The following is a 57,246-nucleotide window of genomic DNA, read 5'->3' as shown; positions in this document are numbered from 1 at the left end:
CGCGATCGCCTTGGAGACGTTGAGCTCGAGCGAGCCGATCAGGCTGTCATGCGTGTCCTGCCGCCCGATGACGCCGAGCAGCGAGCTCAACAGCCCCGGCGACATCCCGAACAGCCGCGGGCTTTTGCCGGACGCCTTGGCCAGACGCTCGATGAATTCCGGCGTCGAGACCTGCTCCCTGTCGGCCACCAGAAAGATCTCGAAATTACTCGCGGGGTCGGGATAAGCGAGCCGGCGCAAGATGAACGACGAGAGGTTCTGCACGGCCAGGAAAGCGCGCTGATTGTGGATCGCGGCAAAGGGCAGCGGAAGTCCCAGATGCACCGCACGCGTCAGCAGCGCAAAATTGCCCTTGGCGCCCGCGCCATAGACCAGCGGCGGCCTGATCACCGAGATCTTCATGTCGCTGTCGCGCGCGAGTGTCCTCAGTCCCGCTTCGGCGGCGGCCTTGGACATGCCGTAGAGGCCGCGCGGCGTCAGGATGTCGTCCTCGCTGAACGGCGCCCGGCCTTCGTTGCTGCGGCCGTGCACGAGAACGGTGCTGACGAAGATGAACTGACGCACACCGGCCGTCGCCGCGCAACGTGCCAGGTGCAGCGTGCCGGCAATGTTGACGTTGCGGTAGAGCTGGACCGCGTGCTCCTCGTGCTTGTGATGCACGCGCGCGGCAAGATGAACGACGGCATCGACACCTTCGAGCGCGGCCTGCCAATCGGTCTCGGGGCCGATCGATTCAATCACGACCTCGTCGTCGACGCCCTCCGGGCTGCGGACCGCGCGGCGGACCGACCATCCTGCGCGCACCAGCGCGGGCACGACGTGACGGCCGACGAAACCGCTCGCTCCCGTCACCAGCACGATCGGCTTGTTCTCGCTCATCGTTGCTCCCTGAGCTCGGGGTTGCGCAACAATTCGTCGATCAGGGCGGCATAGGCGTTCATGGCGGTGGCGCGATCGAACTTCGCGGCCGCCTTCACCGCACGCGCCGCCATGGCGCTATCGTCCGAGCGGGACGCCGCCCGGATAGCCTCGGCGAGTTGATCGGCGCGGCCCGGCGTCACGACCCAGCCGAGCCCGTTCTCCACCACCGTCAAGGCGGCCTCGGCCTGCGGCTCGGAGACCAGCACGACCGGACGGCCAACCGCCAGCAGATTATAGAAACGGCTCGGCACCGACACCCCCGCGACGTCCCTGCGGTACGGGATGATCCAGAGATTGGCGGCAGCGAGAAACGCCTCAAGCTCGGAATCCTCGACACGCACCACAAAGGAGACATTGGGCAGGTTCGAGGCGGCCTGCAACTGCTTCAGCCGCTCGAAACCGATGCCCCAGCCGGAGAGCAGAAAATGAATGTCCGCCTCGTCCTTCAGCAGACGCGCCGCCTCGAACACGATCTCCGGATCGTGGGTGAAGCCGAGATTGCCGGACAGGCCGACGATGAAGCGGGCCGAAAGCGCCTGGCGAAACGGATTGTCCGGTGTCACCGGCCGTGGCGCGGCCACGAGCGTCGCCCAGTTCGGGATGAAGCGGATCTTGTTCCGCGTCATGCCGGAATAGCTCAGCAGCGGCCGCTCGGCATCGCGGCCGATGGTGATGACGGCGTTGAGCGCGCGGAACATCAAGGCGTTGGCGGCGCGCATCGCCCTCGCCACGATCGAACCGGGCTTCAGCAGGCCCGCCATCACCAGCACGTCCGGAAACAGGTCGTGCAGGATCAGCGCCGAGCGTGCGCCCCTGAGCCTTGCGGCGGCCGCGACCGCGTAAGGCAGCATGAACGGCGCTGTGACGGTGAGCACGACGTCACCTGCCTTAAGCTCCCGTATCAGCGCGACGAACGTGCGCAGCACGAACAACAGTTCGGACACGCCGCGCCGCATCAGCGCCGCCTTTCCGGCCATCCGGTTCTTGACGGCGACGACGCGCGGCTTGCCCCGGCCGGTCTGTGACGCCGGCAGCGAGCCGGGCGAGCCCGACAGCACGACGACCTCGTGTTCTGCGGCGAGGCGGCAGGCGATCTCGGCCATGATCGCCGCCGTCGTGCTCGGATCCGGCGGATAATGCTGGCTCGCCACGACGATCTTGCAGGCGATCTTGCCTTGAGACTGCATGATCAGGCCGCGGTCGACCCGAATTCAGGGACCGCATCCTTCAGGATGGTCCTGATGGTCGCCCGATCGTCTCGCGCGATCGCCTGCTCGAGCGCCGTGATCCATTTGCGCAGGGTCTGCATCGGCGGCTCGTTCGGCTGCGCGGCCATGATGCCGGCAACACCGATCTCGCGGGTCGGCTCTTCGGACGCGAACAGGATCTCGTGCAGGCGCTCGCCCGGCCGCATCCCCGTGAACACGATCTCGATGTCGTAGCCGGGTTGCAGCCCGGAAAGGCGGATCATGCGCTCGGCGAGATCGACGATCTTCACCGGCTGACCCATGTTGAGCACGTAGACGGAAACGTCCGGGCGCGCTGTGCCGAGCGCATGCGTCGCAGCCGTAATGACGAGGTCACAGGCCTCGCGGATGGTCATGAAGTAGCGGACCATATCGGGATGCGTCACCGTCACCGGGCCGCCGGCCTCGATCTGGGCCTTGAACTTCGGCACCACCGAGCCGTTCGAGGCCAGCACATTGCCGAACCGGACCGAGATCAGCCGCATCGGCGGCCTGGCGCCGCCGCTGCCTGCCGCAAGATCATGGTCGAGCGCCTGACAGTACATCTCGGCGAAGCGCTTGGTCAGGCCGAGCATCGACACCGGCTCGATCGCCTTGTCGGTCGAGATCATCACCATGGCTCCCGCGCCGGCATTGTGCGCGGCATCGGCGACATTGATCGAGCCGAAGATGTTGGTCTTGACGCCCTCGCTCCAGTCGCGCTCGAGGATCGGCACATGCTTGAGGGCTGCGGCGTGGAACACGATGTCCGGCTTGAACTCGGCCATCAGACGGATGATCCGCTCGCGGTCGCGGATGTCGGCGATCCGCCCTTCGATTGCAGCACCCGTCCCCTGCGCGGCGAGCACTTCGGTGACCGCGTAGAGCGCCGGCTCGGAATTCTCCAGGATCAGGAGGCGCGCGGCGCCGAAGGCGACGACACGCTCGCAGATCTCCGAACCGATCGAGCCGCCGCCGCCGGTGACGATCACCGCCTTGCCCTTGATCAGGGCTTCGAGCCGCACATAGTCGATGGTCTCGCTCGGCCGCAGCAGCAGGTCCTCGACCGCGACCGCGGTCAGTCGCGGCGTATCGCCGCTCTCGAGCGAGGGCATGCGGTTGACGATCACCCCCAACTTGCGCGCCCGCATCAGGATCGATTCCGGATGGGCGTCCGGTTCGAATGCCGACGGCGTCATCACGACGCGCGCGATCGGCTTGTTGCGCTTGGCGAAGTCGGCGATGACGTCCTCGATATCGTCGATGCCGCCCAGCACCGGCACGTTACGGATCGACTGGCCGCGATCGGAGCCCGACGGCGACAATACGCCGACCGGCCAGATGCGCTTGATTGCCCCGCTCTCGATGCCACGCAAAAGCACCTCGGCGTCCGCCGCGCGGCCGATCAGCAGCGTCGGCGCGGCATCCTCGCTGCGGGCGTGGCGTCGCACCCGCGTATAGCGGAAGTAGCGATAGGTCATGCGCAGGGCGCTGAGAAAGGAGATTTCAAGGAACCAGTAGAGGACGATCGTCACCTTGCCGAGGAAGAAGGCGCCGCGGACGTTGGGGGCGACGAAGATGTAGTCGAGCACGAGCAGCGCAACCGTCAGCACAGACGCGACACGGATGATGTTCAGCGCGTCGGGCAGCGAGATGAAGCGCCATTTCGTCGTGGTCAGGTTGAAGATGAAAAACACGACCACGCTGAAGGCGAGGAAGTAGGGCAGGATCTGGAACAGCAGCGGCAAACGATCGTAGAAGCCGTCGCCACCCTCGAAACGCAGATAAAACGCGACAAACAGCGCCGCCGTCGTCGCCAGCAGGTCGTGGAGCGCGATCAAGAAATTGCGCAAGGTAAGATGCGAAAGACGCGTCATCCGCCGACCGATGAATATCCCGTTGGGTGCAACCTGACCGCGCTGATAGCCCATCTCGACAAGAGTTGCCAGTCGCGCGGCCGTTCAGGAACCGGCTTCCCCCATCTTCGGTCCCACCTGTTGTGCCCGGATCACCATGCCGCCGGCAACACCGACGCCGATGACGTACATCCAGCCCTCGTGGAAGTCGAACAAATGGGAGTTGAAGAGCGAGGTGAAGACATTCTGCACCACCACCAGCAGGCCGATCCAGTTGGCAAGCCCGTCGCCGCGAAACAGGAGGAGATGCAGGATCCAGATCGCGTAGAGAACGGCGATGCCGATGACACCCCATTGCACGGCGACGTTCAGCGTCTGGTTATGCGGGTTGCCGATCACCTCGGCGGACGCCTGGTATTGTCCGCTGGGGGTGGCGACCTGCTCGAACAATCCGCGCGTCGAGCCGGTACCGTGTCCCTTGATCGGCGCCTCCGCAAAGAAGCCGAGGGACTTTCGCCAGAATTCGAGCCGCAACCCGAGCGACGTCGGTTCGCCCTTCTCCTTGTAGCGCGTGTAGTCGCTCACAAAGGTGTCGGCGGTCCTGCGCAATTGCGACGAGGCCTGCCAGGCGATAGCGGCGCCGGCGAGCAGAGCGACGGAGATGATCGCGATGCTGCGCCACCTCAAATGAAGCAGTGCGAACACGCCGAACATGATCGGAATGGTGACAAGCGCCGTGCGCGACACCACCACGAAGGCCATGTTGATGAAGAAGCTGAGCGCCAGCGCCGTGAGCAGCCCGGCAAGCCAGTAGCGCTTCTCACGCAGCAGCATCACGACGGGATAGGCGAGCGCCACCGCGCACAGCGTGAATTCCTGACTCTGGTCGATGTAGTTCTTGACGAAGATACCGCGCTCGAGATGGTCGGGCTTCAGCGTCAGATCGGGATAGAAGGCGACCAGCCACGACATCACCGACAGCAGCGCGCAGGACACCAGGAAGGCGATGAATATCCAGCGGCCGCGCGGCGAGCGCTCGAAGTGATAGAGCAGGACCGGCAGCACAAGCAGCTTGATGGTGGGATTGACCGCGTAGAAGCGCGCGCCCCAAGCCGCATCCGACCACAGCGTTCCCACCAGCGCCAGCAGAACCAACGCGATCGGCGCCGCGGAGATCGGACGCCGAAGCGATTGCAGGAACGCGCGGACGTCGAGAAACGGCACCATGCAGAGCAGCATCAGGGCGTTGAAGATCCCCGCGAGCGACGTCGACCAGGGCAGCGAGGCCACGGTCAGGATCGCGAACAGGTCGACCGTCTCGCCCCAGGCCACCGGGCTGCGGAAGCGCCGCCACAGCATCTGGGCGGTCGCCTCCCGCGCAAGTGCCGTCACTTGTCCCCTCCTCGCGCGCGGTGGACCAGTGCCGTCGTGCTGAAACCCTTGAGGATGTCGACCAGCACGACTGTTCCGCCCGCGGCTTCGACCACGTCATAGCCGACCACCTGCTCGCGGGTGTAGTCGCCGCCCTTCACCAGCGCGCTCGGCTTGATCCGGGTGATCAGCTCGATCGGCGTGTCCTCCTCGAAGATGACGACGAGATCGACGGCCTCAAGCGCCGCCAGCACCTCGGCCCGCGCACGTTCGTCCTGGACAGGACGGTCGGCCCCCTTCAACCGCCGCACCGAGGCGTCGCTGTTCAAGCCCACGATCAGGCGATCGCAGGCAGAGCGCGCCGCGGTCAGCACCTTGACGTGGCCGGGATGCAGGATGTCGAAGCAGCCATTGGTGAAGCCGACGCGCAGGTCCTGCCTGCGCCAATCGGCAAGCTGCGCATCGAGTGCGCCGGCGTCGAGCACGATCTTGTCTTCGGCGGCGAGATAGGCATGCGGCAAGATCTTTCGCCGTAGCTCGGCCGCGCTCACGCTGGCCGTGCCCTGCTTGCCGACGGCAACGGCGGCGGCCGCATTCGCGATCCGCAACGCCGTGTCCCAGTCCGCGCCCGCCGCGAGGGATACGGCGAGCGCCGCAGCGACAGTGTCGCCGGCGCCGGAGACGTCCCGCACCTTCACCGGAGAAGCCGGCACATGGACTGCCTCGCCGTTGCGCGGCACCAGCGTCATGCCGTGCTCGCCCTGGGTGACCAGGATCGCCTCGCAATCGGCGAGCCGCATCACGTCTTCCGAGGCATCGACGATGCTCTGCACCGTGTCGGCGCGGCTGCGGGTGGCTTCCGAAAATTCTTTCCGATTGGGCGTGAGCAGCGTCGCGCCGCGATAGATCGCCCAATTCAGGCTCTTGGGATCGACGATCACGGGCTTGCCGAGCTTTCGCGCGGCGTCGATGGTGTGGCGGATCACGCGCGCGGTCAGCACGCCCTTGGCGTAGTCGGACAGCAGCACGACATCGGCGCGCGAGATCTGCGGCAGGATCGCGTCGATCAGCTTCGTCTCAATATCGTCGGAAGCAGGTGCTGCCTGCTCCCAATCCGCGCGCAGCATATGCGTGGAGAAATGCTCGGAGACGAAGCGGACTTTTCGCGTGGTCGGCCGCGACGGATCGCACACCAGCACGCTTTCGATTGCAGCCTGCTCCGCAAGCGCGGCCATCAGCCGCTTGCCTGCGTCGTCATCGCCGACGAGGCCTGCGAAGATGCAGCGGGCGCCGAGGGAGGCGACATTGCGCGCGACATTGCCGGCACCGCCGATATGGATCTCGCTGCGCTGGGCGGTGATCACCGGCGTCGGCGCTTCCGGCGAAATCCGCGACACCTCGCCATAGACGAACTCGTCCAGCATGATGTCGCCGATGCACAGCACCGTGCGGCGCGTGAAGTCTTGCGCGAGGGCATCGAAATCGAGAATGGGCGTCGCCATGATCAAAAGGCCTCAGCGGAAGCGATCGGGCATATCGAGATAATCCCCGACATAGGCCTTCACCGCATCCTCGAGCGTCGTGAAGCCGCCGTTATAGCCGGCGCGGTGGAGACGATCGACCTTGCTCTGTGTGAAGTATTGATAGCTATTGCGGATGCTCTCGGGCATGTCGATGTATTCGATGTTGGGCCTGGTGCCCAGCGCGGCATAGGCCGCCAGCATCAAATCCTTGAAGCTGCGCGCCTTGCCGGTGCCGACATTGAAGAGTCCGGAAACCGACGGTGTTGCCAGCAGCCACATGATGACGCGCACGACATCGTCGACATAGATGAAATCGCGGCGCTGATCGCCATCGGCGATGCCCTCGCGATGCGACTTGAACAGTTGCACGACGCGGCCCGCCTTGACGTCGTCGAAGCGGCGCGCCAGCACGCTCATCATCGAGCCCTTGTGGTACTCGTTCGGGCCGAACACGTTGAAGAACTTCAGTCCGGCCCATTGCGGCGGCAGCCGATCGCCGTTCGCGACGCGCTCGGCGACGGCGAGATCGAACAGAGACTTGCTCCAGCCGTAGAGGTTCATCGGCCGCAGCTTTTTCAGCGCCACCAGCGAAGCGTCGTCGTCAAAGCCCGCGTCACCATCGCCATAGGTCGCCGCCGAGGACGCATAGATCAACGGCACCGCATTCGCCGTGCACCAGTCGAGCAGGCGCATCGACTGGCGGAAATTGGTTTCGATCACGAGATCGCCGTCGGTCGCCGTGGTCTCGGAGATCGCGCCGAGATGGATCACGGCATCCAACTTGCGGCCTTTCAGCCAGTCGAGCAGCTCAGGCGGGGGGACGATATCCACAAGCTGCCGCTTGGCGAGATTGCGCCACTTGCCGTCGGTGCCGAGGAGATCGCAGACCACGACATCGCTGCGGCCGGCGTCGTTCAACGCGGCCACGACATTCGACCCGATAAAACCGGCCCCGCCGGTCACCAGCAACATTCCGTAATCCCTGCCCGATTTCTAAGGTCCGGTTCTGCCCTAGCGCATGATCTGCCAAAGTGTAAGCGGTTTTGGGATCGGGCCCTCAGCCGGCTTTACCTGCCGGCCCGGAGCGGCTAACCGAACCGCCACATCAGAGCACCTCAGCCCCATTAACGAATGAACCAAGATTCGCAATTTAGCGGGAGTGAGGATCGGAGCAACACGAGCCCGATCCTGATCGTCCCCTATATGTGGATCGGCGATTTCGTCCGGAATCACACCGTGGTGCGGGTTCTGAACGAGCGTTGGCCGAACCGGCCGGTCGACCTCCTGACCACGTCCCTGTGCGCGCCGCTGGTCGATTACATGCCCGGCGTGCGCAAGGGGATCGTCTGGGACCTGCCCCGCAGCCGCCTCGCCGTGGGCCGCCAGCTCGGCCTGGCAAAGCTCCTGCGCGAGCGGAACTATGGCACCGCCCTGGTGCTGCCGCGGACCTGGAAAGCGGCCATTGCGCCGGCGCTGGCCGGCATTCCCGAGCGGGTCGGCTTTGTCGGCGAGTTCCGGTTCGGCCTGCTCAACCACTGGCGCTGGGGCGAGAAGAAGCTGCCCCGCTTCATCGACAAGAACGCTGCGCTGGCGCAGCCCGACGGCGCCCCCTTGCCGACGGAATGGCCGGTGCCGCAATTGCGGGTCCCGGCCGAGGACATCGTCCGCTGGCGGCAGGCCAATGGCCTGAACGCTGGCGCCGCGGTGGCGCTCGCCCCCGGCTCGGTCGGCGTCTCAAAGCGCTGGACCTACTATCCGGAGGCCGCCCGGCTGCTGGCCGAGCGCGGCCTGGAGGTCTGGGTGGTCGGCGGCCCCGCCGAAAAGGCCCTGGCCCAGGAGATCGTCGCAGCCGGCGGACCGGGGGTGCGGGACCTGACCGGCAACGACCTGCGCAACGGCGTCCTGGCCATGGCCGCGGCCGGCGTCGCCATCTCCAACGATTCCGGCCTGATGCACATCGCGGCTGCGCTCGGCACGCCCACCATGGGCATCTTCGGCCCGACCAGCCCCTATCTCTGGGCCCCCCTCAACGGCCTCGCTGCGACCGTGGTCCAGGACAAGAGCGTGCTCTCGTGCCAGCCCTGCCAGAGCACGATCTGCCGGATGAACGATCACCGCTGCATGCGGGATATCGCGGCTGCGGAGGTGGTGGCAATTGCGGAGAGGGTGCTGGGTGAGGCGGGGGCAAGGGCTGAGACGTGAGCGGCAGCGCCGATGCGTTCGACTGGGTGAAAAGAGATTCGTCCCCCAACGACGAAAGGCCCCGCAGAAGCGGGGCCGATAGGGTTAGGCAGGCTCACGCGCCAGTTCATAGTGAGCTGTCAGAGCACCAATTGGAATGTTCCATTCCTTGCTAATAGTCCGGATCATTTCCAGCGTCAGTGGACGGACGCGATTCAAAATTTCGGACGCCCGATTGCGTCCAATCAAAGCCGCCAATTCTGCCTGCGACCGCCCCATGGACTCGATTGCGAAATGGAGGACGTCGACTGGATCGCCGTGAGTGGTTGCGAAGTGATTGTCTTCGTACTCCTTGATGAGTGAAGACAAAACTTCGAAGCGATCACCGTCAGGCGTGTCAGGAGTCGGCTCGGCCTCGAAATACCGGGATACTTCGCGGATAGCCCAATCGTAATCCTGTTCATTGTGGAGAGGCTTGACGTCCATCATCACACAGTCTCCGCGTTTATTCCGTCATACTCTTTGTGCGTGCCGACAAACTTGATGAGAGCTGTTTTGAACTTGAAGGAGAAATGAACCACGAGGCGATACTTGTTGCCGCCTATGTCGAAGATGGCTCTGTTGTCGCCAACAAAGTCCACGTTGTTTCCAAACGCCCTCTTCAGGTCTGCTGGGCTGCTCCAGTCACCCTTGGAAACGATTTCGTACCAAGCTCCCAAGGGGGTCTCGGCTTGAGGGTATCGCTCCCAAAAGGCCTTGAGTGCCTTTCTTGCTATTACGTTCATTGCCATAGCATGTTCCCAACATGGGATCAATCCAAAATTCCCAAGGCGGGAACTGAACTTTTGGCCTGTAAGGCACCACCGCTTGAAGGCGCGGGGATACGCGGCTGACGACTTTTGCAATGATGAACGTCTAGAGGTGTTTTGCCCGACAAGTCAAATTAACTTCGTAAAATCCGTAAATCACTGCACTGACCGCCAAGCCGTTGATTCCACTATCGCCAGCTACTGTGCATGGGGTTGTTTTCGACATTTTTGCTTGTGGTCGCAAAAGCGGGCTTCAAATCAGCGGCCGATAGACCTCGCCGATCCGCGCCGCTTCCGCATCGAGGCTGAACTTCTCCAGCACCCGCGCCCGCCCACGCTCGCCCATCGCTGTCGCGGCAGCCAAGTCGCGCATCAGCGGCTCCAGCGCCGCAGCGAGTGCATCAGCGTCACCCGTCGGAATCAGCACGCCAGTGACGCCATCCTCGACCACGAGCTCGGCCGCACCAGCGCGCGCGGCGACGAGCGCGCTGCCGGCTGCCATCGCCTCGATCAGCGTCAGGCCAAAACCTTCGTTGCGTGAGGTGAAGGCATAGATCGTCAGCCGCTGATACCAGCGCTGCACCGCTTCGATCGGCAGCTCGCCGGTGACGACGATGCGCGATTGCAGGCCGGCGGCCTCGATCCGCTTCTTCAGATCGTTCGCGAACACAGTTTGCTCGGCCGTGACCTGGCCGACGATGACCGCCGTGAAATCGGGATAGCGCGGCAGCAATCGGCACATCGCATCGACGAACACGTCGGTGCCCTTCTGCGCACGCACGCGGCCGAAGCAGCCGATCGCATAGCGGCCCGGTAGCGCGGCTTCCGCGAAGGCCGCGGCGCGATCACTCGGCGGCGCATAGATTTCGGTGTCGACGCCATGCGGGATCACCGTTGCCTTCACCTTCAGGAACGATGCCGAGATGTCGGAGGTCGCGATGATCGCGTCCATGCGCCGGATCAGCCAGCGCGTGATCCAGCTGTGATGCCGCTGCGCGGCCGAGGTGAACACAAGCTTGAGTGGCCATCCGAGCGCACGCAGCACGACGCCCGCGATCATCTCGTTGTTGCGCCGTGCATGCCAGATCAACGGCGTCTTGCGGCGCCATAATTTCAGGAGATCGGCACCGCCGAACCGCGTAATTCCCTCCGGCGCGTCCGAGCCGAACCACGCCGCACGAAACAGTTTTGCCAGCCGCGGCGCGACCATCCGGTTGGTCGCGGTGACGCCGGAATAGCGCCTGTGCAGATTTGGCACGATCACTTCGAGATCGCCCGGGGAATTTGCCACGTCACGCTCCGTTTCGCGACGCACCTATACGCAACATTAAGCATAGTGGCCAGTTCAGCTTTGCCGAAACCCCCTCTTCACCGCGCAAACGTTAGCATCGGGCGTTGATCGAAGACGGGTGAGATCATGACTGTGCTAGTCACCGGCGGCGCCGGCTATATCGGAAGTCACACGGTCCTCGCGCTGGCGGAAGCCGGCGAGGACGTCGTCGTGATCGACGATCTCTCCACCGGTTTCTCCACCTATCTGCCCGAAGGCGTGCCGCTGTTCATTGGCGATGCCGGCGACGAGAACCTGGTCGAGGGCGTGATCGCCCAGCACAATATCGAGAGCATCATCCATTTCGCCGGCTCCGTCGTGGTGCCGGACTCGATGCGCGATCCGCTCGGCTATTACCGCAACAACTTCATGACCGCGCGCAACCTGCTCAACGTCGCAGTCAAGCGCGGCATCAACCGCTTCATCTTCTCCTCGACCGCGGCGGTCTACGGCAATCCGGACCTGGTGCCGGTGCCGGAGCACGCGCCGACGCGGCCGCTGTCGCCCTACGGCTCGTCGAAGCTGATGACCGAGATCATGCTGCACGACGTCGCCTCCGCCTACGGCATGCAATACGTCGTGCTGCGCTACTTCAACGTCGCCGGCGCCGATCCGCAGGCGCGCATCGGGCTTGCCACCGTCGGCGCCACACACCTGCTCAAGATCGCGGTCGAGGCCGCAACCGGCCAGCGCGCCAAGATCGACGTGTTCGGCACCGACTATCCGACCCAGGACGGCAGCTGCATCCGCGACTTCATCCACGTCACGGACCTGTCGCAGGCGCATCGCTCGGCGCTGGCTTACCTGCGCAATGGCGGCGCCTCGACCACGCTCAATTGCGGCTATGGCCGCGGCTATTCCGTGCTGGAAACCATCGACGCGGTACGCCGAGTGTCAGGCCGCAGCTTTGCCGTGCAGTATGCACCGCGCCGGCCTGGCGACATCATGACCATGGTCGCCGACACCAGCCGCATCCGCGGTCTGCTCGATTGGAAGCCGCAATACGACGACCTCGAGACCATCGCAGCCCACGCGCTGGCCTGGGAGGACAAGCTGTTCCGCGAACGCCATGGCGAGCTTCGCCACGCCGTCTCGGCCTAGAATCCGTCCAGGCGCAAGCCCTTAATTGGGCTTGAAAAACCCCGCTTTAGCGGGCACAGAGGCCCTTCGATCCCTGACGCGCGGGCAGCCTTGCCGCTGCGCCGTCAATGGAAAGCGGATGGCCCAGTTTCCAAAGAAAATCACCGACGATCCCTATGCGGCAGCGGTCCTGATTCGCCGCCTGGTCACGGAACAGGGGGTCATCTACTGGCGGCGCTACCTCGTCGCCTTCGCACTGATGGCGCTCGCCGCAGGCTCGACCGCGGGCGCGACCTATGTGCTCGGCCAAGTCATCAACCAGGCCTATGTCGACAAGAACATCCCGGGCATCGCGATGTTCTCGGGCATCACGGTGATCCTGCTCTTCATCAAGGGCGTGGCGACCTACGGCCACATGGTGATCCTGACCAAGATCTCTAACGCCATCCTCGCCACCAACCAGCGGCAGCTGTTCGCCAAGCTGATGCGCGAAAGCATCGGCTTCTTCTCCGAACGGCATTCGTCTGAATTCCTGGCGCGGCTGACGGCCGGCGCGAAGTCCATCACCGACGTGCTCAACATGCTGGTCAACGCCATTGGGCGCGACCTCATGATGCTGCTCGCCATGATCGGCGTGATGGTGTGGCAGGACCCGGTGATGTCGTTCATCGGCCTTGTCGCCGTGCCGCCGGCAATGCTGGTGCTGCGCAAGCTGGTCAAGCGTATCAAGGGTCTCGCCTTCAACCAGTTCACCGGCACCGCCGACATCATGGAGACCATGCAGGAATCGCTGCAAGGCATCCGCACGGTCAAGGCGTTCACGCTCGAAGACACCATGCAGAAGCGCATCGACGAGAACATCGCGATCGTCGAGCGCAACGCCAACAAGATGGCCCGCGTCGCCAACCGTTCCAATCCGCTGATGGAAATGCTCGGCGGCTTCGCGGTCGCCGGCTGCCTGCTCTATGGCGGCTACAGCGTGGTCGCACTCAACGCCACGCCCGGCGCGTTCTTCTCCTTCATGACCGCGTTCCTGATGGCGACTGAGCCCGCCAAGCGGCTGGCGCGGCTCAACATCGACCTTAACAGCCAGCTCGTCGGCGCGCGCATGCTGCTCGAAGTCGTCGATAGCCCCGCGAGCGAGCATTCCGATGACGACAAGCCCGCGCTGAAGCTGTCCGAAGCCAAGATCGAGATGCGCGACGTCAGCTTTTCCTATCGCGCCAATGAGACCGTGCTCAACCGCATGAGTTTTGTTGCCGAGCCCGGCAAGGTCACCGCGCTGGTCGGTCCGTCCGGCGGCGGCAAGTCGACCGTGCTGTCGCTGCTGCTGCGCTTCTACGAGCTGACGCAAGGCGACATCGTGATCGACGGCCAGTCGATCGGCACGATCTCGCGAAAATCGCTGCGGGCGCAGACCGCCTATGTCGGCCAGGACGTCTATCTGTTCCGCGACACCATCCGCAACAACATCGCTTTCGGCAAGCCCGGCGCAACCGAGAACGAAATCATCGACGCCGCGAAGGCGGCTTGCGCGCATGATTTCATCATGGGCTTCCCGCTCGGCTACGATACCCCGGTTGGCGAGCACGGCACCCAAGTGTCGGGCGGCCAGCGCCAGCGCATCGCGGTGGCGCGCGCGCTGCTCAAGAACGCGCCGATCATCCTGCTGGACGAGGCCACCGCCGCGCTCGACTCCGAGTCCGAGAAGCAGGTGCAGGAGGCGATCGAGCATCTCTGCCAGAACCGAACCACCATCGTGATCGCGCACCGCCTGCACACCATTATGCGCGCCGATGCTATCCTGGTGGTCGAGGGTGGCGAGATCGTCGAGCAGGGCCGGCACGACGAGCTGCTGCGCCGCTCCGGCCGCTATGCCTCGTTCTTCCGCCTTCAAAACCACGACACCGGTGTCCTTGCGCTGGCGCCGATCAGTGCAACCGCTTAGGATCGTTCCCACCCCAAAGGTCACCCCAAGAGCAGCGAGACCGCTTCATGAACGCCGCCTCCTACGTCATCCCGCTTCCGCCCCAGGCTTCGCTTCCCGTCGTCGGCGAGAGCGGCCGTTACCCGGTGCGCCGCATCTGGTGCGTCGGCCGCAACTATCTCGAGCACATCCGCGAGATGGGCAATGATGAGCGCGCGCCGCCGTTCTTCTTCGCCAAGCACGCCGACATGCTGGTGCCCGATGGCGCCACCATTCCCTACCCGCCGCTGACTAAGGATCTGCATCACGAGGTCGAGCTGATCGTCGCGATGAAGAGCGGCGGGCTGAACATCCCCGCCGACAAGGCGCTCGACCATGTCTACGGCTATGCCGTCGGCATCGACCTGACCCGCCGCGACCTCCAGATCGCCTCGCGCAAGAAGGAGCGTCCCTGGGAGATCGGCAAGTCGTTCGACGGCTCGGCGCCCTGCTCCGCGGTGCAGCCGGCCTCGAAGATCGGCCATCCCTCCAAGGGCAAGATCTGGCTCACGGTCAACGGCAAGGAAGCCCAGAAGGGCGACCTCACCGAGCTGATCTGGAACGTGCCGGAAATCATCTGGCAGCTCTCGCAGCAGGTGAAGCTCGCCGCTGGCGACATCATCATGACGGGCACGCCGGCCGGCGTGTCGCAGCTCCAGCCCGGCGACAAGCTCGAATGCGGCGTCGACGGCGTCGGCACGCTGAAGGTGAGCATCGGGCAGCCGGAGTAGGCTGCGCGAGATCCCGAAATCAAAAGGCCCCGGACATGCCCGGGGCCCTTTTCTATTCGCACCTACCAGGCCTTCACGGGCCGATTGGCATGGCTCACCTGCGGCACGCCACGATTGAGCGACATGTGGGAATGCACACACAGCCAATCATCGGCACTTTTGGAGAACACCATCGTCGCCCGACCCGGCCGCGGAAACGCGCTGCCATCAGGATGGTAGCCGGTGCTCGTCCACGGTGCGATCACGGTCGCTGTCGCACCATCGGAGGACGCCAGAATTGCGGTCTGATCGAGGACGAAACGGAAGTCGGTCGTCTTTGGCCAGACGTTATTCCATTGCGTGGTGACCCACTGATCGAGGCCGGGAATGACGTCGTTATGCGTGCCGAAGGCGAGCACGTCCGGATGGAAGAGCGGCCGCGCCGAAGCGTAGTCGACCTCGCGGACATAACCTGAGAATGTTTCCAGCCACTGGCGGAAGAATTGCGCTATCTCGGTATTCGCGGTCGGCAAAGGCGCCATTGCCTGCTCCATGTTAGGCTACTAAATCGCGGCAATCTTGTTGCCATGGACCGAACTATCCAGCAAGACTCGCGCCACGATCACGCTGGCTGGCTTGTGTGGTTTGGCATTTCCTTCTCGCTTCGCTTAGAAGGGGGAATGAACGATTTCACCCAGGCGCTCCAACTGGCAGCGACGTTGATTGGCCGCTTTGACCCGGAGCTCCGCGGCATCGTCGCCCTATCTCTGGGAGTGAGCCTGACAGCAAGCGCCTTGGCGTTCATCGTTGGCTCGCCGCTAGGCCTCGCGTTGGCCATCTGTCGTTTCCCCGGCAAACAAGCCTTGATTGTGACCGCCAACGCTCTTCTCGGCTTGCCCCCCGTGGTCGTAGGTCTCGCAGTCTATCTGCTGCTCTCTCGCTCAGGCCCGCTCGGCTCTCTCGGGATCTTGTTTACCCCAGCGGCGATGGTCATCGCGCAGGCCATCCTCGGCATCCCGATCGTAATCGCCTTGGTGCACCGCATGACGGTGGACCTCTGGGCCACGTATGGCGAAGCCTTGCTGGTAGATGGAGCCTCGCGCGTCCGAGCCGCAGCCTCGCTCATGAACATTGGCCGCGAGGGGCTAATCGTCGCGTTTCTTGCTGCGTTTGGCCGGGCTATCGCTGAGGTCGGCGCGATCATCATCGTTGGAGGCAATATACGAGGCTACACGCGAACAATGACGACCGCCATCGCACTGGAGACGAGCAAGGGTGAGTTGAGCTTCGCACTTGCGCTTGGCATAATCCTTATCATTCTATCGATGACCGTCAGCGCGTTCACCCACGTATTTGGACGCGCCTTGAGACGCTGAGACAGCAAAAGATTATTGCAAGGGAGTTCACCCGTGAGCCGATGGTTCAGCCCAGTTGCTATCGAGATTGCAGTTCTGTTGGCTGTGCTGAGTACTCCTGTCTCGGCACAAAGTCAGACGATCATCGTAGCTTCGACAACCTCAACACAAGACTCGGGATTGTTCGACTACCTGTTGCCGATCGTTCGAGAAAAGACCGGCATCGAAGTCAAGGTCCTCGCGCAAGGCACCGGGCAGGCCCTCGACACAGCGCGGCGGGGTGATGCCGACGTGGTGTTTGTTCATGCCAAGTCGGCCGAGGAAAAATTCATGGCCGAAGGATTTGGTGTCAAGCGCTACCCGGTCATGTACAACGACTTCGTTCTCATTGGGCCGAAGGACGATCCTGCGGGGATTCGAGGCCTTGACGTAACCGCCTCGCTCCAGACCATACAGACGAAGGCCGCCTCCTTCATCTCCCGAGGAGACCGGTCTGGTACGCACATAGCCGAGCTCACACTTTGGAAAGACGCAGGCGTCGACGTCACAAAGGATCGCGGCAGCTGGTACAAGGAGATTGGTCAGGGAATGGGAGCCGCCCTCAACGTCGCATCGGCATCTAATGCCTATGTACTTGCGGACCGCGGCACATGGCTGGCATTCAAAAAGCGCGGTGACCTTGTCATCCTCGTCGAAGGCGACAAGCGACTCTTCAACCAATATGGGGTGATGCTGGTCAATCCAATAAAGCACCCGACGGTGAAGAAGGAAGCGGGCCAACGCTTCATCGATTGGCTTATCTCGCCAGACGGGCAGAACGCGATCGCAGGCTACAAGATCGAAAGCCAGCAACTCTTCTATCCAGACGCGAACGATCCGGGGGCGTAAACCGACGCGCCCTGGGCGGCCACTTCACGTAGGGCCACTGAATCGCGGCAATCTTGTTGCCATGGGCCGAACTATCCAGCAAGACTCGCGCCACGATCAGGACCGGAGGGTCCACCGTCACGACTGCATCAGAAAACGAGAGGATGTCTCGGATGTCGAACACCATCACGGAGCTCGAGGGGCTGCTTATGCAGCGCTCGCTCACCGATCCACAGCTTCTGGCCGCTGCAGAAGCGGCGTCGGACTTCCGCATCCTGCCGGATGCCACCGTCATCAAGATCGGCGGACAGAGCGTGATCGATCGCGGCCGTGCCGCGGTCTATCCGCTGGTCGACGAGATCGTCTCCGCGCGCAAGGCACACAAGCTGCTGATCGGGACTGGCGCCGGCACGCGCGCGCGGCATCTCTACTCGATCGCGGCCGGGCTTCGCCTGCCGGCCGGCGTGCTGTCGCAACTCGGCGCTTCCGTTGCCGACCAGAACGCCGCGATGCTGGGACAGTTGCTGGCCAAGCACGGCATCTCCGCCGTGGGTGGCGCCGCGCTCTCCTCGGTGCCGCTGTTCCTGGCCGAGGTGAACGCCGTCATCTTCAGCGGCATGCCGCCCTATAGCCTGTGGATGCGTCCCGCGCCCGAGGGCGTGATCCCGCCCTACCGCACCGATGCCGGATGCTTCCTGGTCGCCGAGCAATTCGGCTGCAAGGGAATGATCTATGTGAAGGACGAGAACGGCCTCTACACCGCGAACCCGAAGACGTCGAAGAACGCGACCTTCATCCCGAAAATCTCGGTGGCCGAGATGAAGGCCAAGGGCCTCCAGGATTCGATCCTGGAATTTCCAGTGCTCGATCTCCTCGCCTCGGCCCGCTACGTCCACCAGGTGCAGATCGTGAATGGTCTCGTCCCCGGCAATCTCACCCGCGCACTCGCGGGCGAGCATGTCGGCACCATCATCACTGCGAGCTGAGGAGGATAGCGCCATGACTGTCACCAACCAGATCAAGCACGTCGCTTCGCCGCTCGCGCGCCAGACCCTCCTCGATGGAGAGCTCACCCGCCCCGTTGCCGGCAACCGCCCGATCAAGCTGCTGCCCTGGGTGCAGGTCATCAAGATCGGCGGCCGCATCATGGATCGTGGTCACGAAGCGATCCTCCCGCTCGTTGACGAGCTGCGCTCGCTGCTGCCCGAGCACCGCCTGCTCATCCTGACCGGCGCCGGCATCCGCGCGCGCCATCTCTACAGCGTCGGCCTCGACCTCGGACTTCCCGTCGGTTCGCTGGCGCCGCTCGCCGCAAGCGAGGCCGGCCAGAACGGCCATATTCTTGCGAGCCTGCTCGCGCCGGAGGGCGTCTCCTATATCGAGCATCCCACCATCGCAAGCCAGCTTGCCATTCACCTTAGCGCAGCCCGCGCGGTCGTCGGTAGCGCGTTCCCGCCCTACCACCATCATGAATTCCCGACGTCGCGCGTCCCGCTGCATCGGGCCGATACCGGCGCCTTCCTGCTCGCCGACGCGCTCGGCGCTGCGGGGCTGACGATTGTCGAGGACGTCGACGGCGTCTACACCGCCGATCCCAATGGCGCCGACGGCAAGAAGGCGGAGCTGTTGAAAGACGTGAGCTTTGCCGAGCTTGCGAAGCTGAAGGGCACGCTGCCGGTCGATCGGGCGTTACTGGAGGTCATGGCGAATGCGCGGCACATCGCGCGCGTGCAGGTCGTGAACGGGCTCGTTCCCGGTCGGATCACGGCGGCGCTGCGCGGCCAGCATGTCGGGACGATCATCAACACTGGTGCCAAGCCGGTGTAACGCCACAGCCAGGTCCGCAAAAACAAAGCCCCGGAGCTCGCTCCGGGGCTTTGCGATTCAGTCACCGTAGCCCGGATGGAGCGAAGCGCAATCCGGGGCACTCTCGCCGCGGCAAAATCCCGGATTTCGCTTCGCTCCATCCGGGCTACGCGCTTCGCCGATCCGCGCTACAGCTGCTTCAGCGCAGCGCCGACATCACGATGAGGCCGAGGATCAGCGCCGTCAGCGAGTATTTCAGCGTGTAGTAGACGTTGCGGTTCCACGCCTTGACCTTGCGGCTGGCGAGATGGATCTCGTAGAGCTTGCCGAACACCTTGTTGAGTACGCCGACGCTCTCGCCGTCGACGTTCTGGGTCGCCGACGCCTTGACGATGTGGTGGCTGACCCAGCGGTTGATCGCGGTCATGAAACCGAACTTCATCGGGCGTTCGACGTCGCAGAACAGGATGATGCGGTTGACGTCGGTCGCATTCTCAGCGCTGTGGATGAAGGTCTCGTCGAACATGAAGGCCTCGCCGTCGCGCCAGACGCATTCGACGCCATCGACCAGGATGCGGCACTTGTTCGAGTTCGGTGTGACGAGCCCAAGGTGGTAGCGCAGTGAGCCTGCGAAGGGATCGCGGTGCGCCCCTAACTTGCCGCCCGGCGGCAGCATCGCGAACATCGCGCCGTGCACGCTCGGAATCGAATTGAGCAGCTCGACCGTCTTCGGGCACAGCGTACGCGCCGAGGGCAGGAAGTCATCGTACCATTTCAAGTAAAAGCGCTTCCAGCCGCTCTTGAAGAACGAATAGAAGCCCCAGTCGTTGTTCTTCGCTGCCGCGCGGATAAAACCTTCGTCGAACAGGCGGACGGCCTCGTCGCGGATGGTCTCCCAGTTCTCGCTGAGTGGCTTGAGCTCGGGAAACTGCTCGACCGAAATCACCGGCCTGTTCGGCACGGCCGAACCCGCATACATCAGCACATTGTAGGGGGCGAGATAGGTCGAATGATCGCCGAGCTGGCGCGCAAAGCGCAGCCGCTGCTTGCCGCGGAAGTGAACGTAAATCGTCGATGCCGCAAGGATATAAAGAATGACCAGTTGCGGTGCAAAAAGCTGCTTCAGCATTTCCCCGTTCCCCAGTGACCCAACCGGGGACGTGATCTAACGCGACCCGGCCCGAGCGGCAAGATATTCACCGCTGGGTTGCGGTCACTCTGGGGAGAACATCCGACGAGAGATCGGGCCGAAACGGACCGAATCGAGCCGAGTCACGCCCGCGACAGCGCCTGAAGACCCTTGAAGGTCAGGCGCTTGGGGTCGGTGACGCCGGCGAGATAGAGCCGGCGAATGAAGGCGATGACGGCGTCGCGGTCGCAATCGGTCAACGCGACGACGGCGTCGACCGCGATCTTCTGGGCTTCCATTGGGCTCACCTCGGCCTTGCGAGTAACCCCGGCCCAGACAGGCTAGGACTCATCCGTTAATTCGGCGTTAACCGTTTGGGCAGGATGGCCGATTCAGCCCGGCGGCCGAATACGCAAAACAACGCATTTATTGTTGCGGCGCGGTAGCCCTCCCGGCCGCTCAGCGCGCCCCCATGCTCTTCTTGAGCTGCGCAAAATGCTTCTTCAGCCGGGGCACGGCAAAATCGGTGAAGGCGCGCACCTTGGGCACCGAAAGCCGGCCCTGCGGACTGATCAGGTGTGCCGGCATCTCCGGATCCTCGTCGCTGGCAAGCAAAACCTCGAGCTCGCCACGCGCGACCTGCTCGGCCACCTGGTAGGAGTACATCCGCGCGACGCCACGCCCGGCCACCGCCGATGCCACGGCGGCATAGGTGCTGTTGACCATGAGGCGCGCCGTGAACTGGACGGTTCGCGGCGCCGATGAGTTCTTCAACGGCGCGAAAGTCCAGGAATTAGGCAGATGCGCCATCGCCACGATCTGATGCTTGGCGAGATCGCCGGGCTCGGCGATGCGCGGATGCTGCCTCAAATAGCGAGGAGCCGCCACCACGACGCGGCTGATCTCGCCGATCCGCATCGCCACCATCGCCGAATCCGCGAGGGGGCCGATGCGAAGCGCGACGTCGACGCCCTCCTCGATCAGATTGACCGCGCGGTCGAACAGCAGGAGCTTTGCCGACACGGTCGGATAGGCGTCGAGAAACGCATCGAGGATCGGCCGCAGCACCATCTCCCCCGAGACCACCGGAGCGGTGATCGTGAGCAGACCACGGGGCGCCGCGCGCGGTCCGGCCGCGATGTCATCGGCCTCTTCGAGCTCGGTGAGCACGCGGCGGCAGATCGCGACATAGCGCTCGCCCTCCTCGCTCAGCTTGATCGAGCGCGTGGTCCGGTGCAGCAGCTCGGCGCCGACCTGCCCCTCCAGGAAGGCAATGGCGCGGCTCACTGCCGCCGGCGAGCGCCCGAGCTTGCGTCCCGCGGCCGCAAGGCTGCCCTCGTCCACCGCAAGGACGAACACCTTCATCGCATCCAGACGATCCATGCGCTTCCCGCGGCCCCCTGAGAGTCCGCCTGAAAGCTAGGCGTTCGCCCCGGCCGCGACAACCGCCGCCGGGCGCCGATCCAGCATTCGTTCGCGCCGCGAAAGAATGTCTGCCGGGCCGCGCGTATTCGCAGCCGGACCGCGGCGGCGTACCTCGCAACCCAAGCCGGCCGGCGCCCCACAGCCGACCGGCAGAGGTTTCGAGCCAACAACAGGAGCCCGTCATGGGTATCGATCAGAAAGTCGCCATCATCACCGGTGCATCGCAGGGCATCGGCGCTGCCCTCGTCCAGCGGTTTCGCGATCGCAACTATCGTGTCGTTGCGACGGCACGCTCCATCAAGCCGTCGGGCGACGATGACGTGCTTGCCGTTCCCGGCGACATCGCCGACTGGAGCACCGCCGAACGCGTGGTGTCACAAGCCGTCGCCCGGTTCGGCCGCGTCGATACGCTGGTCAACAATGCCGGCATTTTCGTCGCAAAGCCGTTCACGCAGTACACGTCCGAGGATTACGCGGCCGTTTTGGGCGTCAACGTCGCCGGCTTCTTCCGCATCACGCAACTCGCCATCGCCGAGATGGAAAAGCAGGGCTCGGGCCACGTCGTTCAGATCTCAACCAGCCTGGTCGATCACGCCAACTCGAACGTGCCGTCGGTGCTGGCTTCGCTGACGAAGGGCGGCCTGAACGCCGCGACCAAGTCGCTGGCGATCGAATATGCCAGGCGCGGCATCCGCGTGAATGCGGTCGCGCTCGGCATCATCAAGACGCCGATGCACGCGGTCGAGACACATGCGCAGCTCGGCGCGCTGCACCCCGTCGGCCATATGGGCGAGACGTCCGACATCGTCGACGCTGTGCTTTATCTCGAGGGTGCCTCCTTCGTCACCGGCGAGATCCTGCACGTCGACGGCGGCCAGAGCGCGGGCCATTGAGCCCGTGCAGGAGCACGACATGACCGAACTTAATGCCGATACCAAGCACCACGCCCGGCCGCATCAGCGGCCGGGATCGAATTCGCAATCAACGCCGCAGCAAACTTGGCGATATGCCGTCGCGGGCCTGTCCGCATCGCTAGTCGGACTCGGCCTCGCTCGCTTCTCTTATACTCCGTTGATCCCGGCGTTGATCGCGGCAAAATGGTTCAGCGCGTCCGACGTTGTTTATCTCGGCGCGGCGAACCTGGCCGGCTATCTCGGCGGCGCACTCGCGGCGCGAGCCGTCGCCGGACGCATCGGTGCCGTCGGCGCGCTGCGGGCGATGATGTTGCTCGCGACGCTTTCCTTCTTTGCCAGCTCAGTGCCGGTGTCGTTCACCTGGTTTTTCGCCTGGCGTTTCCTCTCGGGCCTCACCGGCGGCATCATCATGGTGCTGGCGGCCTCCGTCGTGTTGCCGCACACCTCGCCCGCCAGGCGCGGCATCGTCGGCGGCGTGATCTTTGCGGGTGTCGGTCTCGGCGTCGCTGCATCGGGCACGCTGGTGCCGCTGCTCTTGCAGCAGGGTTTGCAACAGAGCTGGTATGGCCTCGGCGTGCTCTCGGCCCTGCTCACGCTCGCGAGCTGGTGGAACTGGCCCGCGGAAGCGAAGGCCGACGCAACACCTGTGCAACATCACGCCAAGCACCGCCACGCCTCGCCCGCGATCCGCGCTTTGCTGATCCAGTATGGCCTCAACGCGGTGGCGCTGGTGCCGCACACGGTCTTTATCGTCGACTTCGTGGCGCGCGGCCTCGGCCAGGGCATTGCGGCGGGATCACGCTACTGGGTGCTGTACGGCCTCGGCGCGATCGTCGGCCCGCTGGTGACCGGCCATCTCGGCGACAGATCCGGCTTCGGACCCGCCTTGCGCGCCGCGTTCCTGATCGAGGCGGCCGCTGTGCTGCTGCCGACCGTCAGCACTGCACCGGTGTCGCTGATCGTGTCGAGCATCGTGGTCGGCGGCTTCACGCCCGGTATCGTGCCGCTGGTGCTCGGACGCATTCATGAGCTCCTCCCGCACTCGAGCGAGCAGCAGCGCGCGACGTGGAGCCACGCCACCACCAGTTTTGCCCTATTCCAGGCTGCCGCGGCTTACGGCTTCTCCTGGATCTACGCGAACACCGGCGGCGACTATCTCGTCCTGTTCGCTCTCGGCGGCGGTGCCGTGGTGGTGGCGCTCGCGATCGACCTTGGCCTCGCGCTCACCACGCGCAAGGCATAGAAGCGACGACGGCGATCAGGAATATTGCATCACGCCGTCGTCGATCCGGCCGAACCGCAAGGAGACGATGTCGAAGGCGTAGTTCTGGTAGAGCCGCCACGGCTGCTTCGAGCCTTGCTTCGGCATTTTTGCGACCGAGCGCTGCACGTAGCCCGAGCTGAAATCGAGCGAGGGCTGGAGCGTAACCGTCGGGTCGTTATTGTGCGGCATGCACTGGCGAAAATTGTGCCGGTCCATGTAGTTGATGAGCCGGCAGACATATTCGCAGGTGAGATCGCATTTCAGCGTCCAGGACGCGTTGGTGTAGCCGAAGGCCGAAGCCATGTTCGGCACGTCGGCATACATCATGCCCTTGTAGGTCAGCGTGTTGGCAAAATCGACGGCGCGGCCATCCACGCTCACCTCTAGGCCGCCGACGACCTGAAGCACCAGCCCCGTCGCAGTCACGATGATGTCGGCCGCAAGCTCGCGGCCGTCCTTCAGGCGAATGCCGTCGCGCGTGAAGGTGTCGATCTCGCTGGTGACGACGGAGGCGCGCTTTTCGCGGATCGCCTTGAACAGGTCGCCATCGGGCACAAGGCACAGCCGCTGATCCCAGGGATTGTAGCGCGGCGTAAAATGCGTCGCGACATCGTAATCGGGACCGAGCGCCATCTGCACGCCCTTGAGGATCAGATCCTTCACCTTGGCGGGCTTGCGCCGGCTGAGCTGGAAGAAAAACATTCCCCACATCACGTTGCGCCATCGGATCACATGATAGGCAAGCCGCGTCGGCAGATTGCGGCGCAGTTTGTTGGCGACCGGATCCTGCGCCGGACGCGACACCACATAGGTCGGCGAGCGCTGGAGCATCGTGACCTGTGCCGCCGTCTTGGCCAGCTCCGGCACCAGCGTCACCGCGGTCGCGCCGGAGCCGATCACGACGACGCGTTTTCCCGAACAGTCGATATCCTCGGTCCATTTCTGCGGATGCACGACGCGGCCGGCAAAGTCCGCCGCGCCCTTGAACTCCGGCGTATAGCCCTGCTCGTATTTGTAGTAGCCGGCGCACATGAACAGGAAATTGCAAGTGAAGCGCGTGAGCTCGGTCGCGCCTTCACCTGTCGTGCGCTCGACCTCAACGGTCCAGCGCGCATCATGCGTCGACCACGACGCGCGCTTCACGCGATGGCGGAAGCGGATGTGCGTCTCGATGCCGTTCTCGGCCGCGGTCTCACGCACATAGTTCAGGATCTGCGCGCCGTCGGCGATCGCCTTCGGATCGGTCCACGGCTTGAAGGAATAGCCGAGCGTGAACATGTCGCTGTCGGAGCGGATGCCGGGATAACGGAACAGATCCCAGGTGCCGCCGATGCAGTCGCGGCCCTCGAGGATGACGTAGCTCTTGCTCGGGCATTTGGACTGGAGATGATAGCCCGCGCCGATGCCGGACAGGCCGGCACCGACGATCAATACGTCGAAATGTTCTATGGCTTCGGTCATGGCGTTCTCCCTCGGCACAGGATGGGCAGCGCCGCGCCGAATTGCAACCGTCAAGGGGTTGCCGCGCCGATGACGCAAGCGGTGTCGAAATACTCGTAGAACTCGACCGCTTTGCCGTCCTTGAAGCGCCAGAAATCGACCTTCGGCGTCTCCGCGACCTTTCCGGTACGCTTGTTGGTCCAGGCGCATGTGCCGCGCGCGAAGACGGCATCGCCTTGCGCGACAAACTCGTTGATCGTGTAGTATTGCATGGCCCAATCAGCTAGCAGACCGTCGAAATAACCGCGAAGCTTCGCAGGATCATCGTACTGCGTGGCGAATGCCATCGGCTCAACTCCCCGCGGAATCGAGCCGAAGCTGATCTGTGGGCCAATGACGCTGTCGAACCAATGGTCGACGCTTTGACCCTTGCTGTCGTTCCATAGGCGATAGGCTTCCGTCAGCAGTCGAACGTTGGCTTCACTGGACATCGCGCTTCCTCCAAATGCTTTCTGACAATGAACGGAAAGGCGGCCGCCCGCTGCAGAAGTGGCAGGCTTGTTTCGGCTCTACCTGTAAGCGTATCACAGGGAAGACATAAGAAAAAAGCCCCGGATCGCTCCGGGGCCTTTGTCTCGCAAATGCGTGCAATCTCAGTAGCGGTAGTGGTCCGACTTGTACGGGCCTTCCTGCTTGACGCCGATGTAGTCGGCCTGGTCCTTGCGAAGCTCGGTCAGCTTGACGCCGATCTTGGCGAGATGCAGCCGGGCCACCTTCTCGTCGAGCGACTTCGGAAGCACGTAGACTTCCTTCTTGTACTTGCCGTCCTTATTGTTGGCGAACAGCTCGATCTGCGCCAGCGTCTGGTTGGTGAAGGAGGCCGACATCACGAACGACGGATGGCCCATGGCGTTGCCGAGGTTCACGAGGCGGCCTTCCGACAGCATGATGATGCGGTGCTTGTCGGGGAATTCGATCTCGTCGACCTGCGGCTTGATGTTGGTCCACTTCAGGTTACGCAGACCCGCGATCTGGATCTCGTTGTCGAAGTGGCCGATGTTGCAGACGATGGCGCGATCCTTCATCGCGCGCATGTGCTCGATGGTGATGATGTCCTTGTTGCCGGTCGCGGTGACGAAGATGTCGGCGCGGGGTGCCGCGTCTTCCATGGTCACGACCTCATAGCCTTCCATCGCGGCCTGGAGCGCGCAGATCGGATCGACTTCGGAGACCATGACGCGGCAGCCGGCCTGGCGCAGCGAGGCCGCCGAGCCCTTGCCGACGTCGCCGAAGCCCGCGACCATCGCGACCTTGCCCGACATCATCACGTCGGTGCCGCGGCGGATGCCGTCGACCAGCGATTCACGGCAGCCATAGAGGTTGTCGAATTTCGACTTGGTGACGCTGTCATTGACGTTGATGGCGGGCCACAGCAGCGTGCCGGCCTTCTGCATGTCATAGAGACGATGCACACCCGTGGTGGTCTCTTCGGAAACGCCCTTGATGCTCTTGGCGATCTCGGCGAAGTAGCCCTTCGGCTTTTCCTTGAGCTGCTTCTTCAACAGCGCGAAGAAGACTTCCTCTTCTTCCGAACCCGGCTTGTCCAGGAACGCGGTGTCGCCGTTCTCGGCGCGCAGACCGAGATGGACGTACATGGTGGCATCGCCACCGTCATCGAGGATCATGTTCGGGTGACCGCCGCCGTGCCAGTCGAACAGTTTTGCGGTGTAGTCCCAATACTCAGCCAGCGTCTCGCCTTTGACGGCGAAGACGGGAATGCCGGCGGCAGCGATCGCCGCCGCGGCGTGGTCCTGCGTCGAATAGATGTTGCAGGAGACCCAGCGGATATCGGCGCCGAGTGCGGCGAGCGTCTCGATCAGCACGCCAGTCTGGATCGTCATATGCAGCGAGCCGGCGATGCGCGCGCCCTTCAGCGGCTGCTTCGGGCCGTATTCTTCGCGCGTGGCCATCAGTCCGGGCATCTCGGTCTCGGCCAACGAGAGTTCCTTGCGGCCGAAATCGGCGAGCGACATGTCCTTGACGATGTAATCGGTGAAGCCGGGCTTCGCGTTCATTGCGAGTGTCCTATTGTTGAACGGGCATTCCGGGACACCTCGAAGAGGCGCCCCGGAATCGCGACGTGAGGATTTAAGGATCCGGGTTCGCGCGCGAACCCGGAATGACGCACAAGAATTAGAGCGCGCGCTTGAGCTGCTCGACGAGGTCGGTCTTCTCCCAGGAGAAACCACCCTCGTTGTCGGGCGTGCGGCCGAAATGGCCGTAGGCCGAGGTGCGCGCGTAGATCGGACGGTTGAGGTCGAGATGGCTGCGGATGCCGCGCGGGGTGAGGTCCATCGCCTTGGCGGCGGCCTTCTCGAGCTGATCCTCCGACACCTTACCGGTGCCGTGGGTGTCGATGTAGATCGACAGCGGACGCGCCACGCCGATCGCATAGGCGAGCTGAAGCGTGCAGCGGTCGGCAAGACCAGCAGCGACAATGTTCTTGGCGACGTAGCGCGCGGCGTAGGCGGCAGAACGATCGACCTTGGTCGGATCCTTGCCGGAGAACGCGCCGCCACCATGCGGAGCCGCGCCACCATAGGTATCGACGATGATCTTGCGGCCGGTCAGGCCGGAGTCACCATCGGGACCGCCGATGTAGAACTTGCCGGTCGGGTTGATGTGCCAGATGGTCTTCGGCGTGATCCAATCCTTCGGCAGCGCCTCGCGCACATAGGGCTCGACGATGTCGCGGATCTGCTTGGACGAGATGTCCTCGACCAGATGCTGATGCGACACCACGATCTCGCGCACGCCGACCGGCTTGCCGTTCTCGTACTGCACGGTGACCTGGCTCTTGGAGTCCGGACCGAGCACCTTCTCCTTGCCGGAGTGACGGGCTTCGGAGATGAGGCGGAGGATCTTGTGGGCGTAGAAGATCGGCGCCGGCATCAGATCCGGCGTCTCGTTGGTGGCGTAACCGAACATGATGCCCTGGTCGCCAGCACCTTCTTCCTTGACCTCACCCGGCTGAAGCGCGTCGACGCCCTGGGCGATGTCGGCCGACTGCGGATGCAGCAGGATCTCGATATCGGCGGTCTTCCAGTGGAAGCCGTCCTGCTCGTAGCCGATGTCCTTGATCGCAGCGCGCACGACGCCTTCGATCTGCTCGTTGGTGACCGATGCGGGACCGCGGGTCTCACCCGCAATCACCACCTTGTTGGTGGTCGCGAGCGTCTCGCAGGCGGCGCGGATCTGCCACGGGTCGATGCCGGCCTTGGGCCCCTCGCGGTAGAACAAATCGACGATCTCATCGGAGATCCGGTCGCAGACCTTGTCCGGATGGCCTTCGGACACGGACTCGCTAGTGAAGAGATAGGACGCGCGCATCAGTAACCCCTTGTCCCGCCGCACTCGGCGGGCGTTTGCGATGTTTACTCTTGGATTATGTCAATCGCGCCGGCGCGAGATGACGTAGGATTCGTCAAGAAACCAGAGCCCGTTGTACTTTCGCAGCACGTCCCTGGCGGCATCCAGAGTGCGGCCGTTTTGAGTCATATCTGCCAACCGGTCGTCCTCAATCTGAGCGACATACACCGCCGCATTCCACGCTGCAAAGGCCGTCGAGGTTCCGATGGTACCCGTTACCTCGTTGGGCAGCGCTTCCATATCATACCTGAAGATCGAGCGGTTATCCGCATAAACATTAAAATTTAGGTCGCGGCCCAACGATCCGAGTTCGTACTTAACGGCGCGCAATAGCTCATGACGGCTGACGGCGAAAGGATTTTCTCCAGGCCAGATGGCCTGGATCATTTCCATGCCCGGATCCTGGCCGTGGGAGTGAATTCCGATCAGGCGGCCCCCTGCCCGCAATGCCCGCGCCAGCGGTGCAATGATCCGTTTTGCCCTGAAATTGACTGAGGACAGGGCACGGTATGGCTGGGATGCAATGATGAGGTCGAAATTGGCCTCGGTCTGGCCCGGCCGGGGAATGGTCGAATCCAGCAGGAACCTGTGGTCCTCGCGGTAGAGCACCAGCACGACCGGCCGCTCGTACAAGGGCATGCCCGTGCGTGGGCTGATGGCGGCGCGCCAGTTCTGCTCCAGAAACGGCTTCAGCTCCGCAATCTGCGTCTCGAAATCACCGGATGAGTCTCCCCGCAGCGGCACCTCGTGCCAGACGGTGGCGGCGGCCGCCGCAGGCGACGCCGGCGTGAGCCAGGGCGCCTCCGCGTAATGCATGTTGGTGAACACGAACACCGAGGCTGGATGCTCGAATAACCGGTCCGGGACCTTGTCCAACGTCAGCCGGACATCCTCCAGACTGAGCTCCTTGCCGGCAACGTAGAACGGCATGTGGGGAAAGCGCTGATGCGTCGAGCGCAGCACGCGCGCCAGCACCGAGCCGTCGCCGACGCCGGCGTCGAACACGCGCAACGCCGGCGGTCGGGGATGGATGCTGGCAAGCTCCAGGGCGACGCGCTCCGCGACCACCCGCTTCTCGCTACAGGTGTGGACGAACAGCAGGTACTTCTGTCGGTTCTCGAAGAAGCGGAAATTGCTGCGCGGATCGCGCTTTTCCGGCGGCACCTGAAGTCCGCGCGGCGGCGGCAGGCCGCCGGTTGTCGATGCGGCGATGTAGGCCTGGATCCGATCCAGCGTATCGATGGTGATGCGCTTGCCTTCGCGCAGCCGGTGCACCAGCTTCCCATCGTTCACCGCGCGCCGGCCAAACGTCGATTCCGCCATGTCCGCCTGGCGGCAGAACTCGGTGATTTGGCTGAGGATTTCGTCGTTTTTCATCGGTGGGACAGGAGTGGGCAGAAGGATTGGGGATTGCCTCTTAGCAAATTCTGCCCACTGAGGAAATAGGGGACCGAATCCCTCCCCTGATACGTTGGCCATGGCGGGAGGTGAAGGTGAACCCCAGCCCGCCCCCGGGCAACAAACAGGCGCTTCTCCTCTGACGGGACCATCGCCATGCGCCGCCTGCTCGTCGCGCTCTCGCTCCTTGCCGCAGCCCTGTGGACCGCGCCCGCATCCGCGCAGGCACGCAGCCAGCTTGGGCCGCTCTGCACCACCGACACCACGCCGGCGGACCAGATGGTCGACGCCTGCACCAAGATCATCGCGCTGAAGGTGTTCAAGGGCGAGCAGCTCGCGACCGTCTATTTCTGGCGCGCCGTGGGCTGGAACAAGAAGGGCGACTACGCAAAAGTCATCGCCGACACCACCGAAGCGATCCGGCTCCAGCCGAGCCAGGCGGTCTACAATCTCAGGGGATCGGCCTATTACGACAAGGGCGACTACGACATCGCGATCGCCGATTTTGACGATGCATTGAAGCAGGGACCGCCGAGCGGCATCATCTTCCACAATCGTGGCAATGCCTGGCGCGGCAAGGGCGACTACACCAAGGCGATCGCCGACTACGACATGTCGATCAAGGCCGATCCGAGATCGGCGTTCTCATTCCAGAACCGCGGCATCGCGAAAGAGGCGCTCGGCGATCTCGACGGCGCGCTCGCCGACATCAACCAGGCGATCCGTCTCGACCCGACGCTGCCGCAGCCGTTGATCAACCGCACCGCGATCTGGCGCGCCAAAGGCGATCTCGATCGCGCGATTTCCGATGGTTCCGAGGCGATCCGGCTTGCGAAGGAAAAGCCGCCGGTCAACATCATGACGCCGCCGAATAGCGTGCTGATCTCGGGCTACACCCATCGCGCGTTGGCCTATGAGGCGAAGGGCGACTATGCCCGCGCGCAAGATGACTACAAGGCCACGCTGGCGATCCTTGCATCGGATGCCGGCAGCAAGGCCAATCAGGCTACCGCAAAAGTGCGGCTGTCCCTGGTGACGGATGTGAGCGCGCCGATCCCGCGCGATGCGCCGTCGCCAACGACACAGCCGACGGCAGCGCCTTCCCCACAGCAGACGGACGCCGCGCCCTCGCCCGCTCCTGCCGTTCGCGGCATGCGCATGGCGCTGATCATCGGCAACGGCGCCTATGCGCATGTCAAGGCGCTGCCAAATCCGCCCAACGACGCGCGCGCCGTCGCCAGGAGCCTGCGCGACATCGGATTCACGGTGTTTGAAGGTGTCGATCTCGACCGCGCAGCGATGCAGAAGATGACACGCGACTTTTTGCGTGACGCGGCGCGGGCGCAGGTCGTGGTGGTCTATTATGCAGGCCACGGCGTGCAGGTCGACGGCCGCAACTATCTCATTCCCGTCGACGTCGAGCTGAAGCCGGGGGCGAGCATGACGGAGGCGATGATCGACATGGACACGATCATGGCCGGCCTCGACGACCAGGTCCGCACCAACATCCTGATCTTCGATGCCTGCCGCAACAATCCGATGGCACAGCATGCCGCATCCGCCGGCACCAACCGCGGCATCGAGGGCGCCTCGGGCCTCGCCGCGCCGACGAGCCTCGGTGCCGGCGCAACGCTCGGCGCCGGCACGCTGATCGCATTCGCTACAGCGCCGGGCCAGGTCGCGCTCGACGGCGAAGGCGCCAACTCACCGTTCTCCGCCGCACTCTCCCGACACATCGGCACGCCGGGGCTGGAGGTGCAGCAGATGCTGACGCGGGTGCGGGCCGAAGTGGTCTCGACCACGAAGAGCAAGCAGGTGCCGTGGTCGAACTCGTCGCTGCTGGGTGAGGTTTATCTGGCGGAGAAGTGAGGCGGCGATTGAGCGCGCGTCACCCACCATGCATTCAGCTGTCATCGCCCGCGAAAGCGGGCGATCCAGTATTCCAGAGGCCGCGGTGCGATACGGAAAGGCCGCGGCGTACTGGATTCCCCGCCTACGCGGGGAATGACAGCGAGCGTGTGGAGCTTACTGGCCCCAAACTTCCTTCGCGATCTCGACCGCGAGGCCGAGCTTGGCCCACTGCTCCTCTTCGGAGAGGATGTTGCCCTCTTCCGTCGAGGCGAAGCCGCATTGCGGGGAGACTGCGAGCTGCTCCAGCGGGACGAACTTGGCGGCCTCTTCCAGACGGCGCTTGATGTCGTCCTTTTTCTCGAGCTCGCCGAACTTCGAGGTGATGACACCGACCACCACGACCTTGTTGCCCTTGGGCAGGAAGCGCAGCGGTTCGAAGCCGCCGGCGCGGTCGCTGTCGTATTCCAGGAAGTAACCGTCGTAATTGGTGCCGGCGAGCATGGTCTCGGCGACCGGCTCGTAGCCACCCGAGGAGATCCAGGTCGAGCGGAAATTGCCGCGGCAGACATGCGTGGTCACCACCATATCGGCGGGCTTCTCGGCCAGCGCGTAGTTGATGACGCGCGCGTAGATCTGCTGGAGGCCTTCCGGATTGTCGCCGCGCTCGCGCGCCTTCTGCAATTCGTCCGGCGAGCAGAGATAGGCCCAGACGGTGTCGTCGAACTGAAGATAGCGGCAGCCGGCGTCGTAGAACGCCTTGACGGCTTTCCGATAGGTCTTGCCGAGATCCTGGTAGAAGGCGTCGAGGTCGGGATAGATGTCCTTGGAAATCGCCTTGCGGCCGCCGCGGAAGTGCAACACCGCCGGCGACGGGATCGTCATCTTCGCGGTGACGTGGGCCTGGTCGGCGACCTTCTTCAGGAAGCGGAAGTGATCCAGCATCGGATGGTCATCGGGGAAATCGAGCTTGTCGATCACCCGCACCGCGTCATGCCGGGTCTGCACGCCCGCGAACTGGATGCCGGCGTCGGGGTGGAACAGCTCGCAGCCGGTGAGCTTGGCCAGGAAGTCGAAATGCCACCAGGAGCGGCGGAATTCGCCGTCGGTCGCGAGCTTCAGGCCGACCGAGGCCTGCTTGTGCACGACCTTCTCGATCTCCATGTCCTCGATCTTGCGCAGATCATCGGCCGAGATTTCGCCCTTCTCGAGCCGGCTGCGGGCTTCCTTGATCTTGGCAGGGCGCAGGAGGCTGCCGACTTCGTCGGCGCGGAACGGGGCTTTGGTTCGCTGCATTTCTTGTCTCTCCCAAAATTCTAGTGGGCCGCCGCCCCTGCGACGCCGAGGTGGCGCTCCAGGACCGACGGGTCGGCCTTCAGCGCGGCGCTCGGGGCGTCGTGGACGATCGTTCCGCGCTCCAATATCACAACACGGTCGGCGAGCCCCAGAATCTTTTGCGCGTTCTGCTCGACGATGATCGAGCAGATGCCGCCAGCCCGGGTGATGGTGCCGATCGCCTTCAACAGCTCCTCGACGATGATGGGGGCCAGGCCCTCGGTCGGCTCGTCCAGCAGCAGGACTTTTGGGTTGAGGGTGAGCGCGCGGCCGATCGCCAGCATCTGCTGCTCGCCGCCGGAGAGCTGGTTGCCAAAATTGCTCCGCCGCTCCTTCAGCCGCGGAAACATGTCGTAGACCCTCTCGACGGTCCAGGAGCCGGGCTGCGCCACCGCAGTCATGTTCTCTTCCACCGTGAGCGAGCGGAAGATGTTGCGCTCCTGCGGCACCCAGCCGATGCCGGCGCGCGCCCGCTGGTCGGGCCGTAACGTGGTGACATCGGTGCCGGCGAGCGCGACGCTGCCGGAGAAACGGCGGGTGACACCGACGATGGAATTGATCAGCGTGGTCTTGCCGGTGCCGTTACGCCCCAACAGCGCCAGCACCTGGCCTTCGGCCAGGCGCAGCGACATGTTGGGCAGCACCACCGCCTCGCCATAGCCGGCGCGAAGTGAGTCGATTGCGAGCAGGTCAGACATTGACCGCCTCCTCGCCGAGATAGACCGCCTTGACCTGCGGGTCGCGCGCGACCTGGTCGGGTGGGCCTTCGGTCAGCAGCGCGCCCGAGACCAGCACCGAGATGCGATCGGCAAAGGAGAACACGAGGTCCATGTCATGCTCGATCAGCAGCACGGTGACGTCGCGCGGCAGGCTGCCTACGACCGCGAGAATGTCGTGGCGCTCGCTTTCGGGCACGCCGGCGGCGGGCTCGTCCAGCAACAGCACGCGCGGCTTGGCGGCAATCGCGACCGCGATCTCGAGCAGGCGCTGCTTGCCGTAAGGCAGCGTCACGGTCTGTTCGTTCATGACGTCGAGCAGATGGAAGCGCGCGAGCAGATCGGCGATTTCGCCGTTGACGTCGCTGCGCGTTCCCATCCGCCGCCACCAGTCGCCGCCGTGGCCGAGGCGTTCGGAGACGGCGAGGCCAATGGTCTCCAGCGGGGTCAAATCGGGATAGAGCTGGTTGATCTGGAAGGTGCGCGACAGGCCGCGCAGCACGCGCTTGTGCACCGGCAGATCGGTGATGTCCTGGCCCTCGAGCAGGATGCGCCCCGAGTTCGGCTTGAGCACGCCGGTGAGCTGGTTGATCACCGTGGTCTTGCCGGCGCCGTTCGGACCAATCAGTGCATGGCGGGCGCCCTGCTCGATCTTCAAGGAAAGATCGCGGGTGACGCGCAGGCCGCCGAACTGCTTTTCGAGGTTCTGGGTTTCGAGCGCGATGGTCATGCGTCGCTCTCCGGCACGGCGACGACGGCCTTGCGCCCGGCAATCTGCTTGATGATCAGGTTGGGCACATACAGCATCCAGCGATGCAGGCGCTGGCGGCCCACCAGCACGATCACGACCAGCACCAGGCCGATCCAGAACTGCCAATATTGCGGGGTGATGGTGGAGAACAATTCCTGGAGCAGGCGGAACAGCACCGCGCCGATTAGTCCGCCATAGAGATAGCCGGTGCCGCCGATCACGAGCACCAGCATCAAATCGGCGGAGCGGTCGAAGGCGAACACGTCAAGCGAGGCGATGGCGGTGGTCTGGGTGAACAGAGCCCCGGCAATGCCGGCATAGAAGGCGGCGAGCGTGTAGATCGCAATCAGGCGGCGGTTGACGGGGATGCCGATCGCGGCGGCGCGCAGCGGATTATTCTTGATCGCGCGCAGCGACAGCCCGAACGGCGAATGCACGATGCGGCGAGCAAGCAGGAACAAGACGAACAGCACGGCCAGCGAATAGAAGAAGCCGGCCTTGCCAAACATGTCGAACGGGATCTCGCCGAAGATCGGCTGCATCTCGATGCCTTGCAGGCCATCGGTGCCCCCGGTGATGTTTGAGAAACGTTCGGCCAGCGCCTCAAGCAGCAGCGCGATGCCGAGCGTGACCATCAGCCGCGTCAGGTCGACGCCGCGGATCACCAGGAAGCTCGTGGCAAAGCCGAGCACCATCGCGACCACCCCCGCGACGATCAGCGCCAGCACGGGCTCGTTGATGATGCCGTGAAGCGCAAGCAGCCCGGCGGCATAGGCACCGGCACCGAAGAAGGCGGCGTGGCCGAGCGAGACGATGCCGGCATAGCCGAGGATGAGATCGAGCGACATCGCAAACAGCGCCAACCGCAGGATGTCGGTCATGATCAGATAGCGCGTGGGAAACAGGAAGCCGCAGGCCAGCACGACGAGCCAGAAAGCGGCCTCGCCATAATGCCAGCGGGCCTGGCGCTGGGCGTGATAACCGACGTCGGAAGAAGCGTTCATCGGCAAACTCAACGCGCAGCCGTACGGCCGAACAGGCCGTTCGGGCGCCAGATCAGGATCACGATCATCATGGTGTAGATCACGAAGGGGCCCATCTTCGGCACGTAATATTTGCCGGCGACGTCACCGATGCCGAGCAGCAGCGAAGCCAGGAACGGGCCGGTGATCGAGGAGGAGCCGCCGACGGTGACCACGATCAAAAAGTAGATCATGAATTTTAGCGGGAAATACGGATCGAGGCCGAGGATCTCTGCGCTCAGCGCACCACCGAGGCCGGCGAGGCCACAGCCAAATGCGAATGTGAAGGCGAACACCTGCGGCACGTTGATGCCGAGGCCACTCGCGGCGCGGGGATCATCGACCGCCGCGCGCAGGCGGCTGCCAAAACGGGTCTTGGCCAGCACCATCTGGAGCGCGATGGTGAGCAGGCCGCAGATCACAATGATCATCAGCCGGTAACGGCCGATGCCGACGCCGAACAGGTCAAACTGGCCCTGGAGCGCGGCCGGCAAATTGATGAAGACCCGCGACGAGCCCTGGATGTAGTCGACGGCCGCAACCGACATGAATGTCAGACCGATGGTGAACAGCACCTGGTCGAGATGACTGCGGGCGTAGAGATGACGATAGAGCAGACGTTCGAGCACGATGCCGATGGCGGCAGCGGAGACGAAGGCAAGCGGCAGCGCGGCAAAGAACGGCCAGCCCATCCGGTTGACCAGCACCATGCAGACATAGCCGCCGGCCATGGCGAAGGCACCGTGGGCAAGGTTGACGAAGTTCATCAGGCCGAGCGTGACCGCGAGCCCGCAGGCCAGCACGAACAGCAGCATGCCGTAGGCAACGCCATCGAACAGGTTGGTGAGGATTGAGGTCATCTGGCGTCAGAAATCATCTCAAGTGTAACCGAGGGCCATGCTGCGCTCCCTCTCCCGCTTGCGGGGGAGGGCTGGGGTGGGGGTGCTTCCGCAATGAACGCTCCCAATGTGGAGAGAACCCTCACCCGGCGCTTCGCGTCGACCTCTCCCGCAAGCGGGAGAGGTCGACGAGTTCGCGGCGCGCGCCATGCAAACGGCGCGCCCTTATTTCTTGGTCTTGCCGAGATCCTTGACGGCCTCGAAGGTCGCGAACTCGACGTTATAGAGCTCGCCGTCAACCTTCTCGACCTTGCGGATGTAGATGTTCTGCACGATGTCGCGGGTCTCGGGGTCGATCGAGATCGGGCCACGCGGGCTTTCCCACTTCTGGCCCTTCATGGCCTCGATCAGCTTGGTGCCGTCGGTGTCGCCACCCGTCTTCTTCAGCGCTTCGTAGATCAGGTGGATGCCGTCATAGCCGCTCACCGCCATGAAGCCCGGACGGGTGCCGTAGGCCTTCTTGTAGGCCGCGACGAAGTCCTTGTTCATCTGCGAGGGATGCGCCGCGGAATAAAGATGCGCTGTGACCGTGCCGAGCACGGCGTCGCCCATGTTGTTGAGGAGGTCGTCGTCGGTGACGTCGCCCGGTCCGATCACCTTGATGCCGGCCTTGTCGAGGCCACGCTCGGCATATTGCTTCATGAAGTTGCCGCCCTGGCCGGCCGGCACGAACACGAAGATCGCGTCGGGTTTCGCGTCCTTCATGCGCTGGAGGAACGGGGCGAAGTCGGGATTGGCAAGCGGCGTCTTGACCTCTTCGACAATCTCGCCGCCGCCGGCGGTGAAGTGCTCCTTGAAGAAGTTGAGCGCGTCATTGCCCGGCGCGTAGTCCGAGGTCAGCGTCGCCACCTTCTTGATGCTGTTCTTCACCGCCCAGTCGCCGATGATGGTCGAGGACTGCGCCAGGGTGAAGCTGGTGCGCACGATATAGGGCGAGCGCTCGGTGATGATGGAGGTACCGGCCGCCATCACGACTTCCGGAATCTTGGCTTGGGTTGCCAGCGGAGCAGCCGCGAGCGCGGCCGGCGTCACGCCGAAACCGGCGATGAAATTGACCTTGTCGTTGACGATCAGCTCCTGCGCGGCGGTCTTGGTCTTGTCCGGAATCGCAGCGTCGTCCTTGAGGATGATCTCGACCTTCTTGCCGGCGACGGTGTCGCCCTTCTGCTGCATGTAGAGCTTGATCGCGTTCTCGATCTGCTTGCCGGTCGAGGCCTGGCCGCCGGTCATCGGCAGGATCAGGCCGACCTTGACGGTGTCCTCGGCCTTGGCCGGCACGGCGGCCGCAAGACCCGCGATGGCTGCAACGGCGGCGATCGCTGAAAACTGTTTGCGTTCGAACATCAGATGTCCCTCCCCTTCATTCCTGTCCTCTTGTGCGCCGGACCGAGTGCCCGGTCCTTGGCCTTATTTTAGCTCACGCGCGAGTGATGTCGCGCGCCACATGGCGTCTTCCGCGCCCTCATTGTCAATCGGACGTTTGGCGACCATTCGGCACAAGCCGAGCGTTCCGATTGCCTACGGCGGGGAGCTGTATCGCGGTTACGTCGGGGTAACCCGAGCACCTCGATTTTGGTCGCGCCTATTTGTACGATTGTACAAATAAAATGGACCTGTCAACGAAAAAGCCCCGTCGCGGGCCAAGCCAGATTGTCGCGAGCCGATCGCCACAGTCTAGAAATGCCGCTGCCGGCGTGGATGGAGGATTGCGCCTTTCATTTGCAGAATTCAGACATCGGCGCACCATGCAGCTCGTCGCACTTTGGTATTTTCGTACCTACCTCGAATAAGCCAATTTTACCTTGTTGAAGGCTACCGTTCCTGACCGCTGGTGACCCGGCGTCCGACCACTCCGATTCCGGCGCCCGTAATGTCCATGCGTTTCCGTTCTCTCCTGATCCTCCTCGCGCTCGCCGCGGGGCTGTCCGGCTGCGGCACGGTCAACGAGAAGCTCTCTGCCGGCATGGGCGACTACGTCCCGCAATGGGCCGGCGGCCTGCCGGCCGACGCACCGCCGCGACCAGGCACGCCGCAATACGACGCCTACCTGAAGGAGCGCGAGCGCAAGCGGCTGATGCCGGCCGCGGATCGCGAGAAGGAAGAGCAGGCACAGAAGGGCACCACAGGCTCAACGTCGGGCGACGCGGTGCATTAGGGCGATGCGCTCCCTCGCCCCGCTTGCGGGGAGAGGGAAGAAACATCAATCCATGAACACCACGGTCTTGCGCCCATTCGGGATGACGCGGTCGTCGAGATGATAGCGGATCGCGCGCGCCAGCACGCGGCGCTCGATGTCACGGCCCTTGCGGACGAGATCTTCCGGTGTATCGCGATGGCTGATGCGCTCGACGTCCTGGTCGATGATCGGGCCCTCGTCGAGGTCACGGGTGACGTAATGGGCGGTGGCGCCGATCAGCTTGACGCCGCGCTCGTGGGCCTGGTGATAGGGCTTTGCGCCCTTGAAGCCCGGCAGGAACGAGTGGTGGATGTTGATGCAGCGGCCGGAGAGCTTTGCCGACAGATCGTCCGACAGGATCTGCATGTAGCGGGCGAGCACCACGAGATCAGTCCCGGTCTTGGCAACGAGATCGAGGATCTGCCCCTCCTGCTCGCGCTTGGTCTCCTTGGTGACCGGCAGATAGTGAAACGGGGTCCCGCCGAAATCGAGCCCGTCATAGACCTCGCGCGGATGGTTGGAGACGATCGCGGCCAAATTCATCGGCAGCTCGCCGGTGCGCCAGCGATAGAGAATGTCGACCAAGCAGTGGTCGGACTTCGACACCAGCAGCATCACCTTGCGATGCGCGGCGCGGTCGCGCATCTGCCATTCCATGCCGAAACGTTCCGCGATCGCGGTAAAGCCGGTCTGGAGCGCCGCGAGCTCCACCGCGAGATCAGCCGCGGTGAACACCACCCGCATAAAGAACTTCTTGGTCTCGACGTCGTCGAACTGCTGGGCGTCGAGGATGTTCTGTCCATTGTGGGCCAGAAAGGTCGACACCGCCGAGACGATACCGGGGCGATCCGGACAGGACAGGGTCAGGACATATTGATGATCGGGCATGACTGTTGAAAAAATGGCTCTTGATGAAGGTTTGTGCAACGACGCGCGGAACGACCCGCGATTTGCGCCCTGCTCTATCACCGACCCACCCTTGCGCCAATCCCGGCGACAGAGTCAGGATGAACGGACGATTGCGATTTTGACTCACCGGAGCACGCCCATGGCCGACCGCTTGAACGGCACCCGCATCCTGATCCTGGAAACGCGCGAGGAGGCGCAGTTTTCCAAGCTGCTGGCCGAGCAAGGCGCCGAGGTCGTGCAATGCCCGATGTTCACGATCCAAGATGCGCCGGACCCGTCTCCGGTCGAGGCCTGGATTCGCCGCGCCATCGACAAGCCGTTTGACGATCTCGTGCTGATGACCGGCGAAGGCCTGCGGCGAATGATGAAGCTCGCGGTCGCGCGCGGGATCGACCAGGCTTTTGTCGCGGCCCTCGCCAAATCGCGAAAATTCACCCGCGGGCCGAAGCCCGGCAAGGCGCTGCGCGAGGTCACGCTCGAGGCGCAGCAGACCACGGAGAAGCCGACCACCGAAGGCGTGATCGAGATGCTGGGCAAGCTTGATCTAAAGGGACGCCGCCTCGGCCTCCAGCTCTATCCCGACAAGGACCACAGCGCGCTGACCGGCGCGCTCTCCGCGCAAGGTGCCGACGTCGATACCGTGCTGCCTTATGTCTACGATTCCAAGGCCGCGGACGCCAACATCGTCGCCGCCATCAACGACATGGCGGAGGGGCGGATCGATTGCATCGCGCTGACCAATCTCGGCCAGGTCCGCCGTCTGATCGAAGCCGCGAAGGTGCATGGCAGCGAGGCGAATCTGCGCGCGGGCTTCGAGCGGACGCTGATCGCGTCAGTGGGGCCAGCGGTCTCGGGCGAGCTCGCCGCGCACGGCTTGCGCACCGACATCGCGCCGGCGGATGACGCCTATTTCATGCGGCCGCTGATCTCGGCGATGGCGGTGGCGCTGGCAGAGCGCAAGCCGAAGACCGCGGCGAGGTAAGAGCCGAACGCAGGATCGGCCTGCGGCAGTTCCGATTGACACAGGCATCACCGGCGCTACGGTCCTGGATAGAAGAAGAAGCAACAAGGCAGGGAATCGCCGTGATACGCGTCATCGCGTCTTGAGCACAGACGCACGAACTTCCGCGCTCGCACCGTTCCGCATCCGCAATTATCGCTTTCAATGGCCATCCGATCTGCTCACATCCTGGGCTTTCGAGGTGGAGACGCTTGTGCTTGGCTGGTACATCCTGGTCGAGACCGGCTCGGTGCTTCTGCTCACTGTGCTTGCGTCGCTGCAATTCGTCGGGACATTGGTCGCGCCGGTGTTCGGCATGATCGGCGACCGCATAGGTCATCGCGATCTCCTGGTGGCGATGCGCCTCACCTATACGGTGCTCTCGTCGACCATCATGATTCTGGCGCTGACCGGTCACCTGTCGCCGCTGAGAGTCATGATCATCGTCGCGATCATGGGCCTGATCCGTCCCTCGGATCTCGGCATCCGCGGCGCGCTGCTTGCCGACATCATGCCAGCCAAGCAACTGGTGGGCGCCATCAGCGTTGCGCGCACGACGCAGGACAGCGCGCGCATCGCCGGAGCGTTGACGGGAGCCGGGCTGTTCGCCGTCCTCGGCATTGGCCTCGTCTATGTGGCGATTGCCTGTCTCTACTTCGTCGCCGCGCTTCTCATGCTCTGCCTGACCCGACCGGAGAGGTCCGTCACCACGAGCACTCTTCCGGCGAACAGCCACGCGGTCTCGCGATTGCTTGAAGACCTCAAGGAAGGCATCGCCTACGCCTGGAATGGCCCGGGAATGCGCGCGGCGCTGTGCGTCGCCTTCCTGGCCAATCTCACCGCATTCCCGTTCACAGGCGGATTGCTGCCCTACATCGCGCGGGACATCTTTCACACGGACCAGACCGGTCTCGGCTATCTCTCGGCGAGCTTCGCCGTCGGCTCGCTGATCGGCTCGATCACGCTCACCCTCGTCAGCGGACTGCGCATTGCCCGGCTTATGATCGGCGCGACGCTGGCCTGGTACACTATGTTACTGGTGTTCGTCGAGATCAGGACCATGCCAGTAGCGATGGCCTGTCTGGTTCTCGCCGGCATCGCCCAGAGCATGTCGATGATTTCCGCCGCCGTGATCCTGATGCGGACGGCCAGCGCGCACCTTCGCGGCCGCGTGATGGGCGTGCGCATGATGGTGATCTACGGCATGCCGCTGGGGTTGCTCGCGGCGGGCAGCCTGGTCGACATCATCGGCTATTCCGCGACGGGCTCGCTCTATGCCACCGCGGGCTTCATCGCGATGCTGGCGATCGCGATCCGCTGGCGCACCGACCTCTGGCCGCTACACGCTCCCGCCAACACGCGCTAGTCCCCGTAGCCACGCAGCCGCTCGACATCGAGGATCGTGACGCCGCCATATTCGAGCCGCAGCAGCCCCTCCTTCTCCAGCCGGTTCAGCGCGCGGTTGGCATTCTGCCGCGACATGCCGGAGAGCGCGCCGATCTCCTCTTGGGTGATCTCCAGATGCGCGGTCGATTCCGGGTAGAGGATCGGGTTGAACAGCGAGGCGATGCCGCGGGCGAGGCGCGCGGTAGCATCGAGCGTACGGTTGACCTCAAGCATGCCGATGAACTGGCCGAGCCGCTCGTTGAGCTGGCGCACCAGGAAGCGGTTGAAGCCGACGCTGTTCTCGAACAGCCACATGAAGGCGGTGCGTTCCATCAGCGCGACGCGGCTGTCGCGCAGTGCGACCACATCGTAGCGGCGCAGCTCGTTCTTGAGCACGCTGCCCTCGCCGAACCAGGCGCCGGCCGTCAACCCCGCAAGGCTCGTCTCCTTGCCGTCGCGCGAGACCCCACCCATACGGGCAAGGCCGCTCACCATGCCGGTCCAATAATCGAACCTTTCGTCGCGCATGAAGACAGTCTCGCCGGTGCCGTAGGACCGTTCCGTGATCCCGGCGCGGGCGACCTCGATCTCCGCTTGCGTGAGCTCACGCGACCAGGCAGCGACGCGCTTCAGTTGATCCTCTGAAATCATGATCCCGAAGCCAGCCGCACCGTTTCGTCACTCCATTGTTCTGCTGCACTGCAACACAGCTGTTTCGGCCGCCATCCGACGAAAAATGGAGGCCGTCCTCGCCCGAAAAACTTTGTCGCAGAATTGTCAGGCCGGAGACATTTCAAAATAGCGCTTTCCCCTATTGAGGACCACCTCGGGCGATGCGACTTTTGATCCGAAACGGGAACGAGAGCCGCGCGGTCCGGTCGAGACCATCTGCTGCATGGCCTCACCGGCACGACCGTACTAGGATCGACCGACAAGAACGAACAACAAAGAGCGCCAACCAAGCGCCATCACCGGGAGGGATTTGTTTGGTGGCTACCAGTCTTGAAGTGCGCGGCGTATCCTTGCGGTTCGGCGGCGTCCGTGCGCTGACCGATGTCAGCTTCGCCATCAGAGACGGTGAGCTGTTCTCGATCATCGGCCCCAACGGCGCCGGCAAGACCTCGATCGTGAACTGTATTTCCGGCCGTTACAAGCCGACCGAGGGCCAGCTGTTCTACCAGGGTCGCGACATCACCGGCCTCACGCCGAACGCCCGCGCATCGCTCGGCATCGGCCGCACCTTCCAGAACCTGGCGCTGTTCCACCACATGAGCGTGCTGGACAACATTATGGTCGGCCGCCATCACCTCCTGAAGAACAATTTTTTCACGGGCTCGCTGTACTGGCTCACCGGTGCGCGCAAGGAAGAGCTCGCGCACCGCCGCAAGGTGGAAGAGATCATCGACTTCCTCGATCTCCAGTCGGTGCGAAAAGCCCCCGCGGGCACGCTCTCCTACGGACTGCGCAAGCGCGTGGAACTCGCCCGCGCCATGGCGCTGGAGCCACGCCTCATCCTCCTCGACGAGCCGATGGCCGGCATGAACTTTGAGGAAAAGGAGGACATGGCCCGTTACATCGTCGATCTCAACGAGGAGTTCGGGATGACGGTGGTGATGATCGAGCACGACATGGGCGTGGTGATGGACATCTCCCATCGCGTCATGGTGCTGGATTTCGGTCGCAAGATCGCCGAGGGCGATCCGGCCGCGGTGCTTGCCGATCCGCACGTCAGGCGCGCTTATCTCGGTGAGGAAGACGAGGTACTGGTCGATCCCGACGATGCCCCGCCGGCGCAGGAGAGCGCGGCATGATGGATTACGCAGGCCGCGTCGCGCAGGCCGATACCTATCCCAAGATGCTTCGGCTCAACGCCAAAGAGCACGGCAGCGAGATCGCACTGCGCGAGAAGGATCTCGGGCTGTGGCGCGTGTTCACCTGGAATGATTACAACACCCGCGTGCGCGACTTTGCACTCGGCCTTATCGAGTTGGGCCTGGGGCGCGAGGACGTCGTCGGCATCATCGGCGACAACCGGCCGGACTGGGTCGCAGCCGAAGTCGCGACCCACGCGATCGGCGGATTGAGCCTCGGGCTCTATCGCGACGTGCTGGATGAGGAAGCCTCCTATCTCCTCAATTATGGCGAAGCACAGCTCGTCTTTGCCGAGGACGAGGAACAAGTCGACAAGCTGCTCGTGCTTGCCGACCGCGTCCCGAGGCTCAAGCACATCATCTATTCCGATCCGCGCGGGATGCGGAAATATGACGATCCGCGGCTGATGTCGGCGGAGAAATTCGCCGAGCTCGGCCGTGCCCGCGCTACGCGCGAGCCGGAGCTCTACGATCGTCTCGTGGACGCGACCAAAGGCGGGGACATCGCGATCCTCTGCACCACTTCGGGCACGACCTCGCATCCGAAACTCGCGATGCTGGCCGCCGGCCGCGTGCTCCGCCATTGCGCCACCTATCTCGCCTTCGATCCGAAGGGGCCGGACGACGAATATGTCTCGGTGCTGCCGCTGCCCTGGATCATGGAACAGGTCTATGTGCTCGGCAAAGGCCTGTTGTGCCGGATGAAAATCAACTTCGTCGAAGAGCCGGACACGATGATGAACGATTTGCGCGAGATCGCGCCGACGTTCGTGCTCTTTGCCCCACGCGTCTGGGAATCGATCGCCGCCGACGTCCGCGCCAAGGTGATGGACGCCACTCCGTTCAAGCAACGCCAGTTCGATATCGGCATGAAGTTGGGTCTTGCCGCACTCGAACACGGCAAGCGCTCGGGCTTTGCCGACGTGATCCTGTTCCGCGCCCTGCGGGACCGCCTCGGCTTCACGCGGCTGCGGTCAGCCGCGACCGGCGGCGCCGCGCTCGGACCTGACACGTTCAAGTTCTTCCAGGCCATGGGCGTGCCGCTGCGCACGCTCTACGGCCAGACCGAGCTTTTGGGTGCGTACACGCTGCATCCCGAGGGCAAGGTCGACCCTGATACGACCGGCGTGCCGATGGCCGACAGCGTCGAGATCCGCATCGACAACGCCGACATCCACGGCGTCGGCGAAATCGTCGTGCGGCATCCCAACATGTTCCTCGGTTACTACAAGAACCCGGAGGCAAGCGTTGCCGACATCAGGGACGGCTGGATGCTGTCGGGCGATGCCGGCTACTTCAACGATAACAAGCAGCTTGTCGTGATCGACCGCATCAAGGATCTGGCCGAGACCTCGCGCGGTGAGCGCTTCTCGCCCCAGTTCATCGAGAACAAGCTGAAGTTCTCGCCCTATGTCGCCGAAGCCGTGGTGCTGGGCTCGGGGCGCGACTCTCTCGCGGCGATGATCTGCATCCGCTACTCCATCATCTCGAAATGGGCGGAGAAGAGCCGTCTCTCGTTCACGACCTATAGCGACCTCGCCTCGCGACCCGAGGTCTACGCACTGCTCAAGAAAGAAGTTGAGACCGTCAACGCCACACTGCCGCCGGCGCAGCGCATCTCGCGCTTCCTGCTGCTCTACAAGGAGCTCGACGCCGACGACGGCGAACTCACCCGCACCCGAAAAGTGCGCCGCAACGTCATCAACGAGAAGTACGAAGGCATCATCAACGCCATCTACCGCGGCGACGCCGACATCCCCGTCGATACAATGATCCGCTTCCAGGACGGCACCACGCAGCGCGTGCGCACGACACTGCGGGTGGTGGATCTGGGTGGGCATGGACAGATGGCGGAGGCAGCGGAGTGAGCTTCGTGTCAGCCACGAGCGTAACGCCCATTGCTGTGCCCTCTCCCCTTGTGGGAGAGGGCCTTTCCGCCATCAACCACACCCTCACTCGGGTGAGGGGTCCTCTCTCCGCACCTTCCCTGCCGAGACAACCCCTCACCCGCCTTCGCTTCGCGAAGCCACCCTCTCCCACAAGGGGAGAGGGGAAGAGCGCGCCGGATTTGTCAGCGAGCATCACTGCATGAACACCGCCTTCCTCATCCAGCTCCTGGTCAATGGCCTCGTCGTCGGCACGCTCTATGGCGTCGTGGCAATGTCGTTCGTGCTGATCTACAAGGCGACGCAAGTCGTCAATTTCGCGCAAGGTGAATTGCTGCTGGTCGGCGCCTGGGTGTGCTGGACACTGCTGGCCAAATACCAGGTGCCGTTCTGGATTGGCATGCCGATGACGCTGGTGTTCATGTTCGTGTTCGGCATCGCGATCCAGGTCCTGATCCTCAGGCCGATGATCGGCGAACCCATCATCTCGGTGATCATGGTGACGATCGGCCTCTCCACCGTGTTGCAGGCCACGCTGAAATGGATGTTCGGCGTCAACCCGCAACCGTTCCCGCGCGTGTTCGAGAGCCAGTCGATCGGTCTGTTCGGGCTCCAGATCCAGACCGTCTATGTCATGAGCCTGGTCGTCTCGGTCGCCATGATGATCGGCATGGCCTGGTTCTTCCGCGCCTCAAAGTACGGCCTTGCGATGCGCGCCACCGCGTTCAACCAGCAGGTGGCGCAGTCGCTCGGCATTTCCGTGAAAAGCGTGTTTGCGATGGCCTGGGCGATCTCGGCAACGGTGTCAGCGGTCGCCGGCGTCGTGGTCGCGGTGGTGAACGGTGTGTCGTCAGGTCTTGCGGCTTACGGCATCAAGGTGTTTCCGGCCGCGATTCTCGGCGGCCTCGATTCCGTCGGCGGCGCCGTGCTCGGCGGCATCATCATCGGCCTGCTCGAGAACATCGCGCAATATGTCGACAGCGAGTATCTGCACTGGGGCAATCTCTACGAGATCGCCCCGTTCTACGTCCTCATCATCGTGCTGATGATCAAGCCCTATGGCCTGTTCGGCACCCACGACATCGAGCGGATCTGATCCATGGCCGGCCCTGCCCTCATCCCTGCTGGTGACTTCCGCACCTCTTACGCGGCCGACACCACGATCTTCCCGACCACGACCAGCCGCAACTTTGCGATCGCCGGCGTGCTGCTGCTTTGTCTCGTGCCGCAATTCCTCGGCGGCTACTGGCTCAGCATCCTGATCCAGATCGGCATCTTCTCGATCGCCGCACTCGGCCTGAACATCCTGGTCGGCTTCACGGGGCAGATCTCGATCGGCCACGCCGCCTTCTTCCTGTTCGGCGCCTTCACCTCGGCCTACATCTCCAACAATGCGCCGATCCCGGTGTTCTTTGCGATCCCGCTGGCGGGCGTCGTCACCGCGCTGGTCGGGCTGGTCTTCGGCATTCCGGCGGCGCGGCTGAAAGGGCTCTACCTCGTCATCGCGACCCTCGCCGCGCAATACATCCTGCTCGACTTCTTCTCCCGCGCGGAATGGTTCACCGGCGGCTCGGTGCCGGCCAGCGCCGAACCGTTTTCCATCTTCGGCCACGCGCTGCGTGGCGACAGGCAATATTTCTACGTCGTGCTGGCCTATGTGATCGCGAGCTACGTCCTCGTCACCAATCTGATGCGCACGCGCGACGGCCGCGCACTGGTGGCGATCCGCGACCACTATCTCTCCGCCGAGATCATGGGCATCAACCTCACCAAATACCGCACGCTGTCGTTTGGCCTCGCCGCCTTCTTCGCCGGCATCGCGGGCGCGCTCTACGCGCATTACCAGCTTGTGGTCTCGCAGGAAGGTTTTGGTATCGAGCGTTCGATCCTGTTCCTCGCCATGATCATCATCGGGGGCACCGGCTCGATCATGGGCACGCTGATGGGCACCGCCTTCGTGGTGCTGCTGCCGGAAACGATGGAGTTCATCAGCCTCTCCCTGAAGGGCGGCGCGATCGACAAGGCGCTCTCGCTCAACAACAACATCACCTTCCTGCGCGAGATCGCGATCGGGGTGATCATCATCGCATTTTTGATGTTCGAGCCTGACGGGCTCGCGCATCGCTGGCGGCAGATCAAGGCGTACTGGAAGCTCTATCCGTTCTCGCACTGAGCACGGCAACGTCACTTAAACAATAACAGGAGGAGGCAACCCATGAAGACAAAATCCCTTTTGAGCACCGCATCGCTTGCGCTGGCGATCGCCGCATTCTCGGCAGGCGCACAGGCGCAGATCGCGATCGGGCACCTCGCCGATTATTCCGGCGGCACCTCCGACGTCGGCACGCCCTACGGCCAGGCCGTCGCCGACACGTTTGCGTGGGTCAACAAGAATGGCGGCGTCGGCGGCAAGCAGCTCAGCGTCGACACCAATGATTACGGCTACCAGGTGCCGAAGGCGATCGCGCTGTACAAAAAGTGGTCGGCCCCCGACAGCAAGGTCGCGGCAATCATGGGCTGGGGCACGGCGGACACCGAAGCACTCACCGGCTTCCTCGCCCAGGACAAGATCCCCGATCTCTCCGGGTCCTATGCCGCAGCCCTCACCGATCCCGAAGGCGTCAGCGGCAAGGCCAAGCCCGCGCCCTACAATTTCTTCTACGGGCCGAGCTATTCGGACTCGCTGCGCGCGATGCTGATGTGGGCCGCCGACGACTGGAAGGCCAAGGGCAAGCCCGGCAAGCCGAAATTCGTGCACATGGGCGCCAACCATCCCTATCCGAACGCGCCGAAAGCCGCGGGCGAAGCCATGGCGCAGGAGCTCGGCTTCGAGGTGCTGCCGCCGCTGGTGTTCGCGCTCGCGCCGGGTGACTACAGCGCGCAGTGCCTGAGCCTGAAATCCTCCGGCGCCAATTACGCCTATCTCGGCAACACTGCGGCCTCGAACATCTCGGTGATGAAGGCCTGCAAGACCGCCGGCGCCGAGGTGCAGTTCCTCGGCAACGTCTGGGGCATGGACGAGAACGCCGCAAAGACCGCGGGCGACGCTGCCGACGGCGTGATCTTCCCGCTGCGCACCGCGGTGAGCTGGGGCGGCGATGCGCCCGGCATGAAGACGGTGATGGAGATCTCGAAGATGTCCGACCCCACCGGCAAGGTCTATCGTCCCGTGCACTATGTCGCCGGCGTCTGCTCGGCGCTCTACATGAGGGAGGCACTCGACTGGGCCGCCAAGAACGGCGGCGCCACCGGCGACAACGTCGTGAAGGGTTTCTACCAGAAGAAGGATTGGGTGCCGGCCGGCATGGAAGGCGTCTGCAATCCCTCGACCTGGACCGACAAGGACCACCGCGGCACGCTGAAGGTCGACCTCTACCGCACCAAGATATCCGGCGCGACCGATGGCGACCTCAACGACCTCATGACCAAGGGCGTCATCAAGCTCGAGAAGGTCAAGACCGTCGAGCTGCCGCGCAAGCCGGAATTGCTGGGGTGGTGAGCCAAGCTATTCCCTCACACACAACTGTCATCCCCCGCGAAAGCGGGGGATGACAGCGGAGAATAAAAACGCATGTCGCAAGCCATTGAAGCAACGCGCCCCACTCCCACCGTTGTCGCGGCGCCGCCCCTCCTCGGCGTGCGCAACATCGAGGTCGTCTATGACGACGTCATCCTGGTACTGCGGGGCTTGAGCCTCGACGTGCCCAAGGGCGCGATCGTGGCACTGCTGGGCGCCAACGGCGCCGGCAAGTCGACGACGCTGAAGGCGATCTCGGGACTACTCAAGACCGAGGACGGCGAGGTCACGCGCGGCGAAATCTTGTTCGAAGGCGAGCGGATCAATGGCATCGACCCCGACAAGATCGTCCGCCGCGGCATCTTCCAGGTGATGGAGGGCCGCCGCATCATCGCCGACATGACGTCGCTGGAAAACCTCAAGCTCGGCGCCTTCACCCGCAGGGACCGCGAGGTCGATGCCGATCTCGACATGGTCTTCAACTATTTCCCGCGCCTGAAAGAGCGCACCGGCCTTGCCGGCTATCTCTCCGGCGGCGAGCAGCAGATGCTCGCGATCGGCCGCGCGCTGATGGCGCGCCCGAAGATGATTCTGATGGACGAGCCCTCGATGGGCCTGTCGCCGCTGCTGGTGAAAGAGGTGTTTTCGATCATCCAGAAGATCAACCGCGATCTCGGCGTCACCATCCTGCTGGTCGAGCAGAACGCGCGCGCAGCGCTGTCGGTGGCGAGCCACGGCTACATCATGGAGCAGGGCAAGGTCGTGCTCGACGGCACCGCGGATGAATTGCGCGACAACGAGGACGTCAAGGAATTCTACCTCGGCGGCGCCGGCGACCAGCGCAAGAGTTTCAAGAACCTCAAAAGCTTCAAGCGCCGCAAGCGCTGGCTTTAACCCACAAGCACCTGCTCCGCTTCCGTGACTGCGCAGAGAACATGATAAAACGACGACGCAGGAATGGTGTCGATCAGCGATGTGCCGTCGCGATCGAACTGGTCGTACCAGCCGCCCCGCACGGGATGGCTGAGATAATGCCGTTCGAGCCGTACCAGCGCCGCGCGCGCCTCATCGGCCGCGCCCGCCTCGCCGGATTCGGCCTGCGCGATCCACGCCTTCGCAATCTCGGTCTGGGGCCACAGCCGGCGCGTACTGCGGCGGATGTTGCCAATGTCGTCACCCTCGTCGATCAGGCAGCCGGTGGCCGCGTCGCGATAGCGCAGCGCGCTCGCCAGCAGCTCAGTGCGCCGCTGCCCGGTCGGGCAGCCCGTGATGCGTTCAAAACCCTTCAGCAGCCAGACCCATTCCGCCTGATGGCCCGGCTCGACGCTGACCGGCTCGATCTTCGACCAGTCCTCTTCGAAATATTCACCGAGCACGTGCTTCTGCTTGTCGTAGAGATTGGCAAGAAACAGCGCGAAAAACTCGCCGGCGCGATTCTGGAACGACAGATCGTGGGTCGCGTCGAAACACGCGATCATCGCCTCGAACAGGTGCATGTGCGGGTTCTGCCGGCGCGGCAACGAGACCGGCAGGCTTTCGTGGACGCCGCCATGCGGCGAGCGCAGATGGCCGTCGAGGAAGGCGAGCAGCGCGTCGATCTCGGCGCGGATCTGCGCGTCCTTGTCGAGCGCATAGACTGTCGCCAGCGCAAACAGGATGAAGGCGTGGTCATAGGCGTCGCGCCGCGCGTCCAGCACCGCGCCGTCCGGCGTCAGCCGGTGCACATAGCCGGGCCGGCCGTCGGGCGCCTTTGCTTTGGCCAGCAGGTGCTCCAGCCCCTTCAGCGCGATGGCGCGGCCTTCCGGATACCAGCCCATCTGCGCCGCCTTGGCGTAACAATAGATCTGGCGCGCCTGCACCATCACGCGCCGCGGCGCGGCCGCATCCGCCGTGCCGTCGCGATGCAGCCGATCGATGAAGCCGCCCGCGCTATGGTCCCAGCCGACGGTCGACCACAGGGGTATCGCGTCCTCGATCATGCGGCGTTTCAGGCGCGCGACGACATCGGCTGCCTCTTCTGCCGGAATGATCCATTCGTCCGCCATCACGCCCTCTTCAAGCCTCGCCAATGGCCGTCTGATACCCATGCCGGCGGCGGCGTGCAATGGATGCCAACCCGGAAAGATCAGCCATGACCGCTCATTACGACGCCCGCGAGACGCGCGAGCAAGCTGCGCGCGAGGCCGAGCTGTTCTCCCGCCTGCCGGAGGTGTTGGGCAGCGCGATGGCCGCGCCCGCCTATGCCGAGCGTCTCAAGGGCATCGATACGGCCTCCGTGACCTCCAGGGCGGCGCTGGCGCGCCTCCCGGTGCTGCGCAAGTCGGAACTGCCGGCCCTGCACAGGGCCTCGGCCCCCTTCGGTGGCTTCGTGGCGGCGGCACCAGGGTCGTTCGCCCGCCTTTTCACCTCCCCGGGCCCGATCTTCGAGCCGGAGGGCCGGCAGGCCGATCCCTGGCGCGGCGCGCGGGCGCTGTTCGCGGCCGGATTCCGCGCCGATGACATCGTGCTCAACACCTTCAGCTACCACCTCACGCCCGGCGGCTTTATCTTTGACTCGTCGGCGCGCGCGCTCGGCTGCGCGGTGATCCCGGCCGGCCCCGGCAATACCGAGCAGCAGTTCGAGCTGATCGAGGCTTACCAGCCGGTCGGCTACAGCGGCACGCCGGACTTCCTGAAGATCCTGCTCGATGCCGCGGCGACCTCGGGGCGCGACGTCTCATCGATCAAGCGCGCGCTGGTTTCGGGTGCCGCCTTCCCGCCCTCGCTCCAGGCCGAGATCAGGGCGCGCGGCATCGACGCCTACCAGGCTTTCGGCACCGCAGACCTCGGCATCATCGCCTTCGAGACCGCAGCACGCGAGGGCATGGTCGTGAACGAGGATCTGATCATGGAGATCGTCAAGCCCGGTACTGGCGATCCGGTTGCACTGGGCGATGTCGGCGAGATCGTGGTGACCTCGCTCGACCCGCACCATCCCTGGATACGCCTTGCGCTCGGCGACCTCACCACCGCGCTGCCGGGCGCGAGCCGGTGCGGGCGCACCAACATGCGGATCAAGGGCTGGATGGGTCGCGCCGACCAGACCACCAAGGTCAAGGGCATGTTCATCCGCCCCGAGCAGGTCGCCGAGATCGGCAAGCGCCATCCCACACTGGGGAGATTGCGCCTCGTCGTCACGCGCCAGGGTGAGACCGATGCAATGACGCTGAAAGTGGAGTCCGGGACAGCGAGCGCTACACTGCGCGAGGAGGTCGAGGGCACGTTGCGCGCAGTGACGAAACTCGGCGGGAATGTCGAACTGGTCAGCCCCGGCGCGCTGCCGAACGATGGCAAGGTGATTGCGGACGAGCGGTAATGCTGGAACCCGAGATGGAGGCTGCGGCCGAACGACCGGACAATTGTGCCGTTTCGTCGTCCCCGGGCCGGGTACATTGGCTTCTTGGAGTTTCAGCAAGGCACGGCTGCAAAGGAGCCGCTTACGATCGCACAATGCAAATAATTTGGTAACAGGTCGAGCCCAATGTAAATCAGCAAACATCAGCGAGCGATTTCTACATAAAATCATCGCGTTACACCAATCGGCCGAGCCACGATGGACTCCAAATAGCTCTGCAAAAACAGGTAAAACTAGCGCCGATAACAGGACACAAAATCCAACATAACAGGGCGCATCCCGGTGACTGCCGATTTCGAGGATCTCGCCCGGGTGTTCCGATTTGATCTCGCCCACCATTCCGATTTGATGTCGCCCGGGGCCGGGGAGGCGTTCTGGCTGTTGATTTCTGGCAGCGGCGAAGCCGCGAGGTCAGCCACGGCCACATTCTGAAGCTGCGCAAGTCGTGGTCGACGGCACCGCGGACGAATTCCGCGACAACGAGGACGCCAAGGAATTTCCTCTGGCGGCGCCGGCGACCAGCGCAAGAGCTTCAGACGAGAGTCTCGATCATCGCCTCAAACAAGAGCATGTGAGATTTGGCAAGGAAATCGGCTAGCTAGCGTGCGTACATTCCCGGCGGTTGCATGCCATTGCGATAGCAACGGCCATTCGAATAGTTGTAGGCGAAGCCATCAGGGCATTGGCCGCTTTCGCCGCCGTATTGAGGGCGGCCATAGGCGCCCGGTGCGTGCCCCCTGTTCGGGTAGCAATTGCCGTCCGAATAATTGAAGTCGTAGCCGTCGGGGCAAGAGCCGCCTCGCCGATATTGGGGCCGCGCATACTCACCTGGCGGTTGCCTGCCATTACGATAACAGCGCCCGTCCGAATAATTGAACGCAAAGCCGTCTGGACATTGGCCGCCCGGTCCGCCCCTGAATTGAATCTCCTGAACCACCGGCTCCGACCCCACTGCTGTCGGTGGAAGTGCTGCGAACGCAATTAGGCCTGCAAGTGCAAGCTCGATCATGATATTTCCTCCAAATGACTGAGATAAGCTAACAGGATTCGTGTCCCCATCAAACGGCCTACCAATTGACGCATGGCTGTACTGAACCAGACATGAACCAAAGGGGCTGCGACAATACGCCTTCTCCGCCCCCGCGTACGCCACCTAGCAGGGTCTATCATCTCCAGGCCAAGCCCTAGCCGTCGGATCGGTCGCAGCGATAGCCTCAGCAACAGGACGACAAATGCAAACTGGACGTAGCGGTGCGGGCAGGGATCAAGAACGGCGTTTGCAGCATCTTGAGAAAGTCCTCGACCCTTGGAACACAAAACAGGCTGTTCATATACGTTTGTGGCAGCTGAGGAATCGCGGCGCGCCTTGTTAGCCAGATCAAATGCTCGACCGGCCCGAACGGCTCACCAAGCATGACCGCGAAAAGGAGGCCCAGAAGCAGCGCAGCATTGGCGCCCTCGCAATTCAGAGCGAGGCAGTCAGCGTTGAACGTTTGCGACTCATCAATTCAATACCGGCTTCTATCCCATTTCCTGCGGCAGCCCGTAATTGAGCCCGAGGCTGCTGTGGCGGCCCAAACCGCGTCAGCACGCGGAAGTCGTTGCCGCGCGCATGTGCGAGGAAGCCGAAGCCGGAAGCGCCCGAGAAGTCGGAACAGGCGACGGTCGCCTCGGAAAAACCGGATCCGTAGAACGAGTTCGCGGCGTGACAGAGGTGACGGTCATAGAGCTCGATCTTCGGGCTGTGGCCGAACTGGTACTTGAAGTATTCGGTAAGGCGCTGCGTGTAATTCGTCTAGGCCTTCAGCGGCGACCAGATCCAGTTGACGTCGCGCATGGTGATGCCGGCCTGCATCAGGCAGAGTCCAATCGCGCCGCGGGCCACCTCGCCGCGCGCATGCTTGGCCAGCGTGAAGCGTTCCTTTCGGCCGCAGCGACCAACTCACCGGGTCGAAGCAGGACAGCCGCACCGTTATGATGCCCGTGCTTGATGCCAGAGCTAATTCCGATCACATACATTCGTGCCTTCGGGAGCGCCTTTCTATGGGAGATGGAGGCAATGTAAATCTCTCATCATTGGCGTTTTCGCCGGGAGATGGGCGTTCCCGCGCTAATTGGGAGCGATCAGCCCGGCGCTTTTCGTGCGAGCGTGATGCGCTTCCCGCCTCCTGCAAACGTTGATCTTCCGGCGCGCTTCGCCTACTTTGCCATGGAACAGGCGAAGGCTGATGCTATTCAACTCAACGAAATTTCTGTTCTTTTTTTTCCCCATCGTCTTCCTGGTCTTCTTCGCGCTCGGCAGAATGCGACAGCGCAGCTTGGCGTCGGCGTGGTTATTCGTCGCCTCGCTGGTGTTTTACGGTTGGGACGATCCGAAATTCCTGATCCCCCTGATCTCGGTCTCGATCGTCTTCAACTACCTCGTCGGCCGCGCCATTATGTCGGCCCGCAAGAGATCAACCCTCGCGCTCGGCGTCGCCGTCGATCTCGGCCTGCTGGCGTATTTCAAGTACGCCAATTTCATCGCCGAGAACCTCACCTCTCTGGGCGCGCCGGCGATGCACGTGACATTGCCGATCGGCATCTCCTTCTTTACCTTCACGCAGATCGCGTTTCTCGTGGACTGCTACCGCGACGAGGCTCACGAATATAATCCGATCCACTACGGCCTGTTCGTGTCGTATTTCCCGCATCTGATCGCCGGCCCGATCCTGCACCACAAAGAGATGATGCCACAATTCGCGCGGTCGCAGACTTACATGCTCAACACATCCGCGCTCGTGACCGGCCTGTGTTGGTTCGCGGCAGGCCTGTTCAAGAAGGTCGTTCTCGCCGACGGCATCGAACCCTATGCAAGCGCGGTCTTCGACGCCACCGATCAGAGTCAGATGCAGGGCTTCGGCCAGGCTTGGCAGGGCGCGCTCGCCTACACGCTCCAGCTCTATTTCGATTTTTCGGGCTACTCCGACATGGCGATCGGGCTCGCGCTGATGTTCGGCATTGTGTTTCCCGCCAACTTCAACAGCCCCTACAAAGCCAGCTCGCTGATCGACTTCTGGCGCCGCTGGCACATGACACTTTCCCGATTCCTGCGCGACTACCTCTACATATCGCTGGGCGGCAATCGGCACGGCCCGCTTCGGCGCTACCTCAACCTGTTCGTCACGATGCTGCTCGGCGGCCTCTGGCACGGAGCCGCCTGGACCTTCGTCGTCTGGGGTGCGCTGCACGGCCTTGGCCTGCTGCTCAACCACGCCTGGCGCTCGACGGGATTGCGGATTCCCGCGCTCCTCTCATGGGCGCTGACGCTGATCTTCGTCATTCTAGCCTGGGTGCCGTTCCGCGCCAGGACCCTCGCCTCCGCCACCGAACTCTGGAAAGCCATGCTCGGCTTCAACGGCGGCGATACGGCAACAAACATGCTTGGCTGGACCTGGATTGCTGCGCTCGCGGTGATCACGCTCATGCTTCCCAACACCATCGAAATCTTCACCAAGAAAGCAGATCTCGTTCCCGACATCAGGCAGATCTGGAATCCGTCGCTCAGATGGGCGGCGCTCGGCGGTGTCGCCTTCGGCGCGAGCCTGGCCGCCATTCTCGGCGGGCAGCCGACGGCATTTCTGTATTTCCGCTTCTGACCGCTGTGATGCGCAATTTCGCTCTCATCATCGTCTTTGCCCTGGTGGCAGCCGTGTCCACTGCGATTTTTCCGCTCGTCTACTGGCTGCCGAAGGCGCTGGAATGCCGGACAAACGACGACCCATCGGCGTTCCTCACCTACTGCAACGGCGCCGACTACGGCGACTATGAGCACGGCGCCTACTACTGGAATCTCGAGCCGGAGGCGACCAAGGCACTACGCTCGGCCCGCATCCTCTTCCTCGGAAACAGCCGCCTGCAATTCGGCTTCTCGACCGAGACCACCCGGCACTATTTCCAAAAGAAGAACGTGCCGTACTATCTCGCGGGTTTCACCTATTTCGAGAACATGGTGTTCATCCAACAATTGATCGATCAATACGACCTCAATCCCGACGTCATCGTCATCAATGCGGACGGCACTTTCTTCAGCGAGCAATTGCTGTCGACACCCGCCGCTATGTTCATCTCAAAGCGAAACTCGCTGTACTGGAGAACGCTCTACGGCTACCTGCTCAAAGGTGCCTTTACCCGCATCGCGAGACCCATTTGCGAGATCTTCCCCTTCGCGTGTAGCCAAAAGCTCCAGACGCTGTGGCGCCGGCGCGAGACTGGCGACTGGCTCTGGCAAGGCACGTTTGCCGAACTGAACAACGCCATTCCGATCGATCCGACAACGCGTCCACCGGCTCCTGACGAAGCGGCGATGCGGGAGTTTGAAAAGGCCGCAGACAGCTTTCTGCGAACACTAAGGGTTCGCCGCCAATGCATCATCCTCACCGCTGTCCCCAACAGCGTGCTGACGGACGAACCGATCGCCGACCGCATCGGGAAACGGTTCCAATTGCCCGTGATCGTGCCTCATCTCGATGCTCTCGCGACGTTGGATGAAAGTCA

General features: G+C 63.5%; 51 protein-coding genes and 1 pseudogene (2 of these 52 only partly in view). 24 read left to right on the top strand and 28 right to left on the bottom strand.

All coding sequences use genetic code 11. From position 1 onward, the window contains the following. The 6 genes from UP06_RS06750 to rfaD all read right to left on the bottom strand — a co-directional run. Positions 1-879: the 5' portion of an NAD-dependent epimerase/dehydratase family protein gene (locus tag UP06_RS06750; RefSeq protein ID WP_045001523.1), read on the bottom strand. It extends 69 nt beyond the left edge of the window; only the first 879 of its 948 coding nucleotides appear in the window; its start codon is at positions 877-879; its stop codon lies off the left edge, out of view. Beyond that, on the bottom strand, positions 876-2,108 hold the full coding sequence (locus UP06_RS06745) for a glycosyltransferase family 4 protein (RefSeq protein WP_045001521.1): 1,233 nt from the start codon (positions 2,106-2,108) through the stop codon (positions 876-878). The genes UP06_RS06750 and UP06_RS06745 overlap by 4 nt, the downstream gene beginning before the upstream one ends. A gap of 2 nt (positions 2,109-2,110) precedes the next feature. Continuing rightward, positions 2,111-4,024: a nucleoside-diphosphate sugar epimerase/dehydratase gene (locus tag UP06_RS06740; RefSeq protein ID WP_045001581.1), complete on the bottom strand. Its 1,914-nt coding sequence runs from the start codon at positions 4,022-4,024 to the stop codon at positions 2,111-2,113. Between the two features lie 84 nt (positions 4,025-4,108). Next, positions 4,109-5,395, bottom strand: coding sequence for an O-antigen ligase family protein (locus tag UP06_RS06735; protein ID WP_045001520.1), 1,287 nt, complete (start codon positions 5,393-5,395; stop codon positions 4,109-4,111). Next, entirely contained in the window at positions 5,392-6,876 is a 1,485-nt protein-coding gene (gene rfaE1, locus UP06_RS06730) for a D-glycero-beta-D-manno-heptose-7-phosphate kinase (protein WP_045001579.1), read from the bottom strand. The genes UP06_RS06735 and rfaE1 overlap by 4 nt, the downstream gene beginning before the upstream one ends. A 12-nt stretch (positions 6,877-6,888) precedes the next feature. Next, the gene (gene rfaD, locus UP06_RS06725; RefSeq protein ID WP_045001518.1) at positions 6,889-7,869 is read right to left on the bottom strand and encodes an ADP-glyceromanno-heptose 6-epimerase; all 981 of its coding nucleotides are present in this window, start codon (positions 7,867-7,869) and stop codon (positions 6,889-6,891) included. Positions 7,870-8,028: 159 nt separating this feature from the next. Here rfaD and waaF point away from each other — a divergent pair, with 159 nt between their 5' ends. Continuing rightward, entirely contained in the window at positions 8,029-9,099 is a 1,071-nt protein-coding gene (gene waaF, locus UP06_RS06720; RefSeq protein WP_045001516.1) for a lipopolysaccharide heptosyltransferase II, read from the top strand. 84 nt (positions 9,100-9,183) lie between these two features. On the opposite strand, the gene UP06_RS06715 is transcribed toward waaF, so the two are convergent. From UP06_RS06715 to UP06_RS06705, 3 genes are all read right to left on the bottom strand, one after another. Continuing rightward, positions 9,184-9,567 (bottom strand): helix-turn-helix domain-containing protein, encoded by a 384-nt coding sequence (locus tag UP06_RS06715; RefSeq protein ID WP_045001514.1) that lies wholly within the window; start codon positions 9,565-9,567, stop codon positions 9,184-9,186. Continuing rightward, the gene (locus UP06_RS06710) at positions 9,567-9,863 is read right to left on the bottom strand and encodes a type II toxin-antitoxin system HigB family toxin (protein WP_045001577.1); all 297 of its coding nucleotides are present in this window, start codon (positions 9,861-9,863) and stop codon (positions 9,567-9,569) included. The genes UP06_RS06715 and UP06_RS06710 overlap by 1 nt, the downstream gene beginning before the upstream one ends. A gap of 277 nt (positions 9,864-10,140) precedes the next feature. Continuing rightward, a complete protein-coding gene (locus UP06_RS06705) occupies positions 10,141-11,178 on the bottom strand; it encodes a glycosyltransferase family 4 protein (RefSeq protein WP_045001512.1) in 1,038 nt (345 codons plus the stop codon). Between the two features lie 126 nt (positions 11,179-11,304). Here UP06_RS06705 and galE point away from each other — a divergent pair, with 126 nt between their 5' ends. The 3 genes from galE to UP06_RS06690 all read left to right on the top strand — a co-directional run bounded on the left by galE (position 11,305) and on the right by UP06_RS06690 (position 14,994). Continuing rightward, positions 11,305-12,318 carry a UDP-glucose 4-epimerase GalE gene (gene galE, locus UP06_RS06700; RefSeq protein WP_045001510.1) on the top strand — a complete coding sequence of 338 codons (1,014 nt, stop codon included), beginning with the start codon at positions 11,305-11,307 and terminating at the stop codon, positions 12,316-12,318. A 118-nt stretch (positions 12,319-12,436) separates the two neighbouring features. Further along, positions 12,437-14,245 carry an ABC transporter ATP-binding protein gene (locus tag UP06_RS06695; protein WP_045001509.1) on the top strand — a complete coding sequence of 603 codons (1,809 nt, stop codon included), beginning with the start codon at positions 12,437-12,439 and terminating at the stop codon, positions 14,243-14,245. 47 nt (positions 14,246-14,292) lie between these two features. After that, a complete protein-coding gene (locus UP06_RS06690) occupies positions 14,293-14,994 on the top strand; it encodes a fumarylacetoacetate hydrolase family protein (protein WP_045001507.1) in 702 nt (233 codons plus the stop codon). Between the two features lie 62 nt (positions 14,995-15,056). Here the strand turns inward: UP06_RS06690 and UP06_RS06685 are convergent, their stop codons facing one another. Further along, positions 15,057-15,515 carry a YybH family protein gene (locus UP06_RS06685; RefSeq protein ID WP_045001576.1) on the bottom strand — a complete coding sequence of 153 codons (459 nt, stop codon included), beginning with the start codon at positions 15,513-15,515 and terminating at the stop codon, positions 15,057-15,059. A gap of 138 nt (positions 15,516-15,653) precedes the next feature. Here UP06_RS06685 and UP06_RS06680 point away from each other — a divergent pair, with 138 nt between their 5' ends. The 4 genes from UP06_RS06680 to UP06_RS06665 all read left to right on the top strand — a co-directional run bounded on the left by UP06_RS06680 (position 15,654) and on the right by UP06_RS06665 (position 19,022). Then, complete coding sequence (locus UP06_RS06680) at positions 15,654-16,349, top strand: ABC transporter permease (protein ID WP_045001574.1); 696 nt, start codon at positions 15,654-15,656, stop codon at positions 16,347-16,349. A 33-nt stretch (positions 16,350-16,382) separates the two neighbouring features. Further along, positions 16,383-17,216, top strand: coding sequence for an ABC transporter substrate-binding protein (locus tag UP06_RS06675; RefSeq protein WP_045001505.1), 834 nt, complete (start codon positions 16,383-16,385; stop codon positions 17,214-17,216). Between the two features lie 152 nt (positions 17,217-17,368). Further along, positions 17,369-18,181 carry an amino acid kinase family protein gene (locus tag UP06_RS06670; protein ID WP_045001503.1) on the top strand — a complete coding sequence of 271 codons (813 nt, stop codon included), beginning with the start codon at positions 17,369-17,371 and terminating at the stop codon, positions 18,179-18,181. Positions 18,182-18,194: 13 nt separating this feature from the next. Beyond that, positions 18,195-19,022, top strand: coding sequence for an amino acid kinase family protein (locus UP06_RS06665; RefSeq protein WP_045001501.1), 828 nt, complete (start codon positions 18,195-18,197; stop codon positions 19,020-19,022). Between the two features lie 178 nt (positions 19,023-19,200). On the opposite strand, the gene UP06_RS06660 is transcribed toward UP06_RS06665, so the two are convergent. From UP06_RS06660 to UP06_RS06655, 3 genes are all read right to left on the bottom strand, one after another. Then, positions 19,201-20,130 carry an aspartyl/asparaginyl beta-hydroxylase domain-containing protein gene (locus tag UP06_RS06660; RefSeq protein ID WP_045001499.1) on the bottom strand — a complete coding sequence of 310 codons (930 nt, stop codon included), beginning with the start codon at positions 20,128-20,130 and terminating at the stop codon, positions 19,201-19,203. Positions 20,131-20,273: 143 nt separating this feature from the next. After that, complete coding sequence (locus UP06_RS41410; RefSeq protein ID WP_014493894.1) at positions 20,274-20,429, bottom strand: hypothetical protein; 156 nt, start codon at positions 20,427-20,429, stop codon at positions 20,274-20,276. Positions 20,430-20,589: 160 nt separating this feature from the next. Next, entirely contained in the window at positions 20,590-21,513 is a 924-nt protein-coding gene (locus UP06_RS06655) for a LysR family transcriptional regulator (RefSeq protein ID WP_045001498.1), read from the bottom strand. Between the two features lie 224 nt (positions 21,514-21,737). On the opposite strand from UP06_RS06655, the gene UP06_RS06650 reads away from it, so the two are divergent. After that, the gene (locus UP06_RS06650; RefSeq protein ID WP_045001497.1) at positions 21,738-22,448 is read left to right on the top strand and encodes an SDR family NAD(P)-dependent oxidoreductase; all 711 of its coding nucleotides are present in this window, start codon (positions 21,738-21,740) and stop codon (positions 22,446-22,448) included. A 19-nt stretch (positions 22,449-22,467) separates the two neighbouring features. Next, positions 22,468-23,712 carry an MFS transporter gene (locus tag UP06_RS06645; protein ID WP_045001496.1) on the top strand — a complete coding sequence of 415 codons (1,245 nt, stop codon included), beginning with the start codon at positions 22,468-22,470 and terminating at the stop codon, positions 23,710-23,712. Between the two features lie 15 nt (positions 23,713-23,727). On the opposite strand, the gene UP06_RS06640 is transcribed toward UP06_RS06645, so the two are convergent. From UP06_RS06640 to UP06_RS06620, 5 genes are all read right to left on the bottom strand, one after another. Beyond that, positions 23,728-25,194 carry a flavin-containing monooxygenase gene (locus UP06_RS06640; protein WP_045001495.1) on the bottom strand — a complete coding sequence of 489 codons (1,467 nt, stop codon included), beginning with the start codon at positions 25,192-25,194 and terminating at the stop codon, positions 23,728-23,730. Between the two features lie 50 nt (positions 25,195-25,244). Beyond that, positions 25,245-25,664 (bottom strand): nuclear transport factor 2 family protein, encoded by a 420-nt coding sequence (locus UP06_RS06635; RefSeq protein ID WP_045001494.1) that lies wholly within the window; start codon positions 25,662-25,664, stop codon positions 25,245-25,247. Between the two features lie 162 nt (positions 25,665-25,826). Next, on the bottom strand, positions 25,827-27,248 hold the full coding sequence (ahcY, locus tag UP06_RS06630) for an adenosylhomocysteinase (protein WP_045001492.1): 1,422 nt from the start codon (positions 27,246-27,248) through the stop codon (positions 25,827-25,829). A gap of 118 nt (positions 27,249-27,366) precedes the next feature. Continuing rightward, entirely contained in the window at positions 27,367-28,563 is a 1,197-nt protein-coding gene (metK, locus tag UP06_RS06625) for a methionine adenosyltransferase (protein ID WP_045001491.1), read from the bottom strand. 60 nt (positions 28,564-28,623) lie between these two features. Further along, positions 28,624-29,979: a hypothetical protein gene (locus UP06_RS06620; RefSeq protein ID WP_045001490.1), complete on the bottom strand. Its 1,356-nt coding sequence runs from the start codon at positions 29,977-29,979 to the stop codon at positions 28,624-28,626. Between the two features lie 177 nt (positions 29,980-30,156). On the opposite strand from UP06_RS06620, the gene UP06_RS06615 reads away from it, so the two are divergent. Beyond that, positions 30,157-31,869 (top strand): caspase family protein, encoded by a 1,713-nt coding sequence (locus UP06_RS06615; RefSeq protein ID WP_045001489.1) that lies wholly within the window; start codon positions 30,157-30,159, stop codon positions 31,867-31,869. A 156-nt stretch (positions 31,870-32,025) separates the two neighbouring features. Here UP06_RS06615 and UP06_RS06610 read toward each other — a convergent pair whose 3' ends face one another. From UP06_RS06610 to UP06_RS06585, 6 genes are all read right to left on the bottom strand, one after another. Next, positions 32,026-33,144 (bottom strand): cobalamin-independent methionine synthase II family protein, encoded by a 1,119-nt coding sequence (locus UP06_RS06610; RefSeq protein WP_045001488.1) that lies wholly within the window; start codon positions 33,142-33,144, stop codon positions 32,026-32,028. Between the two features lie 20 nt (positions 33,145-33,164). After that, entirely contained in the window at positions 33,165-33,881 is a 717-nt protein-coding gene (locus UP06_RS06605; RefSeq protein WP_045001487.1) for an ABC transporter ATP-binding protein, read from the bottom strand. Next, positions 33,874-34,629 (bottom strand): ABC transporter ATP-binding protein, encoded by a 756-nt coding sequence (locus UP06_RS06600; protein ID WP_045001486.1) that lies wholly within the window; start codon positions 34,627-34,629, stop codon positions 33,874-33,876. Before UP06_RS06600 ends, UP06_RS06605 begins: the two co-directional genes overlap by 8 nt. Beyond that, positions 34,626-35,654, bottom strand: a complete 1,029-nt coding sequence (locus UP06_RS06595) for a branched-chain amino acid ABC transporter permease (protein ID WP_045001485.1) — start codon at positions 35,652-35,654, stop codon at positions 34,626-34,628. The genes UP06_RS06600 and UP06_RS06595 overlap by 4 nt, the downstream gene beginning before the upstream one ends. An 8-nt stretch (positions 35,655-35,662) precedes the next feature. Next, a complete protein-coding gene (locus UP06_RS06590; RefSeq protein WP_045001484.1) occupies positions 35,663-36,532 on the bottom strand; it encodes a branched-chain amino acid ABC transporter permease in 870 nt (289 codons plus the stop codon). A 204-nt stretch (positions 36,533-36,736) separates the two neighbouring features. Next, complete coding sequence (locus UP06_RS06585; protein WP_045001483.1) at positions 36,737-37,915, bottom strand: ABC transporter substrate-binding protein; 1,179 nt, start codon at positions 37,913-37,915, stop codon at positions 36,737-36,739. A 526-nt stretch (positions 37,916-38,441) separates the two neighbouring features. Here UP06_RS06585 and UP06_RS06580 point away from each other — a divergent pair. After that, positions 38,442-38,726: a hypothetical protein gene (locus UP06_RS06580; protein ID WP_045001482.1), complete on the top strand. Its 285-nt coding sequence runs from the start codon at positions 38,442-38,444 to the stop codon at positions 38,724-38,726. Positions 38,727-38,771: 45 nt separating this feature from the next. On the opposite strand, the gene purU is transcribed toward UP06_RS06580, so the two are convergent. Beyond that, a complete protein-coding gene (gene purU, locus UP06_RS06575; protein ID WP_045001481.1) occupies positions 38,772-39,635 on the bottom strand; it encodes a formyltetrahydrofolate deformylase in 864 nt (287 codons plus the stop codon). Between the two features lie 160 nt (positions 39,636-39,795). Here purU and UP06_RS06570 point away from each other — a divergent pair, with 160 nt between their 5' ends. Both UP06_RS06570 and UP06_RS06565 read left to right on the top strand, forming a co-directional pair. Beyond that, positions 39,796-40,638, top strand: coding sequence for a uroporphyrinogen-III synthase (locus tag UP06_RS06570; RefSeq protein WP_045001480.1), 843 nt, complete (start codon positions 39,796-39,798; stop codon positions 40,636-40,638). Positions 40,639-40,759: 121 nt separating this feature from the next. Further along, positions 40,760-42,022 carry an MFS transporter gene (locus tag UP06_RS06565; protein WP_045001479.1) on the top strand — a complete coding sequence of 421 codons (1,263 nt, stop codon included), beginning with the start codon at positions 40,760-40,762 and terminating at the stop codon, positions 42,020-42,022. On the opposite strand, the gene UP06_RS06560 is transcribed toward UP06_RS06565, so the two are convergent. Beyond that, complete coding sequence (locus UP06_RS06560; protein ID WP_045001478.1) at positions 42,019-42,693, bottom strand: Crp/Fnr family transcriptional regulator; 675 nt, start codon at positions 42,691-42,693, stop codon at positions 42,019-42,021. The genes UP06_RS06565 and UP06_RS06560 overlap by 4 nt on opposite strands. A gap of 338 nt (positions 42,694-43,031) precedes the next feature. Here UP06_RS06560 and UP06_RS06555 point away from each other — a divergent pair, with 338 nt between their 5' ends. The 6 genes from UP06_RS06555 to UP06_RS06530 all read left to right on the top strand — a co-directional run bounded on the left by UP06_RS06555 (position 43,032) and on the right by UP06_RS06530 (position 50,210). After that, a complete protein-coding gene (locus tag UP06_RS06555) occupies positions 43,032-43,853 on the top strand; it encodes an ABC transporter ATP-binding protein (RefSeq protein ID WP_045001572.1) in 822 nt (273 codons plus the stop codon). Beyond that, positions 43,850-45,781 (top strand): long-chain fatty acid--CoA ligase, encoded by a 1,932-nt coding sequence (locus UP06_RS06550; RefSeq protein ID WP_045001477.1) that lies wholly within the window; start codon positions 43,850-43,852, stop codon positions 45,779-45,781. Before UP06_RS06555 ends, UP06_RS06550 begins: the two co-directional genes overlap by 4 nt. A 220-nt stretch (positions 45,782-46,001) precedes the next feature. After that, the gene (locus UP06_RS06545) at positions 46,002-46,895 is read left to right on the top strand and encodes a branched-chain amino acid ABC transporter permease (protein WP_045001476.1); all 894 of its coding nucleotides are present in this window, start codon (positions 46,002-46,004) and stop codon (positions 46,893-46,895) included. A 3-nt stretch (positions 46,896-46,898) separates the two neighbouring features. Beyond that, entirely contained in the window at positions 46,899-47,972 is a 1,074-nt protein-coding gene (locus UP06_RS06540) for a branched-chain amino acid ABC transporter permease (RefSeq protein WP_045001475.1), read from the top strand. A gap of 42 nt (positions 47,973-48,014) precedes the next feature. Continuing rightward, positions 48,015-49,298, top strand: a complete 1,284-nt coding sequence (locus tag UP06_RS06535) for an ABC transporter substrate-binding protein (protein WP_045001474.1) — start codon at positions 48,015-48,017, stop codon at positions 49,296-49,298. A 72-nt stretch (positions 49,299-49,370) separates the two neighbouring features. Then, positions 49,371-50,210, top strand: a complete 840-nt coding sequence (locus UP06_RS06530) for an ABC transporter ATP-binding protein (protein WP_045001473.1) — start codon at positions 49,371-49,373, stop codon at positions 50,208-50,210. On the opposite strand, the gene UP06_RS06525 is transcribed toward UP06_RS06530, so the two are convergent. Then, positions 50,207-51,361 (bottom strand): AGE family epimerase/isomerase, encoded by a 1,155-nt coding sequence (locus UP06_RS06525; protein ID WP_045001472.1) that lies wholly within the window; start codon positions 51,359-51,361, stop codon positions 50,207-50,209. The two genes, UP06_RS06530 and UP06_RS06525, sit on opposite strands and share 4 nt — an antisense overlap. 86 nt (positions 51,362-51,447) lie before the next feature. Here UP06_RS06525 and UP06_RS06520 point away from each other — a divergent pair, with 86 nt between their 5' ends. Together UP06_RS06520 and UP06_RS40620 are read left to right on the top strand one after the other, a co-directional pair. After that, positions 51,448-52,671: a phenylacetate--CoA ligase family protein gene (locus UP06_RS06520; RefSeq protein WP_045001471.1), complete on the top strand. Its 1,224-nt coding sequence runs from the start codon at positions 51,448-51,450 to the stop codon at positions 52,669-52,671. 452 nt (positions 52,672-53,123) lie between these two features. After that, positions 53,124-53,247, top strand: a pseudogene (locus tag UP06_RS40620) (ABC transporter ATP-binding protein); the annotation flags it as partial. A 61-nt stretch (positions 53,248-53,308) separates the two neighbouring features. Here UP06_RS40620 and UP06_RS39660 read toward each other — a convergent pair. Beyond that, positions 53,309-53,719, bottom strand: a complete 411-nt coding sequence (locus tag UP06_RS39660; RefSeq protein ID WP_082081276.1) for a hypothetical protein — start codon at positions 53,717-53,719, stop codon at positions 53,309-53,311. A gap of 1,219 nt (positions 53,720-54,938) precedes the next feature. On the opposite strand from UP06_RS39660, the gene UP06_RS06515 reads away from it, so the two are divergent. After that, a complete protein-coding gene (locus UP06_RS06515; RefSeq protein ID WP_045001470.1) occupies positions 54,939-56,348 on the top strand; it encodes an MBOAT family O-acyltransferase in 1,410 nt (469 codons plus the stop codon). Continuing rightward, positions 56,258-57,246: the 5' portion of a hypothetical protein gene (locus UP06_RS06510; RefSeq protein WP_156162811.1), read on the top strand. 85 nt of this gene lie beyond the right edge of the window; only the first 989 of its 1,074 coding nucleotides appear in the window; it begins with the start codon at positions 56,258-56,260; the stop codon falls past the right edge of the window. The genes UP06_RS06515 and UP06_RS06510 overlap by 91 nt, the downstream gene beginning before the upstream one ends.

The sequence above is a fragment of the Bradyrhizobium sp. LTSP857 genome, assembly GCF_000938285.1.
Lineage (GTDB): Bacteria > Pseudomonadota > Alphaproteobacteria > Rhizobiales > Xanthobacteraceae > Bradyrhizobium.
This window is presented reverse-complemented; position numbering and strand designations above follow the sequence as displayed.

Bases quoted from the DNA above. Each gene is read 5' to 3' on its own strand.
- UP06_RS06560 (WP_045001478.1), bottom strand. From the start codon at position 42,693: ATGATTTCAGAGGATCAACTGAAGCGCGTCGCTGCCTGGTCGCGTGAG.
- UP06_RS06615 (WP_045001489.1), top strand. From the start codon at position 30,157: ATGCGCCGCCTGCTCGTCGCGCTCTCGCTCCTTGCCGCAGCCCTGTGG.
- rfaE1 (WP_045001579.1), bottom strand. From the start codon at position 6,876: ATGGCGACGCCCATTCTCGATTTCGATGCCCTCGCGCAAGACTTCACG.
- UP06_RS06690 (WP_045001507.1), top strand. From the start codon at position 14,293: ATGAACGCCGCCTCCTACGTCATCCCGCTTCCGCCCCAGGCTTCGCTT.
- UP06_RS06740 (WP_045001581.1), bottom strand. From the start codon at position 4,024: ATGACGCGTCTTTCGCATCTTACCTTGCGCAATTTCTTGATCGCGCTC.
- galE (WP_045001510.1), top strand. From the start codon at position 11,305: ATGACTGTGCTAGTCACCGGCGGCGCCGGCTATATCGGAAGTCACACG.
- metK (WP_045001491.1), bottom strand. From the start codon at position 28,563: ATGCGCGCGTCCTATCTCTTCACTAGCGAGTCCGTGTCCGAAGGCCAT.
- UP06_RS06715 (WP_045001514.1), bottom strand. From the start codon at position 9,567: ATGATGGACGTCAAGCCTCTCCACAATGAACAGGATTACGATTGGGCT.
- UP06_RS06595 (WP_045001485.1), bottom strand. From the start codon at position 35,654: ATGAACGCTTCTTCCGACGTCGGTTATCACGCCCAGCGCCAGGCCCGC.
- UP06_RS39660 (WP_082081276.1), bottom strand. From the start codon at position 53,719: ATGATCGAGCTTGCACTTGCAGGCCTAATTGCGTTCGCAGCACTTCCA.
- UP06_RS06530 (WP_045001473.1), top strand. From the start codon at position 49,371: ATGTCGCAAGCCATTGAAGCAACGCGCCCCACTCCCACCGTTGTCGCG.
- UP06_RS06550 (WP_045001477.1), top strand. From the start codon at position 43,850: ATGATGGATTACGCAGGCCGCGTCGCGCAGGCCGATACCTATCCCAAG.
- UP06_RS06640 (WP_045001495.1), bottom strand. From the start codon at position 25,194: ATGACCGAAGCCATAGAACATTTCGACGTATTGATCGTCGGTGCCGGC.
- purU (WP_045001481.1), bottom strand. From the start codon at position 39,635: ATGCCCGATCATCAATATGTCCTGACCCTGTCCTGTCCGGATCGCCCC.
- UP06_RS06650 (WP_045001497.1), top strand. From the start codon at position 21,738: ATGGGTATCGATCAGAAAGTCGCCATCATCACCGGTGCATCGCAGGGC.
- ahcY (WP_045001492.1), bottom strand. From the start codon at position 27,248: ATGAACGCGAAGCCCGGCTTCACCGATTACATCGTCAAGGACATGTCG.
- UP06_RS06710 (WP_045001577.1), bottom strand. From the start codon at position 9,863: ATGAACGTAATAGCAAGAAAGGCACTCAAGGCCTTTTGGGAGCGATAC.
- UP06_RS06535 (WP_045001474.1), top strand. From the start codon at position 48,015: ATGAAGACAAAATCCCTTTTGAGCACCGCATCGCTTGCGCTGGCGATC.
- UP06_RS06670 (WP_045001503.1), top strand. From the start codon at position 17,369: ATGTCGAACACCATCACGGAGCTCGAGGGGCTGCTTATGCAGCGCTCG.
- UP06_RS06600 (WP_045001486.1), bottom strand. From the start codon at position 34,629: ATGACCATCGCGCTCGAAACCCAGAACCTCGAAAAGCAGTTCGGCGGC.
- UP06_RS06635 (WP_045001494.1), bottom strand. From the start codon at position 25,664: ATGTCCAGTGAAGCCAACGTTCGACTGCTGACGGAAGCCTATCGCCTA.
- UP06_RS06540 (WP_045001475.1), top strand. From the start codon at position 46,899: ATGGCCGGCCCTGCCCTCATCCCTGCTGGTGACTTCCGCACCTCTTAC.
- UP06_RS06520 (WP_045001471.1), top strand. From the start codon at position 51,448: ATGACCGCTCATTACGACGCCCGCGAGACGCGCGAGCAAGCTGCGCGC.
- UP06_RS06665 (WP_045001501.1), top strand. From the start codon at position 18,195: ATGACTGTCACCAACCAGATCAAGCACGTCGCTTCGCCGCTCGCGCGC.
- UP06_RS06695 (WP_045001509.1), top strand. From the start codon at position 12,437: ATGGCCCAGTTTCCAAAGAAAATCACCGACGATCCCTATGCGGCAGCG.
- UP06_RS06590 (WP_045001484.1), bottom strand. From the start codon at position 36,532: ATGACCTCAATCCTCACCAACCTGTTCGATGGCGTTGCCTACGGCATG.
- UP06_RS06660 (WP_045001499.1), bottom strand. From the start codon at position 20,130: ATGCTGAAGCAGCTTTTTGCACCGCAACTGGTCATTCTTTATATCCTT.
- rfaD (WP_045001518.1), bottom strand. From the start codon at position 7,869: ATGTTGCTGGTGACCGGCGGGGCCGGTTTTATCGGGTCGAATGTCGTG.
- UP06_RS06525 (WP_045001472.1), bottom strand. From the start codon at position 51,361: ATGGCGGACGAATGGATCATTCCGGCAGAAGAGGCAGCCGATGTCGTC.
- waaF (WP_045001516.1), top strand. From the start codon at position 8,029: ATGAACCAAGATTCGCAATTTAGCGGGAGTGAGGATCGGAGCAACACG.
- UP06_RS06605 (WP_045001487.1), bottom strand. From the start codon at position 33,881: ATGTCTGACCTGCTCGCAATCGACTCACTTCGCGCCGGCTATGGCGAG.
- UP06_RS41410 (WP_014493894.1), bottom strand. From the start codon at position 20,429: ATGGAAGCCCAGAAGATCGCGGTCGACGCCGTCGTCGCGTTGACCGAT.
- UP06_RS06580 (WP_045001482.1), top strand. From the start codon at position 38,442: ATGTCCATGCGTTTCCGTTCTCTCCTGATCCTCCTCGCGCTCGCCGCG.
- UP06_RS06685 (WP_045001576.1), bottom strand. From the start codon at position 15,515: ATGGCGCCTTTGCCGACCGCGAATACCGAGATAGCGCAATTCTTCCGC.
- UP06_RS06610 (WP_045001488.1), bottom strand. From the start codon at position 33,144: ATGCAGCGAACCAAAGCCCCGTTCCGCGCCGACGAAGTCGGCAGCCTC.
- UP06_RS06585 (WP_045001483.1), bottom strand. From the start codon at position 37,915: ATGTTCGAACGCAAACAGTTTTCAGCGATCGCCGCCGTTGCAGCCATC.
- UP06_RS06545 (WP_045001476.1), top strand. From the start codon at position 46,002: ATGAACACCGCCTTCCTCATCCAGCTCCTGGTCAATGGCCTCGTCGTC.
- UP06_RS06570 (WP_045001480.1), top strand. From the start codon at position 39,796: ATGGCCGACCGCTTGAACGGCACCCGCATCCTGATCCTGGAAACGCGC.
- UP06_RS06620 (WP_045001490.1), bottom strand. From the start codon at position 29,979: ATGAAAAACGACGAAATCCTCAGCCAAATCACCGAGTTCTGCCGCCAG.
- UP06_RS06680 (WP_045001574.1), top strand. From the start codon at position 15,654: ATGAACGATTTCACCCAGGCGCTCCAACTGGCAGCGACGTTGATTGGC.
- UP06_RS06655 (WP_045001498.1), bottom strand. From the start codon at position 21,513: ATGGATCGTCTGGATGCGATGAAGGTGTTCGTCCTTGCGGTGGACGAG.
- UP06_RS06515 (WP_045001470.1), top strand. From the start codon at position 54,939: ATGCTATTCAACTCAACGAAATTTCTGTTCTTTTTTTTCCCCATCGTC.
- UP06_RS06745 (WP_045001521.1), bottom strand. From the start codon at position 2,108: ATGCAGTCTCAAGGCAAGATCGCCTGCAAGATCGTCGTGGCGAGCCAG.
- UP06_RS06645 (WP_045001496.1), top strand. From the start codon at position 22,468: ATGACCGAACTTAATGCCGATACCAAGCACCACGCCCGGCCGCATCAG.